The sequence below is a fragment of the Lysinibacter sp. HNR genome (genome assembly GCF_029760935.1).
Classification (GTDB): Bacteria; Actinomycetota; Actinomycetes; order Actinomycetales; family Microbacteriaceae; genus HNR.
Map to the genome: position 1 here is coordinate 574921 of NZ_CP121684.1, position 57671 is coordinate 632591.

At 58.7% G+C, this 57671-nt stretch carries 35 protein-coding genes and 1 pseudogene (1 of these 36 running past the window's edge); 18 read left to right on the plus strand and 18 right to left on the minus strand.

The features are described 5' to 3' along the window. Window positions 1–140 carry the end of a hypothetical protein gene (locus tag FrondiHNR_RS02540; protein ID WP_279353678.1) on the plus strand. 148 nt of this gene lie to the left of the window's left edge, so only the last 140 of its 288 coding nucleotides appear in the window; its start codon lies beyond the left edge, outside the window; it ends in the stop codon at window positions 138–140. A gap of 322 nt (window positions 141–462) precedes the next feature. Next, window positions 463–1104 carry a lysoplasmalogenase gene (locus tag FrondiHNR_RS02545; protein WP_279354454.1) on the plus strand — a complete coding sequence of 214 codons (642 nt, stop codon included), beginning with the start codon at window positions 463–465 and terminating at the stop codon, window positions 1102–1104. Here the strand turns inward: FrondiHNR_RS02545 and FrondiHNR_RS02550 are convergent. Further along, window positions 1078–2283 carry a pyridoxal phosphate-dependent aminotransferase gene (locus FrondiHNR_RS02550; RefSeq protein WP_279353679.1) on the minus strand — a complete coding sequence of 402 codons (1206 nt, stop codon included), beginning with the start codon at window positions 2281–2283 and terminating at the stop codon, window positions 1078–1080. The genes FrondiHNR_RS02545 and FrondiHNR_RS02550 overlap by 27 nt on opposite strands. Before the next feature lie 235 nt (window positions 2284–2518). On the opposite strand from FrondiHNR_RS02550, the pseudogene FrondiHNR_RS02555 reads away from it, so the two are divergent. Beyond that, window positions 2519–3555 (plus strand): annotated as a pseudogene (locus FrondiHNR_RS02555) (LLM class flavin-dependent oxidoreductase). A 161-nt stretch (window positions 3556–3716) separates the two neighbouring features. On the opposite strand, the gene hemL reads toward FrondiHNR_RS02555, so the two are convergent. The 8 genes from hemL to FrondiHNR_RS02595 form a co-directional block, all read right to left on the minus strand. Next, window positions 3717–5045 (minus strand): glutamate-1-semialdehyde 2,1-aminomutase, encoded by a 1329-nt coding sequence (gene hemL, locus FrondiHNR_RS02560; RefSeq protein WP_279353680.1) that lies wholly within the window; start codon window positions 5043–5045, stop codon window positions 3717–3719. After that, window positions 5042–6061, minus strand: a complete 1020-nt coding sequence (gene hemB / locus FrondiHNR_RS02565) for a porphobilinogen synthase (RefSeq protein WP_279353681.1) — start codon at window positions 6059–6061, stop codon at window positions 5042–5044. Before hemB ends, hemL begins: the two co-directional genes overlap by 4 nt. Before the next feature lie 58 nt (window positions 6062–6119). After that, the gene (locus FrondiHNR_RS02570) at window positions 6120–7187 is read right to left on the minus strand and encodes a Gfo/Idh/MocA family oxidoreductase (RefSeq protein ID WP_279353682.1); all 1068 of its coding nucleotides are present in this window, start codon (window positions 7185–7187) and stop codon (window positions 6120–6122) included. A gap of 4 nt (window positions 7188–7191) precedes the next feature. Continuing rightward, window positions 7192–8217 carry a Gfo/Idh/MocA family oxidoreductase gene (locus FrondiHNR_RS02575; protein ID WP_279353683.1) on the minus strand — a complete coding sequence of 342 codons (1026 nt, stop codon included), beginning with the start codon at window positions 8215–8217 and terminating at the stop codon, window positions 7192–7194. A 161-nt stretch (window positions 8218–8378) separates the two neighbouring features. Continuing rightward, on the minus strand, window positions 8379–9197 hold the full coding sequence (locus FrondiHNR_RS02580) for a carbohydrate ABC transporter permease (protein WP_279353684.1): 819 nt from the start codon (window positions 9195–9197) through the stop codon (window positions 8379–8381). Further along, window positions 9190–10203 carry a sugar ABC transporter permease gene (locus FrondiHNR_RS02585; protein ID WP_279353685.1) on the minus strand — a complete coding sequence of 338 codons (1014 nt, stop codon included), beginning with the start codon at window positions 10201–10203 and terminating at the stop codon, window positions 9190–9192. The genes FrondiHNR_RS02580 and FrondiHNR_RS02585 overlap by 8 nt, the downstream gene beginning before the upstream one ends. Further along, window positions 10200–11486 (minus strand): sugar ABC transporter substrate-binding protein, encoded by a 1287-nt coding sequence (locus tag FrondiHNR_RS02590; RefSeq protein ID WP_279353686.1) that lies wholly within the window; start codon window positions 11484–11486, stop codon window positions 10200–10202. Before FrondiHNR_RS02590 ends, FrondiHNR_RS02585 begins: the two co-directional genes overlap by 4 nt. 58 nt (window positions 11487–11544) lie before the next feature. Beyond that, a complete protein-coding gene (locus tag FrondiHNR_RS02595; protein ID WP_279353687.1) occupies window positions 11545–14103 on the minus strand; it encodes an ROK family protein in 2559 nt (852 codons plus the stop codon). 408 nt (window positions 14104–14511) lie between these two features. Between FrondiHNR_RS02595 and FrondiHNR_RS02600 the strand changes: the two genes are divergently transcribed. Together FrondiHNR_RS02600 and FrondiHNR_RS02605 are read left to right on the plus strand one after the other, a co-directional pair. Next, on the plus strand, window positions 14512–21765 hold the full coding sequence (locus tag FrondiHNR_RS02600) for a DUF5979 domain-containing protein (protein WP_279353688.1): 7254 nt from the start codon (window positions 14512–14514) through the stop codon (window positions 21763–21765). 390 nt (window positions 21766–22155) lie between these two features. After that, a complete protein-coding gene (locus tag FrondiHNR_RS02605; RefSeq protein WP_279353689.1) occupies window positions 22156–32010 on the plus strand; it encodes a fibronectin type III domain-containing protein in 9855 nt (3284 codons plus the stop codon). A 186-nt stretch (window positions 32011–32196) separates the two neighbouring features. Here the strand turns inward: FrondiHNR_RS02605 and FrondiHNR_RS02610 are convergent, their stop codons facing one another. Genes FrondiHNR_RS02610 through hemE form a run of 6 tightly spaced genes read right to left on the minus strand, consistent with a single transcriptional unit; the run spans window position 32197 to window position 38481 of the window. Then, a complete protein-coding gene (locus FrondiHNR_RS02610; protein WP_279353690.1) occupies window positions 32197–33081 on the minus strand; it encodes a uroporphyrinogen-III synthase in 885 nt (294 codons plus the stop codon). Beyond that, complete coding sequence (gene hemC / locus FrondiHNR_RS02615; protein ID WP_279353691.1) at window positions 33082–34089, minus strand: hydroxymethylbilane synthase; 1008 nt, start codon at window positions 34087–34089, stop codon at window positions 33082–33084. It abuts the gene before it with no gap. Between the two features lie 4 nt (window positions 34090–34093). Further along, entirely contained in the window at window positions 34094–35170 is a 1077-nt protein-coding gene (locus tag FrondiHNR_RS02620; protein WP_279353692.1) for a ferrochelatase, read from the minus strand. Further along, window positions 35167–35871, minus strand: a complete 705-nt coding sequence (hemQ, locus tag FrondiHNR_RS02625; protein ID WP_279353693.1) for a hydrogen peroxide-dependent heme synthase — start codon at window positions 35869–35871, stop codon at window positions 35167–35169. Before hemQ ends, FrondiHNR_RS02620 begins: the two co-directional genes overlap by 4 nt. 4 nt (window positions 35872–35875) lie before the next feature. Further along, a complete protein-coding gene (locus FrondiHNR_RS02630) occupies window positions 35876–37306 on the minus strand; it encodes an FAD-dependent oxidoreductase (RefSeq protein WP_279353694.1) in 1431 nt (476 codons plus the stop codon). Beyond that, on the minus strand, window positions 37303–38481 hold the full coding sequence (gene hemE / locus FrondiHNR_RS02635) for a uroporphyrinogen decarboxylase (protein ID WP_279353695.1): 1179 nt from the start codon (window positions 38479–38481) through the stop codon (window positions 37303–37305). Before hemE ends, FrondiHNR_RS02630 begins: the two co-directional genes overlap by 4 nt. A 107-nt stretch (window positions 38482–38588) precedes the next feature. On the opposite strand from hemE, the gene FrondiHNR_RS02640 reads away from it, so the two are divergent. The 4 genes from FrondiHNR_RS02640 to FrondiHNR_RS02655 all read left to right on the plus strand — a co-directional run bounded on the left by FrondiHNR_RS02640 (window position 38589) and on the right by FrondiHNR_RS02655 (window position 43769). Beyond that, a complete protein-coding gene (locus tag FrondiHNR_RS02640; protein WP_279353696.1) occupies window positions 38589–39986 on the plus strand; it encodes a glutamyl-tRNA reductase in 1398 nt (465 codons plus the stop codon). After that, on the plus strand, window positions 39986–40861 hold the full coding sequence (locus FrondiHNR_RS02645) for a hypothetical protein (RefSeq protein WP_279353697.1): 876 nt from the start codon (window positions 39986–39988) through the stop codon (window positions 40859–40861). Before FrondiHNR_RS02640 ends, FrondiHNR_RS02645 begins: the two co-directional genes overlap by 1 nt. After that, complete coding sequence (locus tag FrondiHNR_RS02650) at window positions 40858–41388, plus strand: hypothetical protein (RefSeq protein ID WP_279353698.1); 531 nt, start codon at window positions 40858–40860, stop codon at window positions 41386–41388. The genes FrondiHNR_RS02645 and FrondiHNR_RS02650 overlap by 4 nt, the downstream gene beginning before the upstream one ends. Window positions 41389–41639: 251 nt before the next feature. Further along, entirely contained in the window at window positions 41640–43769 is a 2130-nt protein-coding gene (locus FrondiHNR_RS02655) for a DEAD/DEAH box helicase (protein ID WP_279353699.1), read from the plus strand. On the opposite strand, the gene FrondiHNR_RS02660 is transcribed toward FrondiHNR_RS02655, so the two are convergent. Beyond that, window positions 43766–45487 (minus strand): adenosylhomocysteinase, encoded by a 1722-nt coding sequence (locus FrondiHNR_RS02660; RefSeq protein WP_279353700.1) that lies wholly within the window; start codon window positions 45485–45487, stop codon window positions 43766–43768. The genes FrondiHNR_RS02655 and FrondiHNR_RS02660 overlap by 4 nt on opposite strands. A gap of 226 nt (window positions 45488–45713) precedes the next feature. Between FrondiHNR_RS02660 and FrondiHNR_RS02665 the strand changes: the two genes are divergently transcribed. From FrondiHNR_RS02665 to FrondiHNR_RS02695, 7 genes are all read left to right on the plus strand, one after another. Further along, window positions 45714–46406, plus strand: coding sequence for a DUF1775 domain-containing protein (locus FrondiHNR_RS02665; protein WP_279353701.1), 693 nt, complete (start codon window positions 45714–45716; stop codon window positions 46404–46406). A 2-nt stretch (window positions 46407–46408) separates the two neighbouring features. Next, on the plus strand, window positions 46409–47095 hold the full coding sequence (locus FrondiHNR_RS02670) for a copper resistance CopC family protein (RefSeq protein ID WP_279353702.1): 687 nt from the start codon (window positions 46409–46411) through the stop codon (window positions 47093–47095). Window positions 47096–47420: 325 nt separating this feature from the next. Beyond that, the gene (locus FrondiHNR_RS02675) at window positions 47421–49502 is read left to right on the plus strand and encodes an acyl-CoA dehydrogenase (protein ID WP_279353703.1); all 2082 of its coding nucleotides are present in this window, start codon (window positions 47421–47423) and stop codon (window positions 49500–49502) included. A gap of 158 nt (window positions 49503–49660) precedes the next feature. Further along, complete coding sequence (locus tag FrondiHNR_RS02680; protein WP_279353704.1) at window positions 49661–50656, plus strand: ABC transporter ATP-binding protein; 996 nt, start codon at window positions 49661–49663, stop codon at window positions 50654–50656. Further along, on the plus strand, window positions 50653–51492 hold the full coding sequence (locus FrondiHNR_RS02685) for an ABC transporter permease subunit (protein ID WP_279353705.1): 840 nt from the start codon (window positions 50653–50655) through the stop codon (window positions 51490–51492). Before FrondiHNR_RS02680 ends, FrondiHNR_RS02685 begins: the two co-directional genes overlap by 4 nt. A gap of 4 nt (window positions 51493–51496) precedes the next feature. Further along, window positions 51497–52837: a histidine kinase gene (locus FrondiHNR_RS02690; protein WP_279353706.1), complete on the plus strand. Its 1341-nt coding sequence runs from the start codon at window positions 51497–51499 to the stop codon at window positions 52835–52837. Beyond that, the gene (locus FrondiHNR_RS02695; RefSeq protein ID WP_279353707.1) at window positions 52837–53532 is read left to right on the plus strand and encodes a response regulator transcription factor; all 696 of its coding nucleotides are present in this window, start codon (window positions 52837–52839) and stop codon (window positions 53530–53532) included. Before FrondiHNR_RS02690 ends, FrondiHNR_RS02695 begins: the two co-directional genes overlap by 1 nt. Window positions 53533–53550: 18 nt before the next feature. Here the strand turns inward: FrondiHNR_RS02695 and FrondiHNR_RS02700 are convergent, their stop codons facing one another. Then, a complete protein-coding gene (locus FrondiHNR_RS02700; protein WP_279353708.1) occupies window positions 53551–54321 on the minus strand; it encodes a LysR substrate-binding domain-containing protein in 771 nt (256 codons plus the stop codon). A gap of 134 nt (window positions 54322–54455) precedes the next feature. Between FrondiHNR_RS02700 and FrondiHNR_RS02705 the strand changes: the two genes are divergently transcribed. Further along, a complete protein-coding gene (locus FrondiHNR_RS02705; protein ID WP_279353709.1) occupies window positions 54456–56156 on the plus strand; it encodes a bifunctional 3'-5' exonuclease/DNA polymerase in 1701 nt (566 codons plus the stop codon). Between the two features lie 135 nt (window positions 56157–56291). Continuing rightward, on the plus strand, window positions 56292–56759 hold the full coding sequence (locus tag FrondiHNR_RS02710) for a DUF1801 domain-containing protein (RefSeq protein WP_279353710.1): 468 nt from the start codon (window positions 56292–56294) through the stop codon (window positions 56757–56759). Between the two features lie 79 nt (window positions 56760–56838). Here FrondiHNR_RS02710 and FrondiHNR_RS02715 read toward each other — a convergent pair whose 3' ends face one another. Continuing rightward, window positions 56839–57315, minus strand: a complete 477-nt coding sequence (locus tag FrondiHNR_RS02715; protein WP_279353711.1) for an aromatic ring-opening dioxygenase LigA — start codon at window positions 57313–57315, stop codon at window positions 56839–56841. Between the last annotated feature and the right edge of the window lie 356 nt (window positions 57316–57671).

The following is a 57671-nucleotide window of genomic DNA, read 5'->3' on the forward strand; positions in this document are numbered from 1 at the left end:
CGGCGGTGGCGGTTATCGCCCGGGCAACAGCTACATTCCCACGCAGGGAACACGGTGCTGGTTGTATTCCGACGGCACTGCTGGGTGTGTGGGAAGCGGCGCGGCTGGTCTTTTGGGTGAGGGACCCGGGGGTCGGTTAGGGACGATTAACACCACTGCAGGAACTGTTGTGATACCCCAGAAAGTGGTGTGTTCCGCGGGTGCTGTCGCTTCCGGAACGGTGCGCGTGTTAACACCGGGCACTGCATATTTTTATCGTCTCTCATACACAATCGGTCAGTGGCAGAGTCCTCTATCGGAGGTCTTTCGAGTGAATACTGCTGCTTAGTATCCCGTGTATGAGATCGGTTGTGAGCCGGTATGAGGCAGCAGTGAATCTCCCCCATTTCATCGAGATTTTAACGAGTCCAGTGAAAATAAAACGTGGTTTTGTGGATCCTATCTATTAGGGTTCATAGGGTGATGCTTCGTTATCTACCGTTTTTTGTCGCGGCACTGGTGAATCTGGTGGCAAACGTGTCCGGGATAAAAGAGCTGATCGTTTTATCAAAGCCTCTACTTATGCCAGCACTGGTCCTTGCGGTTTTTCTGCTCTTTCCGCGACCGCGCAACAGAGCATTCTGGTTGCTTCTCATCGCTCTTTTCTGGGGGTGGCTCGGCGATATTGCTCTACTCTTTCCGGGATTTTGGTTTGTGGTCGGCCTTCTTTTCTTTTTGTGCGGGCAGATCGTTTATAGCGTGCTGTTTGGAAAGATGATCCAGAAACACCGGCCCCCGTGGTGGGCTATCTGTGGTTATGCAGTGTGGTTCTTAATGCTGCTGCTTATTGTTGGACCGCACGCGGGTGGGTTATTGATCCCCCTCGTTTGCTACGGCCTCTCCCTCGTTGTGATGGGAACGCTTGCAAGCGGTTGTCGCCCCTCTGTTGCCGCGGGAGCAGCATTTTTTGTTCTCTCCGACAGCGTGATTGCGCTCGATAAGTTTCTGCCCGGGTTCGTTCTTCCACAGGCGGGCGCGATAATCATGGCGACCTACCTGACGGCCCAGGCGCTCATCGCAGCGGGAGTCCTCCGGGAACTATCCGATGCCAAAGAAACGCTGTAGGCGTTGGATGCCCTCAAGAAGTGGGTCGTCGCCAAGTGCGTAGCTAAACCTCAGGTAGCCGCTGGGACCAAAAGCTTCGCCCGGAACCGCAGCCACATTGGTCTTTTCCAAAATGAGGTCGGCCAGCTCGAGTGAGGTGTGCGGGGTGATCCCCTCCCACTCCTGCCCTAGCAGGCCCGTGATATCCGGGTACGCGTAGAAGGCACCCTCGGGTGTAGGCGTTTTCATACCGGGAATCTTGTTCAGCTCGGTCACAATGGTGTGCCTGCGCCGATCAAAGGCCTGCCGCATCTGCTCTACCGGCTGCTGATCTCCCGTCAGCGCCGCGATTGCGGCACGCTGTGTCACGTTATTTACATTGGAGGTGAGGTGTGATTGCAGGTTTGCGGCACCGGCCATGGCGTCTGCCGGGCCAACCATCCAGCCGAGGCGCCACCCCGTCATGGCGTAGGTTTTTGCCACACCGTTTACCAGGATTGTGCGGTCGGCCAGGGCGGGAACGGCCTCCACAATTGAGACTGCCCGAGTTTCACCGTACACCAGGTTTTGGTAGATCTCATCGCTAATCACCCACAGGCCGTGGCTTTCGGCCCACTCTCCGATGGCTCGGGTCTGCTCGGGTGAATACACCGCGCCGGTGGGGTTAGAGGGGGAAACAAAGAGAAGTACCTTGGTCTTTTCCGTGCGAGCCGCCTCAAGCTGCTCAACCGTGACCAGATAGCCCTGATCCGCACCGGCAAAAACATCCACTTGCGTGCCCCCGGCAAGCTTGATCATCTCGGGGTAGCTGGTCCAGTAGGGGGAAGGCACAAGAACCTCGTCGCCCGGGTCAAGAAGCGTCTGAAACGCCTGGTACACTGCCTGCTTACCGCCGTTGGTCACCACAACCTGGGAAGCTGGAACATCTAGACCGCTGTCCCGCGCGGTTTTGGTTGCAATAGCTTCCCGAAGTTCGGGAAGGCCCGCGGCCGGTGTGTAGCGATAGTTTTTGGGGTCGCGAATGGCTGTCTCCGCCGCCTCCACAATGTGTTGGGGGGTGGCAAAATCGGGCTCTCCCGCTGCATAGCTGATGATGGGGCGTCCCTCAGCTTTGAGAGCCTTTGCCCGAGCATCAACTTTGAGGGTGGCAGACTCGGCGATGTTGGTAATTTTTTGGGATAACCGTGGAGAATGATTCACAGGTATAAGCCTACGATATGGGCAACCGCGTATGGCCTGCTTCGAGGTAAAATATGCGAGGTGAATCGTCCTCTCGAGTCGCGTCCTGTGGGATGGTGGAGTTTCTCAATACCGTGGGGTCAGCGGTTCTCGTTTACGTGGAGTCTGCGACGGCCCTCGATATTAGCCCTCCGGTAACCTAAGCAAAAACTATATGTAGGGGAATATGTCTTTATAGCATCCGGTTGCACCTGCTATGAGAGCATTCGGGTTCCTATCCTTTGGTCACTATGGCTCTGCGCTTGGATCGCGCGTGCGTACCGCCGGTGACATGCTTAAACAGACGATCGAGCTTGCAGAGGGAGCCGACGAAATTGGGGTAAATGGCGCTTATGTGCGTGTACATCATTTTGCGCGTCAGGCAGCCTCGCCATTCCCGCTGCTGACCGCGATGGCCGCTCGAACGAAGCGGATCGAGGTGGGTACGTGCGCTACGAAAACCCGCTCTATCTCGCAGAAGAGGCAGCCGCGCTCGATCTTATTTCTGACGGTAGGCTCGCTCTCGGCATAAGCCGGGGGTCGCCTGAGACTGCCCTTCGCGGCTACGAGGCTTTTGGCTACACCGGCTCCGAGGACCCTCGCGGTGCTGATATCGCCCGCACCAAATTTGAGATTTTCTTGCGGGCGATTGGGGGCGAAAAGCTGGTGGAGAGCGACACCCGACTGGCGCCGCCGGGGCGGCTCGCTCTCGAACCGCAGTCTTCCACCCTGCGTGACCACCTCTGGTGGGGTGCGGGAACCCGCGACACTGCGGAGTGGGTCGGATACCAGGGGCTGAGTCTCATGAGTTCCACGCTACTGACAGAAGCTACCGGTCAGCCGTTCGACGTGCTACAGCGCGAACAGATTGACCGGTTTCGTGAGGCGTATCGCGCCGCCGGACACCCGGGGTCTCCGCGAGTTGCGGTCAGTCGCAGTGTGTTTCCCATCATGAACGCGGAAGACGAGAGGTATTTTGGGGTGCGCGCGGGTGTGGGCCAGGACCAGATTGGTGTTATCGATGGGTTCCGCTCCACGTTTGGTAAGACGTATGCCGACGCTCCAGATCGCCTGGTCGAGCAGTTGCTCGCTGACGAGGCTGTGATGTCTGCCGATACGTTGATGCTGACGATCCCAAACCAATTGGGTGCAGAATACAATCTGCACGTGCTTCAGGCTTTTGCTGAGTATGTGGCACCGGCCCTCGGGTGGAAGCCAAACACCGAGGGTCCGGTCCAGGGAGACACGCCGTAGGCAAACGGTCACGAGCGTACCTTACCGGGTTTTGTACTTGTGACTACGTTTTAATGTATTCAGGTAGTTCAATCTTGATTGCGATTTTTTTGGTTCACCACCAGCTATATCGCATCCAAGACTTTGAGTAAATCTCAATAGGATTAGAGAAATTTAAGCCCCTATGCGTGGGCTTCAGCCGCCGCCCGGGCTGCGGCGGGGAGGGCTGCCAGAACGGCGTCGAGCGCCTCGGCATCGTGCGCCGCCGTGAGGAACCACGCCTCAAACACGCTGGGGGGAAGAGAAACCCCGGCGCCCAGCATGGCGTGGAAAAACGGTGGGTAGCGCCAGGTTTCCTGCGCCTGAACCTCGTCGTAGTTGCGCGGCGGTGCGTCGGCGTAACGCTCTCCAAAAGCAAAGCTGAAGAGGCTACCGGCCCGCTGTACCCCGTGGGCAACCCCGGCGGCGCCCAGCGCCTTGCTTGCGGCCTCCGACACCACGGCGGCGGAGTGATCCACTCGGCGATACGCTTCAGCATCCGCCAGGGTGAGCGTGGCGATACCCGCCGCCACCGCCAACGGATTACCCGATAGTGTACCCGCCTGATACACCGGACCGACCGGCGCAAGAAAGTTCATGACCTCGGCGCGGCCGCCCAGGGCGGCCAGCGGCATCCCCCCTCCGATCACCTTGCCAAACGTGATGAGGTCGGGAACGTACGGATGCTCCGCCGCCTCCAACCCCCACCACCCGGCGGGGCCAACCCGGAACCCGGTAAGCACCTCGTCGAGGATGAGAAGCGCGCCGTTCTCGTGCGCCGTGCGGGCAAGAAACGTGTTAAACCCGGGCTCCGGTGGCACAATGCCCATATTCGCCGGGACCGCCTCGGTAATAATCGCGGCAATCCGATCCCCGAACTCGGCAAAAGCCCGGGTTATTGCATTCCGATCATTGTAGGGAAGAACAACGGTTTGAGAGGCCGTGGCTTCCGTGACCCCGGCGGACCCGGGCAGGGCAAGCGTGGCCAGGCCTGACCCCGCCGCGGCCAGTAACCCGTCGGAGTGGCCGTGATAGTGTCCGGCAAACTTCACCAGCAGGTCGCGGCCGGTAAATCCCCGGGCCAGGCGGATGGCCGTCATGGTGGCCTCCGTGCCGGTTGACACCAGGCGGAGACGCTCAACGGGTCGAACCCCGTTACACTCCACCCGATCAATCACCAGTTGGGCAAGTTCGGCCTCGCCCGCGGTGGGGGCGCCAAAGGAAAGACCGCGCGAGGCGGCCCGCTGCACGGCCTCCACAACGGTGGGATGCGCATGCCCCAGGAGCGCCGGACCCCAGGACGCAACCAGGTCGACGTAGCGCCTGCCCTCGGCATCCGTCACGTAGGGGCCGTTCGCCGAATCGATAAAGATTGGGGTTCCTCCCACCGAACCAAAAGCTCGAACGGGCGAATTCACCCCGCCGGGAATGTTGTGCAGGCTCAGATCAAAGAGTGCAGAGTGTGTTGTCATGCGGTGCGTCCCTCGCGTATCCAGGTGGCTAATTCGGTGGCCCAGTATGTGAGGATGCCGTCGGCCCCGGCCCGGGTGATGCTGGTGATCGATTCGAGGATGGCGCGCTCGCGCTCAATCCAGCCGCGAGCCGCCGCGGCCTCGATCATCGAGTATTCTCCCGAAACCTGGTACGCCCACACGGGGACGGTGCTGGCCGCGGCAACATCGGAGAGCACGTCCAGGTAGCTGAGCGCCGGTTTGACCATGACAATATCGGCACCCTCGGCAATATCAATGGTGGCCTCGCGCAGACCTTCGCGCCTGTTACCGGGATCAAGCTGGTAGCTACGCCGGTGCCCCACCAGCTGAGAATCCACCGCCTCGCGAAACGGTCCGTAGAGGGCCGAAGCGTACTTGGCGGAGTAGGCAAGAATGGCCACACCGCTGTGACCGTGGGAGTCGAGGGTTTTGCGCACCGCGGCAACCTGGCCGTCCATCATCCCCGAGAGGCCAAGAAGCTGTGACCCGGCCTCGGCCTGGGCGATGGCCATCTCCTGGTAACGCTCCAGGGTTGTGTCGTTGTCTACGTTTCCGTGGGCGTCAAGAACACCGCAGTGGCCGTGGTCGGTGAACTCGTCGAGGCAGAGGTCGGTCTGCACCACCAGGGTGTCTCCCGCCTCTTCTCGAGCGATTCGCGTGGCCACGTTGAGGATGCCGCCCGGGTCGGTGGCTCCGCTGCCCACGGCGTCCCTCGTGTGGGGCACCCCAAAGAGCATGACCCCGCCAATACCGGAGTCGGCTGCCCGGACAACCGTTTTGCGCAGGCTATCGAGCGTGTGCTGCACAACCCCGGGCATGGCCTCGATGGGAACGTCTTGTTCTGCGGCGGGATCGCCGGCGGACTCGCGCACAAAAATGGGTAGCGTCAGGTCTGCGGGGTGCAGCCGGGTCTCGGCAACGGATCTGCGCATGGCGTCGATCTGCCGCAATCGGCGCGGGCGAATGTGGGGAGCCTCCGGGGTGTTTACGGTCACCCTACTAGCCTAGAACACCCGTCTCGTTACGTGCTGAACGTCCCGATTCCCAGTGACCTTAATCCTGGGCCACCTGAACAACCTCCCCGGTTGCCGCCGATCTCTGAGCGGCAAGCACGATGTCCAGGGTACGTACTCCCACGGCCGCGTCGGGTTGTGGCTGGGTGCCGGTGCGCACCCCCGAGAGGAAAGCTTCGATCATGAGCCGGTCGGTATCCATCCCGTAGGGAAGAAAGAGGGAACTTCGCTGCGCCTCCGAAAATCCTCCTACGTGCTGGGCAAAGGGGTTGATGGTGGCAATCCCCTCGGAACCAACAACCTGGAGGGTGAGGCCGCCCCAGGTGGGGGCGTAATCCGGTTGGCTCCACGAGCAGTCGATGGTGGCGATGAGCCCGTTTTCGTAGGTGATGGTGACGAGTCCGCCCGTCTCGGCCCGCACCTCGGGCTTGTCGGAGTGCAGGATCCGGTTGGCGGCGGCGTGCACCGAGACCGCCCGCAGCCCGGTGAGGGCATCTATCAGGTCTGCCACGTGTACAACGTGATCCACCAGGGCGCCGCCGCCCGAGAGTTCGGGATCGGTAAACCAGGCCCGGTCTCCCACCGGGATGCGCCCGTTGTTAGTGCCCGTCATGGCGAGTAGTTCGCCCAGGCGATTATCCGCGGCATAGGTCTTGAGCTGTTCAAACGCGGGGGAGAATCGCACGGGGTAGGCCGTCATGAGAATCACCCCGGCGTTCCGGCAGGCCGCCGTCATGGCGAGCGCGTCTTCGCGGGTGGTGGCGAGCGGTTTTTCGCAGAGAACGTGCGCACCCGTGAGGGCGGCCTGCTCAACAAGCTCGCGGTGCCGCGAGTTTGCGCTGGTAACAATCACGGCATCGGGCTTCCAATCGAGAAGTTCCCGGTAGCTATCCACATAGTTGATGCCCAGCTCGGTTGCCAGCGCGCGTCCCCGCAGCTCGCGATGAGCGGGTGCGGATGATGCCCCGCGATCATCCGCACCGTCGGGGTCCGTGCCCAGAAGCTCCACGCCGGGCCAGTCGGCAAGCAGCCGCGCGTAGGAGGTGGCGTGCACGTGGGCAAACGACATGATTCCCACGCGGAGCGGTGTTGTGCGTGTGTGACTCACGGGGTTACTCCTCTTCCTTGCCGGAGTTACCGGGAACGATGGATGCGGGCTTGCCGGGCGCGACGGACACCGGGCGTTTGAGCCTGATCGAAAGGTTTGCGGCCTCCGCGAGTTCCACGGCCCGGGCGCCGTCCTCAAGCAGAACGCGGGGTTCTGGCCCCCCGGTGCAGGCGGCGGCGAACTCTCGAAGCTCGGTGAGGTAGGGGCTCTCCACCAGGGAGGTGTCGGGCCGCATCCCGCTCTGCGGTGCCGTGGTTCCGGCGTTGAGAGCGACGGAGCTGTCGGCCGAGGTGTCGTGGGTGAGCACGCCGAGGGTTCCGGCGAGGGAAAAACCGGTGGTAAAGGTTGTTCCCGGGGCGCCCCAGACGCCCGTTACATAGCTGAGGGCCCCGTTTTTGTGGGTGAGGGTGACCTGGGCGGATACCCGATCACCCGCTCGTGATGCGGAGCGAACCGCGTAGACGCGGGACACCTCTCCCGAGATCCACCGGGCGATATCAATATCGTGGATCATCTGGTCCATCACGATTCCACCGGAGAGCGCCTCGTCGCTGAACCAGGGTGCCCAATGGGGGTACTCGCCTATTCGGGTGAAACGGGAGACCGCCATCCGGCCAATCGAACCGCTGTCCACGGCCTGTTTGGCCAGGGCATACTCGGGGAAGAAGCGCACCACCTGCGCGGGGTAGACGCGGCGCCCCAGCCTGCGCGCCAGGTCTCCGATGGCGTCGGCATCCGCCCGGGTGAGGGCAATGGGTTTTTCGCAGATCACGTCTTTACCGGCGAGGAGGGCCGCCTCGGCGTACTCACGGTGCGTGGGGGTGGGGGTGCAGATATCAACAATGTCGGAGTGCTCAAAGAGCTCCTGCGCGGAGCCCACGATCCGAATCGGATAGTGTTCGGCCAGGGTCTCGGCCCCCGCCAGCGCAAAAACCGTTACTGTTGCTCCGAGTTCTTGCCAGGCGGGGAGGTGTGCGTGGGTGATACCCCCGGCCCCGATGAGCCCAACCCTCAGGGGAAAGTGTGACACGGTTGTCCTCTCTGTGCTGCTTTCATGTTGTCTGTGTTGTTTCCGCGTGCCCGCTGTCTCCGCGTGCCCGCTGTTTCTGCGTCTGTGTTGTTTCCGCGTGCCCGCTGCTTCGGCGTGCCCGCTGTTTTTGGGTGCCTGCCGTGCTGACACATCCCGCGCCGCTACTTGGTTCCGCTGAATGCCAGGCCGTCAATAACCCGACGCTGCAGCACGATAAACAGGATCAGGATGGGTGCCATTGCCATGACACTGGCGGCCATCATCACGGTGTAGTCGGTGGAGACACTGCCCTGAAGTGTTGCTAACCCGGCAGAGAGCGGCATACTCTCGGCGTAGGTGGTGATAACAAGCGGCCAGAGCAGATCGTTCCACGACCACAGGGCGGTGATGATTACCAGCGCGCTCACCCCGGGGGCGGCTAGGGGGAGCATGATTTTCCAGAACACCTGGAACGGGTTGGCGCCGTCAAGCCGCGCGGCCTCCTCAATCTCGACGGGGAGACCTAGGAAAAACTGCCGCATGAGAAACACCCCAAAGGCGCTAAAGAATCCGGGGAGCGCGATGCCCCATACGGTATTCAAGAGGCCCAGGTTCTGGATGATCTGAAACTGGGGGATCAGGTACACCTGGCTGGGAACCATGAGGATCGAGAGGATCACTGCCAGCAAAACGCCGCGGAGGGGAAAGCGCATCCGAGCAAAGGCGTATCCCGCCATGCAGCAGAGAATAACCTGTCCGCACACCCGCAGCACCGTGATGGTGATGGAAACCCCCAGCTGGCTGAGGAACGGAATCTTCGTGAACACGGCGGCGTAGTTTTCCCACTGCAGTTCGCCCGGCCAGAGGGTTGGCGGGGCACTCATGACCTGGTCGTTGGTGGAGAGGGACATGACAAGTTGCCAGAGAAAGGGAAACACCATGATAAGACCCACAAGCCCCAACACGAGGTGGATCCAGGTGTTGTTTGCTCGGTTAGACATAGTTCACCCACTTTTTCTGTGTGCGGAACTGGAGCCAGGTCACGAGACCGATGACCAACAGAATGAGTACCGCAATGGCGGCGGCGTATCCCCTATTGTTATGAATGAACGCCTGGTTATAGAAGATATAGACGAGTGACTGGCTCTGTTGCATGGCTGGGTTTCTCTGACCCATGATGGCGTAGAGCAAATCAAAAAGCTGAAACCCGTTGATTACCGAGATAATCGTCACAAAGAAGATGCTCGGGGTGAGAAGCGGCACCGTGATCGAGATGAATCGTTGCCACCGAGAGGCCCCGTCGAGCTCGGCAGCCTCATAAAAGTCGGGTGGGATGTTCTTGAGTCCTGCGCTCAGGATGATGATGCCAAACCCGAGTGAGGCCCACATTCCCACGATTCCTACCGAAACGATCGCAAACCCGGGGGTGGAGGTCCAGTACGGGCCCGATATTCCCAAGAGCGAGAGCACCCAGTTGAGGATGCCAAAGTCGCCGTTGTAGATCATGCGCCACACCAGTGCAACGGCCGTGGGCATCGCAATGTAGGGCATGAAGAACAGCACCCGGTAGAACGTGGCAAACCTGAGGCCCGGGCGGTTGACCAGGCTAGCGAGGAGCACGGCGAGGGGAATCCCGAGCAGCACGATTGCGGTGTACACCACCGTGTTAACCAGGGCAAGGCCCACGTTCTCATCACCGAGCAGGCGGGAGTAGTTCTCCGTTCCCACCCAGGTTTCTCCACCAAAGGGCCCGGTCTTTGTGAAGCTCAGGTAGCCGGTCTGGAAGAGCGGCCAGATATAGAAGGCCAGGACACCGAGCAGGGTGGGGAGCACAAAGAGCCATGGCCACCAACCGTCGGTGGGGGAAGCGCCGCGTCTGGCGGATTCGCCTCTCCTACCAAACCCGCCTTGGCGCCGCACGATTGTGCCTGCGGTGCCCCGGGACCCCCCGCGCCGGGCGGAATTACCCGCCCGAGCGCTGGGTGCCGAGTGGGCGCTGGCGGTCATTCCTGGGCCAGCGCTTCGTTCATTTTGTTGGCGAGGTCCTTAGCCACCTCGGCAACCGGCTTGTCTCCCGAGAAGGCCGCGGGGAGTAGATCATCCTCAAGCTGGGTCCACTGCGCGGAATTCTTCGATACGGGATAGGGGTAGGAGTAAGCTTCCGCGTCGAGGAAGACCCCCAGATTAAAGTGGGGAACCGACGCGATAAAGGCCTCCTGCGTGTTGTTAAAGGCGGGGTTGGCAGCACCCATTTCGGCCTGGACCGTCTGGGCCGCCTCAGAACCCAGGTAGGTGACAAAGGCTTGCGCCGCCGCCTTGTTGGTGCTCTTGGCCGAGATGACATTGGCTAGACCGTGGATAACGGTGGCCTGACGTTCCCCACGGGGGAGCGGGGCAACGTTCAGATCCCGAGTGTTTGCGGCCTCCGAAAGTTCCGATACACTCCAGGTTCCGGAGTAGAAGAAACCCGACTTGCCGCTCGTAAACCACACGTTGGCGGGGGTATCGGAGAGCTGCTGAAGCGAGGGCATTGAGCCATCGGCGATCAGATCCCTCCAGAATTGCAGGCCGGCGATAGCCTCGGGGGAGTCATAACCACTCTCCTTTCCGTCAGTCGAGATGATTTCGCCACCGCTCTGCAGGATGGTGTTGTAGTAGCCCTCTTGGCCGCCCTTCATATTGGTAGCCATCCCGTAAATCCCTTCGGACCCCAGGGTGTCGCTGATCTTTTTGGAGGCGGTGTGAAGGTCCTCCCAGGTCCAGGCCTCAGTGGGAACCTCAACCTCCGCCTTTTCAAGAACGGCGGTGTTGTACCAGAGACCAAGCGTGTCAAAGTCTTTGGGTACACCGTATTGGGTGTCATCGTAGCTATACAGAGAGTTCAGAGCCGCGGGATAATTGCTCGGGTCAATCTCCCCGCCCTCAATCAGCGTCGTGAGGGGTTCCAATTGGTCGTTGGCGGCGTAGAGCTGAAAATTGGGGCCGTTCATCCAGAAAACATCGGGGAGGGTGTTGCTCGACGCCTGTGTCTGTAGCTTTGTCCAGTACTGCGACCACGGGGTCACATCAATTGTGACCTCAATGTTGGGATACTCCTTATTAAAATCCGCAATGTTCTGTTTGAGTGCGGGAACCTGGTTCTCGTCCCAGACCGCGTAGCTTATCGAGGCGCTCGTGTCTGCGGACACGGGCTCATCGCTGCTCTGCGGTGAGCAAGCGGTGAGGAGAAGCGCCGCCGCCACACCCAGCGGCGCCAATCGTGTAAATCGTGTGGGGGGAGTGTGTCTCATCTTTTTCTCTTTCCTATCTATTCGTGGATGTTGAGCACGCGGCCTTTGCCCGCGTCGGCTACCGTGTGATCTGGTTGAGGGCAAAATACTCTGCCAGGTGCGGGTCAACGGGACGGATTCTTTGGGGGGTAGAACCGTTGCGCAGGGACTCGGTGGCGGCAACGGCGGTGGCTACGGCATCGCGCGCTCCCACGGGAGAGGTATCGGTTTTATGGCCAAATCGCACAAAATTGATAAATTCCCTCATTGTGGTGCGGTCGGCGTCGCCGTGCCCCGAGGAATCATCGACAACCGGGTAGGTGACGTTGCCCGCCGGACTAAACGTGGTGCGCGAATTCCACACTCGTACCACGCTGTCCCCGCCGCCCCCGTCTCCGTGATTCTCCAGCCTACCCTCGGTGCCGATTACGGTGTAGTTACGCCAGTAGTCCGGGGTAAAGTGGCACTGCTGATAGCTGGCAAGCACGCCCGATGCGAGGCGCATCAGCACCATCGATTGATCCTCCACATCGATAACCGGATGGAGTCCCGTCTGGCTGAGCGGTGGCCAATTATCCAGCGAGAACCAGTCCCGCATAAGTTCTCCCGGGCGCTCGCGGCGGTCGGAGATATCTCCGTACACGCTCAGGTCGCCCATACCCACAACCTCTGTTGTGTGGGAATCCGCTAGCCAGTGAATAACGTCGAGGTCGTGCGCCCCCTTTTGCAGGAGCAGGCCATTGGAGCGTCTGCGGTCCGCGTGCCAGTCTTTGAAGTAATAGTCTCCACCGTTGCCGACAAAATGACGGCACCACACGGCCTTGACCGCGCCGATTTCGCCCCGCATAATGATGTCTCGCATGAGGCGAACAACCGCCATGTGGCGCATATTGTGGCCGATATAGAGTTTGCTGCCGCTGCGGTGGGCGATCTCGAGGAGGTCATCGGCGTCGTCCGTGGTGGTGGCGATTGGCTTGTCGAGGTAAACGGCAATACCCGCCTGGAGGAGGTGCGCCGTAATACTGTGGTGGGTATCGTCCGGCGTGACCACGATTGCGGCATCGATGAGGGTGCGATTCAGGTCGAGGTGGTTGCTCAGAAGCTCGATATTCTCTCCGAACTGTTCCGCCGCGCGGAGACGGGCGGCAGGGTCGGGGTCGACCACGGCTGTGACGAGTGCGCCCTGACCCGGCTGATGAGCCCAGGTGCTGATGCCGCTGCGCATACCAAACCCGACGATTGCTATGCGAAGGTCGGGTTCCCGAGACGCTGTCGGGGCTGAGGCGGCGCGTGATGTTGCCTCCTGTGATGCTGCTGTGGTTGCGGTGCGATGTGGCGCTTCCACCTGCCACGCTGCCTGTGACTCATCCGATATTGATCCAGAGCTTAATGCTGCGTCTTGGTGAATGAAACGGTCAAGCGCTAGACCAAAATTGTCGGTGAGGGAACCTGAGGCGGAGCTGTCCTTGAGGGGAAGGGAGAGCCGTGGCACGGGCAGATCCTCCGCGCCGTAGATCTCTGTCGAAACAAACTCAAGTGAGCGGATAATCCCACCGATTGCCACGCCGTTTGCGCCCAGGGTGGAGCCCACTATCGCCGGTGCTGAGTTTCTTTTCACGATCCGAGCAAATTCCTCGTTGAGCAGCGTGATGAGGGGGTCTCCCGCGCGTGAAACACCCCCACCAATAACGATCAGATCGGGGTCGACTGCGAGTCCCACAAGCGCGATTCCTCGCACTATTTTGGAGGCAAATGATCGGATCTGCCGCTGAGCCGCGGGGTCTCCTTCCTCGGCCCGGGCAAAAACGTGCTCCATCTCTTCGATGCTGTAGGACTCGGGGGTGTTGTCTTTTCCCTCTCCGGTGTAACCCCAGCCCGCAATTGCGAGGTCACCGATCTCTCCCGCTGCGTAGTGTCGACCGCGGTGCAGAGATCCACCCAGGATGAGCGCCGAGTTAATGCGGTGTCCCACCATGACAAAAACAGCGTCGGTGGCCGAGTTCGCAGAACCGGTGTGTACTTCCGCGATGGCCGCCATATTGATGTCGTTTTCGATGATAACGGGTGTGATCAGGTGTGCACCAAAACGCTCCGAGAGGCTTATGCCGTTCCACCCGGGAAGCAGATTCGATTGAATCATGCGGCCACGTTCATCCACTATGCCGGTGACGGAGATAACGGCGCAGGCCAGCTGTTTTTCGGTGATTCCGAGGGGGTGAATGGCCTTCCTCACCAGGTCTCCCACGAGAGGGAAGAGGTCGTATGCCGGGGTGTCCGCCGTCATTTTGTAGGTGAGGGAGGAGACAATGATTCCGGCAAGATCGCTGATCAGAACCGTGATCCGGTGGAGTCCGAGGTCCACGCTTGCCGTGTGTGCTGCCCGGGCGACAAAGGAAAAGTGACGGGCGGGTCGCCCCGTGCGGATGGGGCCGTGTTCTGGTTTGGGATGCTCGTGGGCGATGCCACGGGTGATGAGTTCGCCGAGGATCATGTCGACGGTGGGTCGTGAGAGACCGGTGAGCTCTGAGAGTTGGCTGAGGGTGAGTCTTGTGTGATCGCGGAGAACGGAGATGCACGCGGCAGTGTTGCGTTGATGCAGGGCCAGCATCTCGCGTTCGTGGTTTTTTGGGGGACTCACGGTTTCCTCTCGCAACGGTGCGTCGAGTTATGAAACTCATATTCATAAAGGGCGTTGAGGGAACACTAATAGGAAAACGCATGGCCTGTCAACTTCGCGTCAATCTTAGGAATATTGGTTGCTGATTGTTGAGAGATGCTGGTGATTAATGTTTGGAGGCATTGGGTATCGGTGGTTAATGTTTGGTGTGTTGCGGTTGTGTGTGCTGTTAGTGATTGGAGATTTTATATTTAAATGATTAATTTGAGAAATATGCTTTTTTCCGTTAGATTCACTAATAGTGGGTTGCCGTGTGCCTGTGTGGCAGAGGAATCCTTGCAAAAATAAGTCATTTATTATCAATATATATTGAGCATCAATTAATAATATTCTGGGGGGCTTAGCTTGCTATCCACACGGTATAGGGCAGTGCGTATCTTTTTATCGGTAACTGCCGTTCTTGCCCTGGTTGGAACTATGGGTCTTTCTCATGCAAGTCCCGCTGCGGCAGAGGGGCCACCGGTGGTCTTCTCCCTGGCCGCCATTGAACCCTCAACGGGTGCTCCCCTCACAACGGTCACTGCAGACCAACAGTTCACCTACTTGGCGAGCGTGGGCTGCCCGGATCCGGACGGATGCGGCCCGGCTACCCTCACCAGTGTGTTCCCCGCCAACATCGAGTTTCTTGCTGACAGCTTTAACCCTCCCAGCGGGGTGAAGTTCACCTTTGCACCCACGGGAGGCCCAACAACGGGTAAGACCGTCACGCTGACCTGGGAGAACCTCTCAGCCACATCAATCGTCTACATTCCCGCGCGCCTGCACGCCGATACCCCCGCCTCCCTCAACGGCCAGGTTCAGGGCAATGTTGCAACGCTGATCGCGGGAGAAGAACCCGACACGAGTGAGCTGAGCGCAACGAGCGATGTCACCCTGCGCCTCTACGAGAAGCCTTCGCTCACATCCGCCTCGATGGCGTGGGCCGGCAGTACCGTCAGCGATGGAAACGGAGAAACAACCTCGGTCACCACGGCGGCAGTCGCTACCGCAAACGCTCCCAGCACACTCCTCTTTGAAAGCCCCAGCTCGGAGGCCATGCCGCGAGGGGCGATTGCTGCTTCTGAAGCTTTTGATCTGAGGGGCATCACCCTCAAGCACAATCCGGCGAGTGCTGTTATCACGTTTATTAAAGCCGACGGATCTACCACCCAGACCGAGCTATCTGCTCCCGACCGCACGATCGAGGCCCCCGCCGACTCGGTGGGTTATCGTGTTTTGGTACAGGGTCTTCCCGCGAGCGGCGGCACCTCAGCGATCCAACGAACCGTGGAAATCACCGCCGAGTATCAACTGAGAGACATCCTCCGCACCTCGGGTGAGCGAATTGTTCCTCCCGCCGCCGCCTCCACCCTGGCGCGGGCGACCGCCCAGGTGACCAACACCGTCAAAGATCCGGCACCGGGATCCCCCGCAACGGCCAGCACGTCCGTGCGCTCCGATGTCTCTATTACGGCCCTGGCTCCCACCATCGGAGGCTCACTATCGTGGATCACGGCCTCAAGCGATGATACTTCCGTCTACGGCTCCGCCGAGGCATCAACCAGCACGGTGCGGGTTTCGAACACCGGGGTTGTTCCGCTGAGCTCTCTCCGTCTCACCGCGGGGGTGACACAGGGTGACTATTTTAACTATCAGGCGCTCACCGCGGCCCCCGGGGTGACATTTCCCGCGGGCGCGGTCTCTGCCACGGTGCAGTACAACTACGCTCAAGAACCGCGTGAGGGAGCGGCGCAGCAATTTGTGCGCGGGGAGGCGACGCCCGACACCGCGGCGGACGGGCGTAGTCTGGACGAGGTTGCCAGCGTATCCATTCTTTTTAGCGCTGCACCAGACGGGGCGATAGCGCGTGGATGCGCCCTCGCCGATGACTCCTGTGCGGGAATGATCGTTTTTGAGTCTCAGCTACGCAACACCCACCTGGCAAACGGAAGCGCGATTGTTGCTCCCCCCTCCAGCCCGGGAAGTAGATCGGTTTACAATAGCGTTCAGATTGTTGCAACAGCCTCCACCGGCGCCGTCATAACTCAGTCCACCAACGGTGCGATTCTGACCCTTGTGAAACCGCAATACGGTGCAACCCTGGTCAAGCGCCTGGGTGACGGCAGCGATGATACCTCCTACCCTCTTACGGGAGTTGCTCAGGCCGGTGATCTCTACCATGTTGGCGTCTTTCCCCAGGATTTCCGCGACCACAGGTTTAGACTGATCGCCTCAACCGAGCGGCACGAGAGGGCAACTGAAGACTCCGGCTCACCCGGGTTTACGATTGCCGACCCCCAGACAGCACCCACCGTGGAGAAGTTGGGAGAGGACCCGTTTAACTCCACCAGGTTTAGCGCTCTGTCGAATGAGCCTGTGGCCTGCCTCACCGATGGCGGCACGGCGGTGGGAAGCACCACAACAATGATGGTGTGGGTTGTTGACCGGATAGAGTCGCCCACCTCGATCACCAAGATCGACTACGTACCCGGGCAGGATCTGAGCCTGGTTGTTGGTGTTGAGTACACCGTGCTTCCCACCGATTCCGGAGGACTCTTTCCCATCAACGTGAGCTGTGAAACTCCCTCAGAAACAACCGTTAAGTTTCGCGACAGGCTCCTGACAAGCGGTGAGATTGTGTCACCCACTACGCTGGGATCTCCCAACACGCCGGGCCTCTACTCGGTAGGAAACACCGCCGAGCTCAATACGGGAACCAACCTGGCTACCGCCACGGGAAGCGATTCACTCTACCTGCTGCTGCTTGACGCGGCCTCCATCATCAAACACTATGACACCGATGCCCCGCATAACGGTGTGCAGGGACAATCCCCGAGAACGGCCTTCCTCTTGGCAGCCGTTCCGAACGGAGACGATAGCGTCGGGGTTCGTGTCACCGACACGGGAGTACCCGGTTCATCTCTGGATATTTTCCAGCTCAACAGCGTGCGCGACGCAAAAGTGGGTCCCGACCAGGTGATGACAATCAGTCTTTTTGACCGGGAGGGAAACCCGGTGGGACCTACCGGAACCGTAATCGGGCCCACTGAGCTTGGGGGAACCCAACTCACTGCGGAGGAGATCGAAGATTCGCAGGGCCGAGCCTACCTGAACATTCAGAAGGTGAAGCGTAAGGTCACCTGGTCCGCGGAACTCACCCCGGAGCAGGCCGCGCAGGTGTATAACGTTCAGGTTGACGTGACTCGAAGCGACCCCGACGCGGTGCTTCAGCAATACGGTGCGATTTCCGTTGTTATTGATGTGTCACTGCGTAGCCACCGTCTCAGCAACCCCAGCGCTCCCGTGGTCGGGTCGCTTGAGGGCATAAGCCACTACAACCGTTCACAGGTCTTCTCTACAAAAGACGGAATCGCCTGGGCGTCTTCATACACGGCAACGGCAAGATACGAGGTGTATGCCCCGGATCGTCTGTTGGGAGACTCCGCGGTGGATTGGCGAGCGAGCGATGGTACCGACTACGTTGTGGCACAGGATCAAACTCGATCACGTATCTCACTTGAGGCCAATAATAAAACGGCCCTGGGCGTGGCCGATGTGGCCCCCGAGGATCAGTGGCAGGCCAGGGGAAGCCTCCCGGTAGGGGTGGACTCGCTTGCGGTGGGGGTTGGTGAGGCCGATGACACGGGCAAAAACCCCTTTGCGATTGTGAACTTTAGGGGCATCACTGAGGTGATCTGGCCGGAAATGAAGGATAAACCCGCAACCGGCCCTGAAAAAGATAAGAGGGTTGATGCCGAAATTACCTACACCTATTCTGACGGCACGAGCGACGTTGTGCGCGCCCCCGTCTCGACCCCCGTGTCCGAGCTCAACCCTCCGATCGATAAGCGCCCACTGGTGGTGGGGGTCTCGATCCTGTGGAAGCAAGACGGAAAATACGTGGGAATCAAGGCAAGCGCCACCGCTGTTCAGGCGCGATTGGTGTTTGAAACGGAGCTGAGAGATCGTGTGCGAGACGGATACTCATACAATTTCCTCTCGGGAGAACCCCTGGCCCTGGCCTCCGGAGACAGCATCGACGGTGCTTATCAGGTGCCCGGTGTTCAGATAAGTCAGGTAGCTCAGGTCTCGGCAGACTACGAGACCCGCCTGCAGAACCTTGTGAAGACTCAAAACGATGCGGCGGATACCGTATCGATTGACGTTCTCAACAGCGCTGTTGCCGTCTCCATCCGCGCCGTTTCCACCCCCATCCTTTATCGTGACAAACTTCCCACGATGGACTGGACACTGAGCACCCAGAACACTGGTAACACCGGAGTGTCCGCCCTGAGAAGCGCAAGCCCCAGCGAACTGTTGGACGGGGAGTCCTGGCCCACCGCAGACCCCGACGGATTCTCCCTGGAGCCGGGGAGCCTCTTCGACGCGTTTAACCTGCGACTCTTTTACGTGCAGTACCCCCTGGGTGCCACCGGTGCCACCGTGTGGTTCCGCGGGGAAGATGGTGTGTGGTCAGACGGAGTGAAGGCTTTGAACCAGTACTACCTCACACCACCGCAGAGCGGAGATGGGCCCCACACCCTAGCTCAGGTGACCGGTTTCCGGGTGCAGTTCGAGGGAAACGAAGTGACCAGGTCGCGCATCTCTAAGCTCGCATCGGGTAATGTCTACTACGGCACCTCCCTGAGGGAGACGCTTCGCAGCAACCCCGAACAGCGCTCTCCCGGAGACTCCCTGCTCAGCAACCAATCGCAGTGGGCGGTTGACACGACCGGTGCGGGAGCGTCTTACCTGGGAACCTTTGCGGCTCCGCTCGCCCAGGTGATCGCCAATCGAGCAACCGCGTACGTCCTGCCGGGAACCCCGAGCCCACTGATGCGTAAGTATGCGGGAACATATGATGTTGCCACTAATACCGGCTCCACAACCACCCTCGCTAACCCGGGATCGTGGGCAAATTTCTACGTGGTGCTTGCCAACTCGTCCGACGCGACGAGTGATCTCTACAACCTTATGGCGGTTGATACCTTGCCGCCCGAACTCACCTATAACGCTGCAAACCCGCTGCTCAACTGGTCAGTTGTTTCGGCGCCCACGGGTGTAAGCACCACGCCAACCATGACACTTGAGCAGGGCGCACGAACCACCATGCGTTGGAGTTGGCCCGAAGATCAGATACTGAAACCCGGTCAGCGGATTGTGCTGCGGGTGCCCCTACAGATGGTAGACGGTGTAGCCGCGGGAACAACGGGTGTTAATCATGCCCGCCTGATGGGAACGGGGATCGAGGGCGCCCCCAGCGCGTCGATCTGCCGGGATGAGTTCTCCGTGAGCGCGTCCTGCGTCTCAACTGCAAACGCCACCTCGCTGCGAAACGACTCCGTGCGTGTGGAGTCCTACCTCAAGCAGGGCGAACTGCTCTCCGCCACCCCCGACGGGGCCGAGTGCGACCTGACTACCCGGGCGGAATGGGACGACGGGGTGTGGGTGCGTAACCCGTGCATCGTTGAAACCACCACGGGTGATGTTCTCACCTACCGGCTGAAGCTTGTAAACTCGGGTAACAACAGCGTCAGTGCCCTGCGCTTTGTGGATGAGCTTCCCGTAAAGAACGATCGGGGAACTGTCCTCGACTCACCCCGCGGATCCGAGTGGACACCCAGTCTCATACCGGGTTCCCCCCGGCTGCTCACGGGAACCGAGGCCACTAGCCTGGGCGCGCGCGGCGACGGTGCTCTCGCGAACGACTCCTTCCGCTACTCCACAGTGGCGGATGCGTGTCACCTCAACCCCGATGCCTACGCTGGACCGGACACACTGGGCTGCGCGACGGCCTCCTGGGGCGATACCGCCCGGGACGACTCCCGCGCGCTGAGCGCCGATATTGTCTTTGGCAATGCCGCACAGCTGCGTGGCGGTGAGTACGTGGTTGTGGAGTTTCAAATGTCCGTTCCCGCCACCTCCACGGCGGCAACCAACTCGTGGAACTCCGCAGCCCTCTCGGGTCGGATGTCGCCCGTGAGCGAGTGGATGCCGGTCTCGGAGTCCCCGCGATCCGGTTCCCGAACGCTCGACACGGGGCTCACCGTTAACCTGGGGCTGACGGATGCCGAGGTAACCCGCTGGCACCTGGGCGCCGAAAACTATCGGGTGTTCTACAGTTGCCAGCCCGTAACCGGGAACTCCGTCCCTCTCACGGGAAGCATTCTCTTTGACGGCCTGCGCTCCGTGGAGGATACGGCCTCCGAGACTCTCGCATCGCTCCCGCGTGGCGCTGCCTGTCGGGTAACCGACGAGAACTACCAGCCGCTCAGTACCGGTGGAAGCGCCTCCGCGCACTACGGTTTGATCAGTAACGGTGCCACGGGGTACTCCTACGTGAGTGATCCCGAGTTGCCCCTCGTGCTGGCGGAGGACGCTCAGCAGAACCAGCTGACCGCCACCAATGTCTTTGCGGTGAGCGATCTGACAATCGGTGTTGCCACCGCCGGATCGGCTGCGGTGCACCTGCCTGACGACGCGACCTTTACTGTGACGGTATCTTGTACCTTTGGTGGGTTTGAGGAGGAGTACGGTCCCTTCGAACTCACGGTGAACGACACGGAACAGATCGCTAACCTCCCCGTGGGAGCCGAGTGTCAGGCAACCGAGACCAATGCTCGCGGTGCGCTCGACGTCACCGCAACCGTTGATGGTGCGAGTGCCCCGCTCGACGCACAGCGCTCACTCACCGTTTCTGATCTGACCCCGGGATCACACCGGGTCGACTTCCTCAATACCTTTGACGCGGCTGCCGATCTTACCGTGATTAAAAATGTGACCACCCCCTCCGCCACCACGGCGATGGGAGACTTTAGGTTCCTCCTGAGCTGTACCCTGGGTGGATACCCGATCGACGTTCCGAACGGCGGTGTGTTTGGGATGAGCTTCCCCGGGGGAACCGCCACCCAGAGCGTCATCTTCCCCGGCCTCCCCGCGGGAGCCGAGTGTGTGATCACGGAGACCGATTCGGGTAGGGCCGATATCGCCGCGGACGACCGCACGGTTACCCTCCTGAGTTCGGAACCCGTCACGGTGGAGATGCTGAACGTCTACAACCCGGCGGCACTCGAGTTGAACAACCGGGTCGAGGGTGAGGGAGCGGCGGGGCCGCGGGTTCCACAGCTCTTTGAGGTTCAGGCATCCTGTGTTCGCGAACTCACGATCAACGGGGTTCCCACCATCGTGACCGACCTGAACGCCTCGCACTACCTGGCGCCCGGCGAGCAACTCACGGTTGGCGGGTTGCCCGCGGGAAGCCTGTGCACGGTGAACCAGATTGGCTCGTACGACGCGGACGACACAAACCACACCTCGCTCAGCGATGAGGCCCCTGATCAGAGCGATACCGCTGACAAGGTGATTGTGTCTCTGATCGGACCCGCAGCGGCAAGTTCCCCGGCAGACGGGGTGGTGAGCGCTGTGGCGAAGGGCGCTGCGGTGCAGGCTGATATGGCGCAGAGTGCCGCGCGTTCCACGCCGGTTCTTGTGGTGAACACCTATCACTCCGCCGGGCGCAATACCAATGATCAATCCCTGTCGAGAACGGGAGTGTCTCACGATGCTCTCGGGCTTGGCCTGTTGGTGCTCCTCGGGTTAGGTGTGATCTTCCTGGTTACCAGCAGGGTGCGTCGGGCGCTCTAGAGCTAGAGTGTGTGGTGGGCAGGCGTGCCCACCTTCCCGCAGCGATTGCCGCCGGTAGAAGCTTTTCCTGGTAATGCCTGATGCCTTATTACCTTCCAATTGGTAAGTATTTAACGGAATGTTATAAAGGCGTATTTGACCGTGGTTTTCCGGGGTTGAACGGGTGTCTTCTGCGCGGGGCTTAAGCGTTTAAGTGTTGCAAAAAGAGCACATTTGTCTTTACTTTTCTGGTAGTTGCGAATATCATATTTGAGTCAACTGTTTTTGACCAGCCTTACAAGCGGGCTGAGGTTATGGTAACGGGAGTGTTACGGAAACCGATAAATGGGGGAGCTTGTCTATTCAAGTATTACGCTATTTTGGCGTACCACTTTAAGGGGATATAACGAAGTGAAATCTTGGGGACTTTCTATAGCCGTGCGTGCTCGTGCTGTACAGGTTTCGTTGGGGTTAGTGTTATCGGCTGCGTTGCTTGCGCCGCTTGCGGTGACAACGTCCGCGTTTGCGGTCGAGCAGGATCCTGTGGTGTCAGAAACGGCACTGGAGGACGGCGCTGCTGTTTCTGAGGAAGAAGTCTCTCCGCAAGAACGGGGGGTCTCGACTGAGACCGCACTTGAAGATGCTCCCGTAACTGAGGGTGATGCCCCGAGTGTTTTTGAGCGTTTTGTAGGGTTTGCGGATGGTGTCGCGGCAATGGTGCCCGCGGCGGAAGATCCGGTAGTGGTTCCTGTTGCCGAAGAGGGTGAGGGGCCTGTTGTAACACCGAGCCCGGGTGCTCCGCGTAATGTTGTGGCTCGGGGTGGTGTGGGTCAGGTTACGTTGTCGTGGGATGAGGCTGTGCGGTTGTGGTCTGGTCTCAAGATGGTTAATGGTACGGATCTTCCGGGGTCAGCTAGTGTTGTTGCAGTTGCTAATTCTCGTTTGTGGGCGGTGTCTGTGTCTGCTAGCGGTGATGTGGTGGCGTTGGGTCGGCCTGGTGGTGCGTTGTATGTCTCGATTGACGGGGGTAAAAATTTCGTTGAGCAAAGTACTGGGACTACTCACTCGACTTATCCGTGGGGTGTTGAGGTTTCGGGTAACGGTCTGAAGATAATTGCGTCTAGAAATGCTGGTACTACTAGTAGTGGTGCGGTATTTGTTGGTTCTCGTGTGTCTGAGCGGGATTCGTTTTCGTGGAAGTCTGTAGCGAGTACTGTTACTGGCGATAATTTAATAACGAGTGTTACGAATGCGTATCCTTCGTTTCGTGTTGCTTCGTCGTTTGATGGTGGAGTTTTGGTAGCGGCGCGGCCTCGCACGGGCAGTGTTGCTAATGATACGACGGGGCCTTTGTGGGTGTCTCGTGATGGTGGCGATTCGTGGGCAGTTTCAACGAGTGCGGGCTCGTTGGATGCTGACGGTCAGTCGTGGGTTGATGTTGCGGTGTCTGATGATGGTACGCGGGTAGTTGCTGCACGAGCATTGGGGACAAATGCGGGTGTGTATGTGTCAGGAAACTCAGGTGCGACGTTTAGCCGGCGTACGCAGATGCCTGGTAATGGTGTGTCTGCGGTTGATCTTTCTGGTGATGGTAAGACGTTGGTGGTGGCAAGTACTAGTCGTGTGTATGTGTCAACGTCGGACACGGCTGCTGGGTTGGGTACGACTGAGAGCTTGGTGGTTCCTGCGGGTTTCCCGACGTCTGGTACGGCGGATAGTACGTGGCGGAGTGTGGCGTCCTCGGTTGATGGTCAGCGTTTGGTTGTGGGTGGTTATCATTATTTGGGGTCGATATGGTCTTCGGATGATGGTGGAAAGAATTGGTCTGAGGAGACGAGTAGTAAGGGTTCTCCTGCGTTGTCCTCGGTAGCGATAAGGGCTGATGGGTGGAGTATTTATCGTGCTAACGGTTTACGAGACGGGATCGTTGAACACTCTTCAGTACCGCGTGATGGTGGTTCGAATCTAACGAACTTTTTGGTGGAGTACACGGATCAGGATCCGAGAGGTTCTGGGTTTACCAAGGATATGTGGCAGCCACATGTGCATGAGGCTTCGATGGATAAGTCTCGGGTGGTGGATCAATTAAAGGGTGGTACTCGGTATTGGTTCCGAGTGTCTCAGGTGAATAAGACTGATACTCCGGGAGAGCCGAGTGATGCAGCATTGGCGACAACGTTGACGACGGAGTCTGCTCCAGGTGGTGTGCCGCAAGGGTTGAAGGCTCGGGGTGGTGTGGGTCAGGTTACGTTGTCGTGGGATGAGGCTGTGCGGTTGTGGTCTGGTCTCAAGATGGTTAATGGTACGGATCTTCCGGGGTCAGCTAGTGTTGTTGCAGTTGCTAATTCTCGTTTGTGGGCGGTGTCTGTGTCTGCTAGCGGTGATGTGGTGGCGTTGGGTCGGCCTGGTGGTGCGTTGTATGTCTCGATTGACGGGGGTAAAAATTTCGTTGAGCAAAGTACTGGGACTACTCACTCGACTTATCCGTGGGGTGTTGAGGTTTCGGGTAACGGTCTGAAGATAATTGCGTCTAGAAATGCTGGTACTACTAGTAGTGGTGCGGTATTTGTTGGTTCTCGTGTGTCTGAGCGGGATTCGTTTTCGTGGAAGTCTGTAGCGAGTACTGTTACTGGCGATAATTTAATAACGAGTGTTACGAATGCGTATCCTTCGTTTCGTGTTGCTTCGTCGTTTGATGGTGGAGTTTTGGTAGCGGCGCGGCCTCGCACGGGCAGTGTTGCTAATGATACGACGGGGCCTTTGTGGGTGTCTCGTGATGGTGGCGATTCGTGGGCAGTTTCAACGAGTGCGGGCTCGTTGGATGCTGACGGTCAGTCGTGGGTTGATGTTGCGGTGTCTGATGATGGTACGCGGGTAGTTGCTGCACGAGCATTGGGGACAAATGCGGGTGTGTATGTGTCAGGAAACTCAGGTGCGACGTTTAGCCGGCGTACGCAGATGCCTGGTAATGGTGTGTCTGCGGTTGATCTTTCTGGTGATGGTAAGACGTTGGTGGTGGCAAGTACTAGTCGTGTGTATGTGTCAACGTCGGACACGGCTGCTGGGTTGGGTACGACTGAGAGCTTGGTGGTTCCTGCGGGTTTCCCGACGTCTGGTACGGCGGATAGTACGTGGCGGAGTGTGGCGTCCTCGGTTGATGGTCAGCGTTTGGTTGTGGGTGGTTATCATTATTTGGGGTCGATATGGTCTTCGGATGATGGTGGAAAGAATTGGTCTGAGGAGACGAGTAGTAAGGGTTCTCCTGCGTTGTCCTCGGTAGCGATAAGGGCTGATGGGTGGAGTATTTATCGTGCTAACGGTTTACGAGACGGGATCGTTGAACACTCTTCAGCACCGGCGTTTGGTTCTAGTGTTGATGAGTGGAAAGTGGAGTACACCACAAAGAAACCCACCGATGAGGATTTCGATCCTAAAAAAGACTGGGTACCGTGGTCTCCTGAGAAGTCTGAGGACAACAAAGAGGGCAAGGTTAAGCAGTCTCCGGTGGTGGTGAAGCCGTTGGCGAATGGGCAGGATTATTGGTTTAGGGTTGCGGCGTCAAACACGAAGGGTGATGGCCCGTTCTCTGATCCTGCGGATGCTCGTCCGCTTGGTCCGCCGGATGCTCCCACAAACGTGGAGACGTCGGCGGGTAACCGTGAGGTGGCGGTGTCGTGGAAGGCTCCGGTGAATGATGGTGGTTTCCCGATTGTGGATTACCGGGTGTGGTATCGCGAGGTTCCTGACCCGGAGGATGACACCGCTGAAATGCCCGGCGATCATGAGGGCTGGGACTTGTATCGGTTCGTGGATGAGGAAACCGGTGAGCCTATCCGTTCGGTGGTTTCTCCTCGCACGGTCACAGGGTTGACGAATGGTCAGTGGTACGAGTTTCGTGTGGCCGCGGTGAATGAGTTTGAGGACTCTGCACTGACAGACCCTGGTCTAGGTCCGTGGAATACCCCAGAGTCTCACATTCCGGGGACGTTAACAAAGGCTCGCCCGGCGGGTGCACCCGATGCTCCTACGCTTACGGCAGAGAAGGTGTCTCCGGGTGATGGGCACGTCCTGGTGACGTGGGATGCTCCCAAGAATGACGGTGGCTCTGAGCTGACGGGTTACCGGGTGTGGCAGTGCGAGATCACCCCAGGTGATGAGTGTTCTCCCGAAAGTAAAGGGTGGAAAGAGATTCTCCCGGACGAGGGTAACGAGCTTGAGTTGTCTCGTACCGCACCGGATTTGACGAATGGTACCGTGTACGCGTTTCGGGTGACCGCGACGAATCAGTCCGGGTGGGAGAGTGAGTCATCGGACACTGTGCGGGTGACTCCGGTGGGGGCACCACAGCACGGAGTGGTATTGAACGCCGTTCCAAAGGATGGTGAGGTGGAACTGTCCTGGGTGAAACCTGAGGATAGTGATGCGTATCCGGTGACACGGTACGTGGTGGAGTATCGTAAAACAACCTCAGCGGATTGGATTACCAAAGATGAGTATGTGACACAGACCAGGTTCACTGTTGATGAGTTAGATAATGGTACGCCGTATATGTTCCGGGTTACTCCCGCGAATGTGTCAGGCTTGGGTCCTGATGCGCAGCGAGAAGCAACCCCGATTGGTGTTCCGACTCCGGAGATGGTGGTGACTGATTTAGTGGCGGTACCGGGCAATGAGTCGGTGCGTTTGGGTTGGTCACGGGTTACGAATGACACGGTGCAGAACCCGGTAACCGGGTATTTGATGGAGTATCAAAGCGAAGAGGCACTGACGATTCTTCCTGATGTGTGGCAGAAGCGCCCTATTGTCGCGGTTCCGGGAGATACTGTCCCGAACCTGACGAATGGGAAGAACTATGTGTTCCGGGTTACCCCGGTTAACGGGTTAGACGGTTCGGGTCGGGGAACACCCAGTGATCAGGTAATGGCGATGCCGTATGGTCCTCCGACCTCCCATCCCGCGATCACGGATGTGACTACAGCTCCGGGGTATGGTGAGGTGTTGTTGTCCTGGACGTTAGTCACGGGCACACAGCAGGTTCCGGTGACCGGTCACCGGGTGGAGTACCGTGAGGTGGTTGATGGTGTTCCAGCCGAGCGTTGGGAACAGTATCCCACCCGGCTATTAGTCACGGATGGTTTCCTCGAAGGACAGGTGAAAGATTTCCCGGTTGAGGGGTTGAAAAATAGCCAGGAGTATCAGTTCCGGGTGTATCCGTTTAATGATCACGGGGATGGTTTAGAGAGTAATAAGCCTCGTGAGACAACGTTTGGTGAACCGCTCAAGGGTGAGAAGATCACGGATCTTCGGAGTCGTCCGGGTGATGAGGCGGTGTTCTTGAAGTGGTCCGCAGCTAAAGAGTCGGTGTTGAACCCGGTGATGGGTTACACGGTGCAGGTTCGTGACACAGATGCTACTCAGGATGATGAAGCGGGCTGGGTCGACTATGACACGAACGTGGCTTTGCCTGCTGAAGACGGTGATGGTTTCATGGTGGGTGGTCTCATCAATGGTAAGTCGTATGATTTCCGGGTAGCCCCGACCAACACTATTGGTAGAGGTGATTGGAGTGACCCGAAGAGTGAGATCCCGGTGGGTTCGTTAACGGAAGCACCTGTTATTACGGATTTGAGTGGGGTGCCGGGTCGCGGCCAAGTGTTGTTGTCGTGGACGGGTGTGCCGGACACGGAAGAGACTCCGGTGACGGGGTACCGGATTGAGTATCGCCTGGTGGTGGATGGTGTCCCAGAAGATCAGTGGACACCCTACCGGGGAACCGAGAACGTGGACGGGTTCTTCGTGCCGCAGGCAGAACGCTTTGACAACTACCCGGTGACGGGCCTTGCGGATGCGAGTATGTATGACTTCCGGGTTGTGCCGTTCAATATCAGAGGGGATGGGCTGTCTAGTAACGAGGTTCGTGAGGGTACGTTTGGGTTGCCGTTGACGGATGAGAAGATCACGGATCTTCGGACTCGTCCGGGTGATGAGGCGGTGTTCTTGAAGTGGTCCGCAGCGAAAGAGTCGGTGTTGAGCCCGGTGGCAGGTTACACGGTGGAGTACCGTAAAACAGATAACACCCTTGGTCCTGAGGAGGGATGGGACCCCTATGCCACGAATGTGGCTTTGCCTGCGGAAGACGGTGACGGTTTTACCGTTGGTGGCCTCACGAATGGTCAGTCGTATGATTTCCGGGTGGTTCCGACGAATACTGTGGGCAGGGGTGTGCCAAGTACACCTAAGAGTGAGATCCCGGTGGGTTCGTTAACGGAAGCACCCGCGATTACAGACCTGAGCGGGGTGCCTGGCCACCGACAAGTGCTTCTGTCATGGACGGGTATGCCTGACACGGAAGAGACTCCGGTGACGGGTTACCGGATTGAGTATCGCCTGGTTGTGGATGGTGTCCCGCAAGATCAGTGGACAACCTACCGGGGGCCTGAGAACGTGGATGGGTTCTTTGTGCCGCAGGCAGAGCGTTTTGACAACTACCCGGTGACGGGCCTTGCAGATGCGAGTGTGTATGACTTCCGAGTTATCCCGTTCAATACGCGTGGTGACGGACTGCCCAGTAACGAGGTTCGTGAGGGTACGTTTGGGTTGCCGTTGACGGATGAGAAGATCACGGATCTTCGGACTCGTCCGGGTGATGAGGCGGTGTTCTTGAAGTGGTCCGCAGCGAAAGAGTCGGTATTGAACCCGGTGACGGGTTACACAGTGCAGGTTCGTGAAACAGATAACACCCTCGGTCCCGATGAGGGTTGGGGTGACTATGACACGAATGTGCCTTTGCCTGCTGAGGACGGTGACGGTTTCACAGTTGGTGGGTTAACCAATGGTAAGTCGTATGATTTCCGGGTGATCCCCACGAACGCTGTGGGTGATGGTGTGCCCAGTGACCCGAAGAGTGATACCCCGTATGGTCCTGTTCTTGCGGATACGAAGGTGACCGATCTGACCGCGGCTGCGGGCCACACATCAGGAATCGTGGTATTGAACTGGAGCCGGGCCGGGCACACGGAGACGAACCCGGTGCTGGAGTACCAGATTATGTACCGTGTGGCTGTTGGTGAGGATGAAGAGGAGAATTCGTGGAGTCCGTATAAGAAGAGGGCTCCGGGGGATGAAACCCGCAACTTTTTGGTGGAGGGGTTGACGGATGGTGACCGGTATGAGTTCCAGGTGATCCCTGTGAATGGGCATAGCACGGGGCCAGAGAGTAACACTGCGGACGCGGTACCGTATGGTGCCCCCTCACAAGACAACGTTATTGATGATCTGAAAGCGAAGCCGGGTTCCGAGAAAGTGACCTTGTCCTGGACCAAGGCGCAGGGCACACTCGCACAGCCGGTGACGGGATACACGGTGCAGTACCGTAAAACGGTTGAGGGCCAGGGCCCTGAAGTCGGGTGGGGTAGTCACGCGACGAATGTTACGAACACGAAAGACTTCGTGGTGGAGCCGTTAGAGAATGATCAGCCGTATGATTTCCGGGTGATTCCGACGAATGATCGTGCAGAGGCTGGAAAGGAAAGTAACACGGACACAGCCACCCCACGGGTCGCGGTGACAGTGGATGATGTGTCCCTCAATGTGCACGCGGATACGGTGGCACGGTTCAATGCTCTAGAGTACGTGACGGGTGAGAACTCTCCCGCCCTGGTGAGCGTGGATAACCTGACCCCGGATGAGGGAAGTATCACGTTTGATACGCAAACGGGTGAGATAGCGTATACCCCCACCCAGGATTTCCCGGCGGGTGAGGTGACAAAAACGGTATCGTTCACGTTCACGGTGCGAGATGCGTCAGACGCAGAAGACACCGGCACTGTCTCTATTACGGTGTACGTGGTTCCGACGGCCGGGGCGGATCGTGTGGTGAAGGTTCCCGCGAGTAGTGAAACATTACTTCCCGTCCTCGCAGATGCGACAGGGTATAACCTGACTCTGGTTGACCCGGTAAGCCCTGTTCCGGAGCAGGGTTCTGTCCGGGTGGGCTCTGACGGGCTGTACTACACGGCGACAAATTCTGCTGTGACGACGACGGATTCGTTCTCGTACCGGGTGAAAGACGGCCTGGGGCGGGAATCCGAGACCGCCACGGTCAGTGTGAGGATTCAGGGTGTCCCGTTGGCAGCTGATGATGAGATGAACGCGGGCCTCACCGGCACGGGGACGATTCTGCTGGGTGAGAAGTATGCGTTCTCGACCATTGCTGATCTGCTCAAGAGCAGCGTCACGGTGGGTCAGGGGCAATACGGCACAACAGAGTTCGACAAGGCTTCAGGCCGTGTGATCTATACGACGGGGCAGGTTCCTGATGGTGTGATGGAAGACACGTTTACGTATACGCTCACGGATGATCTGGGTCAGGTTGCGACCGGTACGATCACGGTGAAACTGGTCGAGGGCCCGGTGGTGACTTCCACGATCCGTGAGATCGGGGTAAAGGGTGAGGTCACGGTTGATCTGAACGACCTCGCTACGGGTGAGGGCATCACCATTGCCGGCTTCGGTGGGGCCTTAGGGGCTGTGGTTGAAGATCCGGACGCGAAGGGTGTGGTGACGTATACTCCGAAGCGGGACTTCACCGGGTATGACGCGTTCGCGTACGAGGCCAAGGATATGTATGGTCAAAGCGCGTTTGGTGTGGTGCGGGTCACGGTGTTCAGCCTTCCTCAAGCGGTGGATTACAAAGACCTGGTGGTGAAGCAGGACGGACTATTGGTTCATAACGTGTTTACCAACGATGAACAGGCCCCGGATGTGGCTGCCACGGTGTCTCCCACAAACACGACAGGCACCCGGGCAGATGCTCAGGCAATTGATGTTCAGGAAACTGATGTTCAGGTATCGAGTGTGGAGGATGCCCTGAAGGATATTCCGCAGGAGTCTCGTGTGGTGTATGCGCCGAAGAGTGTGGTGGCGATTGAGCAGGCGATCAATGGTCACACGGAGGTCGTGGATGGTGCTGCCGGGTTGGTGCGGTATCAATCTGCTCTGGGGAACTATCTTCCTGACACGGTGAAGTACCGGGTAGAAGACAGTGTGGCGCAGGCTGTGTCGGGTGAGTTAGTGTTCACCGTGCAGACGCTCCCTGAGGTAACGGGTGACTCGAAGGGTGAGGTGGCACAAGACAGCGCCTACGAGTTCACCCCGGAAGTGGTTACGACGGGATCGCTGCAGAACGTGTCGCTTCAGGCTCCGGTTCAGGCCCCGGGTGGGGTGTTTACGGGTCGGGTAGAAACCGGACTAGGTGCTGTTCCGGGCACGGGAAGCATCCGGTTTGTGGCGGGTGATACTCCCAAGGGTGTGTATCGGTTCACGGTGGACTTCACGGATAATCTCGGACAGGTCACCTCGGTGGAGTACGAGGTGAAGGTGTTCACGAAGTTGAGTGTGCAGGATCAGGGCAAGAAGGTTGCGGTTAACGGAAACGTCCGTTTTGACGAGGCCGTGAGTGTTGACGGTGAGATTAAGGAACGCCACGCACAGGCCCTAGACGCTGAGGAGATGGTTCGTGGTGGTCACGGTTTCACCGGAGATATCACGAAGCATGTCAGCCTGGATCAGGATGGTGTGGTGTCGTTTGACGCGGACGGGTTAGCACCCGGAACGTATGGGTTCAAGGTGAAGTACACGGATGATCGTGACTTGACCGCGACGGCGAAGTACACGGTGACGGTGCAGGCCCCACCCACGGGTGAGGGCAAAACAATCACTGTTCCGTTGGGTGTGAGTCCGGTGGTGATTGACCCGTTCGCAGACATCACCGGTACCGGGTTGCAGGCGCTTCGTGAGGAAGACCTGGATGAGGCCGAGTACGGTCAGGTGGCTCTTGCTGCGCAGGTTGATGGTCGGACTGTGGTGCATTATGTTCCAGAAACAGACCGGTTAGGGTCTGACGAGTTCACGGTGCGGGTGTTTGATGATCTTGGCCAGAGTGTCGAGGTCACGTACACGGTTGTGGTTGTTCCGGTGGGTCAGGATGAGGACACCCCGGGTACGGGCGAGGGTGAGGATATCCCGGGTACCGTGCTTGAAGGCCCGGACGCCGGGTTGCAGAACACCGGTTCGGGTGGTTCTGAGGCGACACGGTTAACTCTCACGGGTGACACGTCGTTGCCTGTGCTGGGTGCCTTCGGAATGCTGTTGCTGGTACTCGGGGCTGGTTTTGTGGTGATTCGTCGTCGGAGGAATACCGCAGCATCCGCGGCAGTGTCTGTATCGGTATCCGTTGTGGGGCAGGGGTCGGTGACAGAGGAGTAGGGAGGGGTTGGTTTCCTCACGGTTGTGGGGCGAGTAACGGGTTGAGTGTTCATTCGGGCGGTGATTACCGAGTGGGCACTCAACCACTTCTGTTCAGAGCCAAGATCTTTCCTTGCTCTCTACTCGTGATGGTGATGATCGGGCTGCGTTTTTTACGGCAAGGATGCACACGAGAGGTGAGGAACCCTAAAGAACCTCAAGCATCCCGGGTACGCTTTGCACACGTGCAACCGTAGCGACGGCCAGGCCAAGCGCGGTGCAGGCGCGAGCCGAGGACTCTCCGATGCACACAAGTTGGGTTGTGTGGGGCAGGGGAGCAAGCTGTTCTGCAACCTGCGTGGCCACGCTCGCGCTCGTGATGAGGATCACGTCAACCCCGCCATCGGTTACTCGCTGACGCTCTTCGGGAGAAAGCCTAACCGGTACCGTCTGATAGGCCTCCACCCGTTGAACGCTGAGGCCCAGCTTGTGGATGCCGTCCGCGAGGGTGGGCGGGGAAAGCTGAGATCCCAGGACAAGAGCGGATGATCCCCTGCGATCGCGTGGCCATTGCGCCACCAGGTCCGTGGCAGAGCTGGTTCCCGAAGGCACCAGGTCAACCCGAAACCCGACCTGCGTGAGGGTGTGGGCCGTGGCCTCTCCCACCGCGGCAACACGGGTTTCCGGGGGAAGAGCGGCGGCGTAGTTGGCAACCGGGGGAACCGCGTTGGCACTGGCCACTACAAGCCAGTCAAACTCGCTTGCGCTCAGCCGTTCAAGGGCCGTGTGGAGCTCCTTCGGTGTGCCGCTCGGTGCCGTGGTGATAAGCGGAACCATGACGGGAATAAAGCCACGCTCGTGAACCTGCCGTGCCGCGCGTTCTCCCCACTCCCCGCCGCGGGGGATGAGAATGCGCGGTGCGTTGGCAGGGGGAAAAGCGTGAGCGTCGGTGGGCGGAGTTGTACGCGTGTTGCCGTGTATATCGGTGTACGGAGTCTCGTGTGCGTTGCCGTGTGTGTTGGCTTGCGGAATATCGCGTGCGGTATCGCGCGGGGTGCCGTCACGGCGCTTATCGCGATCGCGGCTCATCATCTAATAGCCCAGTGGTGCCAATTGGGCGGCACCGGCGTCAAGAAGCTCGCGTGCCAGATCCCGCCCGAGTTCCTCCGCAGCCCGCACGGGGTCTGCTGCGTCTCGCGGGAGGGGCCGACTCGCCGAGAGGGAGGCGTGCCCGTCGAGGGCGTATACGCGTGCCACAACCTCGTGCCCCTGCGCCTCGCCCACCAGGTTCTCAGAACCCACAACGTGAGAACCCACAACCTCGTGCGCCGCCCCGGACCCGTGCGATACGGAAAGAGTGGACACTCCCACGGGTGCCGCACACCCGGCCTCCAGCGCAGCCAGCACGCCGCGTTCGGCAACAACCGACGCTCGCGTGTGGGCATCGTCAAGAGCCGTCACCACCTCGGATACGGCAGAGCCCTCTCGGGTTTCCACAGCCAGGGCTCCCTGCCCGGGGGCGGTGGGCCACTCCGCAAGCGGCAGGATCTCGGTTATGAGGTGGGAGCGGCCCAGGCGGGTGAGACCTGCCCGCGCCAAGATCACCGCGTCTAGGTCTTTGCTCACCCGGCCCAGGCGGGTGTCGATGTTGCCGCGAATATCGTGGATATCAAGATCCGGTCGGCGCGAGAGTAACTGTGCCACTCGCCTGGGGGATCCCGTACCCACCCGCGCACCCGCGGGGAGGGTTGCGAGGGTAAAACCGTCGCGGGCACACAGGGCGTCCTCGGCGCCCTCTCTCACGGGGATACCGCTCACAACCAGGCCGGGGCAGGGCGCGGTGGGAAGATCTTTGAGCGAGTGCACCACCAGGTCGCACTCGCCCGCAAGAAGTGCCTCTCGAAGCGCCGTCGCAAAAACCCCGGTTCCTCCGAGGGATGAGAGGGAGGCCCGGGTCACATCCCCGTGGGTTGTGACCCGCACCAACTCAACAGGAATCCCGGTGAGTGCTGTGATGCGATCGGCCACCTGCTGACTCTGGGTGACGGCCAGCGCGCTGGCGCGGGTTCCCAACCTGAGCCGTGAGAGAGTTTCGCCCATAGGACTAACTAGCGGCCATAGCTGATGGCGCGATCCCGCCCGGGTGGGGTGCACCCACCGTGGGGTGATCAGGCCACGGTCCCAGCGGGGTGAGCGCGGGGCGCTCCTCCACGGGAGTTCCGTTCACCCTTTCCATCACCAGATCGATGAGTCCCGATACAAACTCGGGATGAATTCCCGGGGTGGGAACACGGATTGCTCGGATATTGTTGTTCTCCGCCGTTTCGATGGCCTCATTATCCAGATCCCACAGAACCTCCATGTGGTCGCTCACAAAACCAAACGGAACAATCACGATGCCGCGAACGCTCTCGGCTCCCATCTCCTCAATGGCGTCGTTAATGTCGGGTTCTAGCCAGGGAATACGCGGATCTCCGCTGCGTGACTGATACACAAGAGACCAGGGGATATCGGGTGCTGCTCGATCCGAGATAGCCTGCGCGGCGGCCAGGTGCTGCGCGACGTACGCGCCACCCTCGCCAAACTCGGGACCAGACTCGTTGGCCGCGCTATTGGGAATGGAGTGGGTGACAAAAACGATGCGCACCCCGTCGCTCACCCCCTGGGCCGCCAGGTCGGACACTGCCCGTTTAACACCCTCAACCAGGGGATTAATAAACCCGGGGTGATCAAAGAACTCGCGAATCCGATCGATCGAGACCACCTCGGTCAGACCGGTTTCCGCCAGGCACTTCTCAAAGTCTTCACGATACTGCCCCACCCCCGAGTAGGAGGTGTAAGCGCTGGTGACCAGGCCGAGCAGGCGGGTGTGGCCGTTATTGTAAGCCTCCTGTACCGCCTCGGGAAAATAGGGTGCCCAGTTACGGTTCCCCCAATAAACCGGAAGGTCGATTTCTCGCCTGGCCAGCTCTGCCTCAAGGGCGGCTTTGAGCTGCCGGTTTTGCTCATTGATTGGGCTTACCCCGCCAAAATGCCGGTAGTGGTGTGCAACCTCTTCGAGGCGCTCCTCGGGGATGCCCCGTCCGTGCGTGACGTTCTTAAGGAAGGGAATAACGTCTTCCTGACCTTCCGGGCCACCAAAGCTGGAGAGCAAAATTGCATCGTAGTTGTTTATGCTCACTGTAGTACCTCAACAATCTCGGCCGTCTCAATGCGGCGGCCGGTGTAGAACGGAACCTCTTCACGCACGTGGCGGCGGGCATCCGTCGCGCGAAGATCGCGCATCAGATCAACCAGATCAACCAGGTGATCGGATTCGAGGGGGATTAACCATTCGTAGTCGCCCAGGGTAAAGGACGCTACCGTGTGGGCAACAACACTCGTGAATGCGGCTCCTTTTCGGCCGTGTTCGGCGAGCATGGCGCGGCGTTCCTCCTCGGGGAGCAGATACCACTCGTAGGAACGGACAAATGGGTAAACGGTAAGCCACTGACGTGGTTCCTCACCGCGGAGAAAACCGGGAACGTGGGAGCGGTTAAACTCCGCGTCTCGGTGAACCCCCATGGCATTCCAGGAGGGCAGGAGTGATCTGAGTAGGTCGCTGCGACGCAGCACGCGCAGTGACCACTGTAGATTTTCGGCGGAGTCGCCGTGAAGCCAGAGCATCACATCAGCGTCGGCGCGCATACCGCTTACATCGTAGATTCCTCGCAGAACGACACCCTCATCTTTTATCTCGGTGACGAGGTCGTCGAGCTGTTGGACCAGGCGTGGAACATCTCCACCGTCGTATTCGCCACGGTGATTGGGGTTTCTGCGCAGTACGGCAAAGAGAGTGAATCCATGGGGGCCTTCTTGTGGCTCCGAAGTGTTTTCCGTCATAATGTTATTTTCCTTCCTGTAGCGCTGTCTGACAAACCCTGTTTGCCTCGTCTATCGAACCCGGAATGACAGATGCAAGACCCGTTCCTGTTACCCAGGAGCCCGTGACGCCGAGGCCCGGATAGTGTGGCACCCGCGTCCGAACGCTGCGCACCGACTCCGGGGTAACCTGCCACTGTGTCCAGGTGACGGCATTGTTATCAACGAGGGTGTTCTTATTGAGCGGCACGCCCATGAGGGTGCTCGCGTCGAGAAGGGCGCGGCCGGGATCTACGTTGCGCACGATCTCTCCGCCCGTTGTTTGTGACGCATCCTCTCGATAGGAGAGCCGAATCACGTGGGTTCCAGGGGACAGCCGTTCCCGCAGCCAGGCCCACTTTGCAGAGAGGTGGGTGAGCGCTTTTGCCCCCACGAGACCGTGGGTCTCCCCCAGAAGAACACCGGTTCCCCGAGGGGCAGAGTTCAGAAGCGGCTGATGTACCACGAGGGTTTCTATGCGGGTCGAGTTGGGCTGTCCGGTGAAGGGAACCAACTCGCTGTTGACACCGCTGAGCAGGGTTGCGGCTGACATGGGGTTGCACGCAATAATAACCGCATCTGCCGCGAAGGTGTCGTCGACCAACCATCCGGACTCGCGGCGACGCAGTCGCAGCGCCCGATGATTGGTCTGGATCTCGGCACCGTTTTGGAGTAGTTCCCGGGTGATTGCTCGCACTATCTCATAGTTTCCGCCGATCACTCCGCGCACGGCGGAACCGGGCTCCGCCCGGGCCGTGAGAGAGGTAACGGCGCGGGTGAGCGATCCCGTTTTTCGCAGTTCCGCACGAAGGCTGGGTGAGATCGAATCCACCGCGAGAGTGTCGGGATCCGCCGCATAGACCCCTCCCACAACGGGCCGCACCAGCTGGTTGAGGGTGGCCTCCCCCAGCCGCCGTCGGACTAGCTCGCCCAGGCTCAGCGCGTCAAAGGAGGAATCCGGCTTTTTCCAGCGGTCGGACGATGCCCGCAGGGCGCCCGCTAGCCCGATCACTCGGCGCACATCGGGGGCGAGTGGATTACCCGGAATTCCCAGGAGCCCGGTTTTTGGAAGCGGTGCTGCGTGTTTTTTGCCGTTCTTATCCGCGCTGAACACCCAGGCCCCCACCGGATTGGGAGACACAATGTTCTCACCGAGGCCCAGGCCCTTAAGAAACGGAGGAATACGGGGACTTCTGGTGGCGAAGCTTTCGGCCCCGGCATCCAGATCAATACCACCCAGCGTGTGACGGGATACGATCCCGCCGCTGACGGAGGCTTCCTCGAGCACGATTACCCGGTGCCCGTTTCTTGCGCAGACGAGTGCCGCAGTGAGGCCCGCAATTCCACCGCCGATTATCACGGTGGTGAGAGGTCGTGAGGGTTGCTGCGGGGGGAGCGGCATCGCTGGTTGGGTCACGGGGCAGCAGCTTTCTGGGTTGATGAGGACTGTGGGCTTGCGTGGGTAAGCGTATCAACATCGATGGAGTGGATGAGTTCAACCAGGCGGGTAAGCACGGTCGGGTCCGTCTCCGGGGGCACCCCGTGCCCGAGGTTTGCCACGTGGCTGCGCGCGCTGCGGCCCCGGCGAAGGACCTCGTGGGTGTCATCCGCGAGGCGGTCCCACGGTGCCGCGAGCAGGGCCGGGTCGATATTGCCCTGCAGGGTGACATCAGAACCCAGCTGTGCGGCGGCCTCGTCAAGGGGGGTGCGGTAGTCCACGCCCACGGCATCCACAAATCGACGTTCGGTGCCCAGGGTGCGAAACTCGGGGAGCAGTTGTGGACCCACCAGCCCAAAGTGAATGAGCGGAACGTGGCGGGTTTCGCCTCCTACCGTGTAGGGGGTGTTACGCACCGCGTCAAAAGCGCGCACGGAGGCCGGGGCCACGTAGCGCACATAATCTGCCCGCGAGAGAGAACCGGCCCAGGAGTCAAAAAGCTGCGCGGCGCTCGCCCCGGCCTCCACCTGGGCCGAGAGAAATTTACCGGTGATGTGCGCGGTCCAGCCCATGAGCGCTGTCCACGTCTCTGGCTGAGAACGCATGAGGGTGCGGGCGCGGATGTGATCCTTTGATGGGCCGCCCTCCACCAGGTAGGCCGCGAGGGTGAAGGGTGCTCCCGCAAAACCAATGAGGGGTGTTGCACCAAGCTCCGCCACGGTGTGGGCAACACCCTCCCGTACTGGGTCGAGGGCTGCAGGGTCGAGGTCTGGGAGGGAAAGGACGTCCTCCATCGTACGAATAGGATGTGCAAAAACGGGCCCTTTGCCCGCGATAATCTCTACATCAACACCCGCAAGCTTCAGAGGAACCACAATATCGCTGAAGAAAATTCCGGCGTCAACCCCGTGGCGCCTCACCGGCTGGAGAGTGATTTCACTGCTCAGCTCCGGGTCGAGACAGGCATCGAGCATCCTCACCCCCACGCGCAGGTCGCGATACTCGGGCAGTGATCGACCCGCCTGCCGCATAAACCACACGGGGGTGCGCTTCTGCCGCACACCCTGGTAGGCGCGCACCAGCGGCGACTCGGCGGTAACACCGGATACCAGCGGATGGTTGTGATCAAGGACTGTTGATACTGCGGCGGGCATAGGTTTTATTCTTTCAGAAAAACTATAAAACGTGGTGTGACCGGGATAGCGGCTTTCCTGAGCGTGTATCCAGGAAGAAGTGTGATGTAGCGGTTAGAATCGTAGCCGTGCTGTTGTGTCTATCTGCAAGTCACAAGAACGCCGATTTTGAAACCCTTGAGGTTCTTTCGCAGGGTATGGGCGGCTTGTCCCTTCGGGTTGCCGAGGAGATGTCTTTTATCGTGGGTACCGTCACGATCGCCACGTGCAACAGGGTTGAGGTGTACGTTGACGTTGAAGAACCCGTCACCGCGATTCAGGCCGTCACCGTTGAGGGACTGGTCGAGTGCATAGCTGCCGAGGTGGGGCTCGACTTTCAGCACGTACGTGACTCCTTTGCCGTCTACCTCAATATGGATGTTGCCGAGCACCTTTTTCGTGTTTCGAGCGGGCTTGAGTCCCTAGCTGTGGGTGAAGACGAGATTGCCGGACAGGTGCGGCGCGCGCTTGAAGCTGCCCGGGCAACGGGAACCACAAGCGCCGATCTTGAGCGTCTTTTTCAGCGTGCCTCTCAAACCTCCCGCGGAATTAAGAGCGCCGCCGGTGTTGGTGAGGCTCAGCGTTCGCTTGCCCGTCTGGCCTTTGAACTTGTCGAGAGCCGGGTGATCGACTGGCAGGCGGTGCGTGTTCTTCTTGTTGGCACCGGGTCATACGCTCGTGTGGCTTTGGCCGCGCTTCGCGAGCGGAGGGTCATCAACCTCTCCGTGTATTCTGTGTCCGGGCGTGCCGAGGAGTTTGCCCGCAGGCGAGAGCTTGTTCCCGTGTCTCACGGCGATTACACCTCGGCGGCGGCATCTGCCGATCTCATCGTCTGCTGTACGACGGGGGATGGATTTGTCATCGAGGCCGATACCCTGCTTCGGGGTCGCTCTCAGCTTATTCCCGGTTCCGGCGCCCTGCTTGATATGTCGGTTGAGTGCCCCGTGGGGCGCGACACAGAAAGCATCTCGCTCGCGGCCGTGGACCCGCTCGGCACCGCAAAGATGTCGCAGATTGTGGTGGACTTAGGACTTCCGCGCAATGTTAATCCCAATATCGCGGATGTGTCGGGGGTGGAACTGCTTGATCTTGAAACGATCCGGTTGCACTCTCCCGTGACCGCGCTGCGGGCATCGCAAAAAGCGGAGGAGCTTGTTGACCGGGCGGTGCGAAAATTTTCTCGGGTTACCGAGGAACAAAATTTGGCACCGGCTATGGTGGCAATCCGAGAGTATTTTCTTGATCATGCCGATGACGAGATCGAGAGAGTTCGTGCGCGCGGAGGAAATACCGGCCCCACCGAGGTTGCGCTCCGCCACCTGGTGAGTGTGTTGCTGCACGAGCCGATGGTGCGTGCGCGGGAGCTTGCGCGTCAGGGAGAGGGAACGCGTTACACCGAGGCCCTTAACGCTCTCTTCGGAATTGTTGTGGCGGGAGAGGCAGACGAACAAAACGGCGGAGAATCCGCTGTGGAGAGTGCGGGATAATGACATCTCATGAGGGTTCGAGACTGGGCCTACTTCTTGATGTGGACGGGCCAATTGCTAGCCCGGTGACACGAACAATTAATATTCCCGAGATTGCACAGCTTCTTGTACAGCTTGCGGGCCGTGGAGTGCCCGTTGTGTTTAATACGGGTCGCTCCGACGCTTTTCTTCGGGACACTGTTTTACCGCCGCTTCGTGAGGCCGGGTTGGCAGACGACACCGTGCTGTACGGGGTCTGCGAAAAGGGGGCCGTCTGGTTTCGCTTTACCGCGAGCGGTATCGGGGAGATCACTGTTGATCCCGAGACCTCGGTTCCCGCAGGGTTCTCCGAGTGGGCGGAGGGTGTGATCACCTCTCGATTCTCAGAGACCGTCTTCTTTGACACCACGAAGCGGGCGATGGTCTCGATAGAGCAGCACACCCACGTATCTTCGGATGATTATCTTGCGCTGCAGCCCACAATCGACCGGGTTTTCTTCGACGAGCTTGTGCGTCTGGGGCACGGAGTTGAACGGCTCGACCGTGTGACATCAGACGCCACGGGGAAGGTGTCTTTCCGGATTGACCCCACCATTATTTCTACGGATATTGAGAGTGTTCTCCTGGGTAAGGATCGCGGGGCGAGGCGTGCTTTTGAGCTGATTGGTGAGGACAGCGAGCTTCCTCTGGAGTGGCGCACCCTCGGCGACTCGCGCACCGACTACGCGATGGCAGACTGGCTGCACGAGCGCGGTTACACGGTAGAGCATGCCGATGTTCGCCCCTCCGACGGGCTGCTTGACCGTCCCTACCCCGTGCGCACCGCAGGGGAACTCATCCACGATGAGGCCGGTGTGGTGTTTCTGCGGGAGTGGCTGGAGCTCGCCGGGCGATGAGCGTGCACTCCCTTGAGCTCAGCGCCCGAACGCTGCTCTTTACCGAGGAGATTACCGGTCTAGAGGATTTTGTCCACCACCCGGATGACGTGCTGGTGGACATTATCGAGCAGCCCGAAGAGTCGGCCACCCTGTGGCGCGAGAGGCGCTTGCTGATTCCGGGGTGGAGTGCAGGTGCGGTGCTGATCGGTTACGGCGGGAAGCCCCTCATTGATCTCACCATGTGGGACGCCGTCTGGCCGTTGTGGTCGCATCTGGTGACGGTTGTTGAGGAGTATCTTGATGCGGGGCGGAGCGAAATTAGTTTTCCCACCCAACCCATCGATTTTCTGCTCTACGATCGTGGAGGCAACACTTTTGCGCTGGTGGGTGATACCGAGATGGATGTTCATCGTGAGAGCTTCATCGATCAATTGCTTTTGGCTGCACACCAGTTTTTTGACTGGATAGAAGAGTTCACCGATGACGACGCCGCACACGAGCTGGAGCGGGTGGCGGAACTTCTGGCGGCTCGCCGGGCGGAATAATTTTTAATACCGGACCGAGACTTCACAGGCTTCATAGCGTAGAATAACTCTGTCGGCTCTAGACACTGCACACGTTGTGCGGATGGGTTTGTAAGTCTGGTGGGCCGGTTTTATACGCAATACCGCGTATAAATACACTGATGTGAACGGTCCCGGTCAGCATCCCGGGTAACAAGAGAGTTGTTGCAGCTTATATTTATGCTGCGCTGTGACTCACGCGATTCATGCACGAGTACAACCCGGAAAGTATCATGCCCAAAAAGACGAAAAAGGGTGGCTTTAAAGCTGCCAAAAATTATATTCCTCAGGGATCAAAGACAAAGCATCGCAGTGCGGGGTCGGATCAACCGGGTGCCAAGAAGGCACGCTGGACGCTAGAGGAACGCGAGGCGCGTCGCGAACGCACCGACCGTTTCCCGCGAGATATCCGAGACGCGCGCGGTTACCGAGTCCGCTCGGCAGACCACGATTCCCGAGACAGACACCAGACCCGCGAAGAATCAGCGTTTCGTTCTGAGCGTGGCGGCTACGGAAGCAGCGACGGCGGGGGGTCCTTCTCGCGTACGCGGGGTGAGTACAATCGTTATGGTTCCGGAGGCCGCGATGGACGCGGGCGTGACGAGCGCGGACGCAACGACTACGCTCGTAGCGAGCGTGGACGCAACAGCTATGCCCGTAGTGACCGGGGGCGTGATGGCTATGCACGTGACGAGCGGGAACGCAATGATCGTGGACATGCGCGATTTGAAAGCCGTGCTCAAAAAAACGGTGCTCATGGTGGCGGTTACAGCGGAAATACCCGATACGACCGTAACTCTCAGCGTGAGCGGGGCAGGTCAGCACAGACTAATCATCCAAACCATGACTCCCACGGGGGGCCTTCAAACTCCGGTGAACGTTTGACACGTCGCTACTTTGATGAGAGCGGCACCGAGCGTGGGTTTAGTAACTACACCGATCGTAAGGGAGATTTCCGCGAAGGCCGCGCTTCCCGCGAGAGTCGTGTTCCCCGTGAAGGTCGTGCCCTGCGGGGTTCTCGTGAAGGTTATGTTCCCCGTGAGGACCGCTTTTCCCGTGGAAACCGCGATCTCCGTGCTTCTCGCCGCGAGGAGCGCGGCGCGAGCGACGGCTATCAGCCCTCTGAGAGTGCCGGACGCTCCCGGTTCGTTCCGGAGGAAGATGTCGTGCTGGAGCGTCTGGAAGCCCGAGCCACGGTTGCTGCCGATGTGAGCGACCTGAGCTGGCAGGACCTGGGCTTGGGTGGCAATATTACTCGCGCTCTTACAGAGCTGGGTGCAGCAACCCCCTTCCCCATTCAGGCCGCCACCATCCCTGACGTTCTCAAGGGACGCGATGTGCTGGGTAGGGGGCGCACGGGATCGGGTAAGACCATTGCCTTTGGTGCTCCCCTTGTTGAAAAACTGATGGAAAACGGTGGGGGCCGCAACCGTGGACCGGGTCGCAATCCTCGGGCTCTCATCCTTGCGCCGACTCGCGAGCTTGCCCTGCAGATTGATCGCACGGTTCAGCCCATCGCACGCTCGGTGGGGTTGTTTACCACCCAAATTTACGGTGGGGTGCCGCAGGGTCGCCAGGTTGGAGCCATCAATCGTGGTGTGGACATCATCATTGGAACGCCGGGTCGCATTCAAGATCTCATTGATCAGGGCAGGCTTGATCTTTCCGACATTGCGCTAACCGTTCTTGATGAGGCGGATCATATGTGTGACTTGGGATTCCTGGAACCGGTTCAGAAGATACTGCAACATACCAAGCGTGGTGGGCAGAAGCTTCTTTTCTCCGCGACTCTCGATAAGGGTGTTAAGACACTGATTGATGAGTTTCTTGTGAATCCTGCCATACACGAGGTCGCGGGTGAGGACCAGGCCTCGGGCACCATTGATCACCGCGTATTGCTGGTGGATCGCGCCGATAAAGAGCTGGTCATTGAGCAGCTTGCCGATCGTCAAGACGGTGCAAAAACCCTGATTTTCTCTCGTACTCGCTCCTATGCGGAGCGTCTCACCGAGCTTTTGGAAGACGCTGGTATTGCCGCAGTAAGCCTGCACGGTGACCTTAACCAGGCTCGCCGTACGCGCAACCTGGATAAGTTAGCCCGGGGGCGGGTGAACGTTCTTGTTGCGACGGATGTTGCTGCACGAGGAATCCACGTTGACGATATCGACCTGGTGATTCAGGCGGATCCGCCGGAGGAGTATAAGACCTACATGCACCGCGCCGGTCGTACTGGTCGTGCGGGACGCACGGGGACGGTTGTGACTTTGATTCCACGGACGCGTCAGCGCCGCACCAGAGAGTTACTTGAGAGGGCCGAGATTACGGCGGACTTCACACCGTTTTATCCCGGCGACAGCCTCTAACTATCTATACTGAGTCCCCGGGAGGATAGGTATGCACCAACAACGGCGCTATCTTCCTCTTCGGTGAGGCTCTGCAGGCCCGGTTCGGGGGAGGGGTCACTCAGCAGTTGGTTCAGGGCGCTGAGTTGAAACCCACAGGAAAGATCCGCTATTTCTATGGGGTCTCCCTCTCCCGCAGTGTCGCTTATCGCGTGTCCTTGAGCGAGTAGTGCCAGGGTCGGACCGTTCCGAAGATTGAGCGCCGAAATATCCTTGGAAACGGAACTGAGAGTCGCGCCAGCCTGGAGCGCAGCGTCGATCGCGATCTCTTGAGGCGCGCCCCCCGCAACCGCGAGCACCGCTCCGTCCAGGGCAGCGGATAGTGCATCAAGGGTAACGCTGTGTGCCATACCCGTGGCAGAGATGATGATTGCGGCCTGAGCTACCGTCTGGGTGAGGGGCGCTACCGGATACCCGTCAAAGGTTGCTTCCGCTGCTCGAACGGGATTGGTCTCACACACGGTTACCTTGCCGCCCAGGGCGGAGACCTGGCGTGCAATGCCGCGGCCGACTGCCCCATAACCGATGACCACCACACGGGTTGCGGTGAGCGGTGTGCTGTGCAGACCGCTCAGCAGATTGAGGACGGTGAATACGGTTGACTGTCCCCTACCGTAACCTTTGTCGAAGAGTTTTTTATATCCGCTGCCCTCGGTCGTAATAACGGGGAAGCGTAGCGATTGTAGCCCGTCTGCGGCGTCATCGGTCGCCCCCAGCACGGTATCAAGAACGTGGGGAAGCTCTGAATGGGCTAGGCGGATGAGGTGAGAATCGCTGTCGATGATGAGCTGTGGGCGTTGTTCCAAGAGGGTGAGGGATGCTTCCCGGTCTTGTTCGGGTGTGTTGCCGCTGTGAGCATACACGGTAACACCGGCGTCGGTGAGGGCTGCCGCCAGGTCATCATCGGTTTCTGGGGCGGTGCACAGCACGGTCACGTGCGCTCCGCTCCGTGCGAGGTTCAGGGCGAGCACCGCTATCTTGGGGTCGAGTACTCGGCGAATAGCCACGCGCAAGCCTGAGATTTTCCCCCCGGCGGCCAGCTTCTCGCAGAACAACCGTGTGAGCGGCATAAAACGGGCGGCCCATTCGATGCGGCTTTTTCCCGCAGCGGCGGAGACGGGAGAGCTGTGTACACCGTGAAAGTCGCTCAGAAGCATCGCACTGGTGTTAAGCAACTCCGATTGTGAGCCGTGGCGGGGGACAACAAAAACATCTTTTTGGCCAAGGCGATAACGAGTGATCCCGGAGCGAGGGCTGTCTGGGACAAGCCCGGAATTGACGCTGGCGGTATCAAACCCTTCAAGGTCGATTCCCGGATGCAGCGCTCCGGCATCCACAATGAGGGTGTTTGGGGCAATGTCGGGGAGGTTCTCGGGGCCCGTCAGGGAAGACGATTCCCCGGTATCAATAAGGTAGCGCAACGCTCCCTGAGGGACTCTCTCCCGTGCCAGAGAAGAATTGCTATACACGTGCGCGCCCATGGCCCGGAGCGTGGGGAGCAGGTAGTGGGCGAGTGGGCCGTTTCCCCTCAGGAGAATTGTGGCTCCCGAAATAAGCAGGTTTGTGGTCGAGGCCAGGTGACGGATAAATCGTTCGCCGTGCTGAACCGTGGCTAGGGTGTGCCCAGCATGGCGGCTCCCCGGAGCTGCCGGACCCTGGCTAACAATCTCGTGTATCATCCCATTTATGGTAGCCCGGGCGAAGGTTCTTGTGCACTCATCCTTTGGTAGGGTTCTTGTATTCACCCGATTTCCCTTGAGCCGGAGGAATGCAGGCTTTTCAAGGAAAGCGATGAGGTTTCTCGGGTAGGCTTTGACCGGAAGCTCTTGTTTAGGGTGAGTTCCACACCATACCCCGCGCCAATTGGGTCGGGAAAAGTTAGATCACTAAGACCAAGGATTACGTATGAAGCGTTATATTCTGCCCTCTACGATTGTGGGCGGGTTGCTAGCCATCTCTTTTGCTCCCGCAGCTCAGGCTCACGTTGTTGCCGATCCCACTTCGATTAGCGCGGGGGAACGCTCTACCGTGAGCTTTACATTTGAACACGGTTGTGACGCGTCGCCCACCACGGGGCTGGTCGTGAGCATTCCCGAGGGTGTGGAGTCGGTCGCTCCTGTGCTCGACCCGGCCTGGAACATTACCACTCAGATGACGGGCGATGTTATTACCTCCGTCACCTATCAGGCTGTTGAACCTGTTGTGGACGGTATCTTTGCGGCCGCGCAAATGCGCATCCTTACCGCAGACGATGTGGCGGGTGAAACGCTGAGCTTCCCCACCCTACAGACCTGCGAGGTGGGCGAGACTAACTGGTCCGAGATAGCCGAGTCCGGTCAGGATGCTCACTCACTCGACCTGCCCGCGCCCGTGGTCTCCGTGTTCTCTGCCGACTCGAATGAACAGGGCACGATTGCGGTTGTTCCCGCTTCAGAAGCTGCGCCTCCCGTTGATATTTTTGCTCGGGTGCTGTCAATCATCGCGATTGTTGCCGCCCTTGCCGCGGGTGGTTCATCCTTTGCGGTTGCCCGGTCGGTCAAGCGTCTACAGGCCTCGTTGGTTTCCAGAGGCGGATCCTCCGACGCGAGCTCTCACTAATAATGTTGGTACGTAGCGTTCGAAGGATAGCGGTCGGTAGCCTTTTTGTCGGTCTGGTTGCGGTTACCGGCTTCACGCTGGGTCTCACGTCTGTGGCCAACGCACACAACTACGTTGTTTCTACAACACCGGCTGAAGGATCCACGATCACGGAGCAGCCCGATGAGATTCGGGTTCGTACAAACGACCGAATTCTGGAGGCCGGAGCCGCTCTGGTAGTGCAGGGACCCGATGGAAACTACTATAACGACGGCTGTGCCGCTGTAGACGGAGTGTCGATTACAGGCACGGCTTCGCTCGGTGTTCCCGGAACCTACACCGTCATCTGGGCTCTCACATCTGCCGATGGGCACCCCCTCTCCGAGGAGTTCACCTTCGACTGGGCGCCGGCAGACGGGGTTGTACAGGCAACCGGCGTACCGACGCTGCCCGTGTGTGGTGTCGAAATAACAGACAGTGACAACCCGGCTATCTCAGCCAACTCCGGGGAGGCGCAGGAAGCAAACGGTGAGGAGGGGTTCCCCTGGGGAACGGTGGCCCTGATTGCCCTTGTGTCTTTGGGCGCTATTGCTGTGGGAGTCCTGGTGATGGTTCGCATGGGGCGCTCACTGAAACAACCGGGCCCTCCCATCACGGAGCCGGAAGACGGTAAATCCTCGAGCGGACCGCAGGCCCCTCCCGAAAACTAATCGTTAATCATTCTCTGAGGTAACCTCACCCGGTATATCTTTGGGAAGGACAACAAAACAACAGTGGCCCCACGCCGCGAGAACTCTCAGCGTCTCGCGGTGCGGGGCCGCTGCCGTGTTGTGCGAAAAATCATTCGGGTGTTGTCGTGATCGAGGTGTTGTAGATTCCCTCTAGTCCGCGCGGACGCAGCGAATATCTTTTTGTGTTTTTTAAACGGGCGGGTTTACAGGGGGGAAATCGCAATCTAGCGTGGTTAATATCCACTACGCTACATCGCTGGATAGCGGTAGATTGCACACCAGTGACAACTTCGAAGGGCCAAAGATGGTAGACACGTCACCCACCTCACACTCTGCGACTCCTCCCATCACGACAGACAGCGTGCCGCCGACACCCCAGGTGAACGTTGAAGCACTAGCGGAGCAGCTTTTAGGGCGGTGGAAAGAAGACCGTTTAGCCGCTCGTAAAACGGCTGCCAAGCCGGAGTTACACCAGATTAACGGCCTCAGCATGCAGGAGCATCGTGAGCGCGTCATGGCCCAGTTGAGGGTTCTTGTGGAAGAGGGCGCGATCCAGCGTGCGTTCCCCACTTCGCTGGGTGGGAGCGACAACCACGGGGGAAACATCGCCTCTTTCGAGGAGTTGGTCACAGCAGATCCGTCTCTTCAGATTAAATCGGGTGTGCAGTGGGGACTTTTTGGTGCTGCTATTCTCCACCTGGGCACGGCCCCGCATCACGAGCGGTGGCTGCCGCAGGTGATCAATTTGGAGATGCCGGGTGCCTTTGCCATGACAGAAACGGGTCACGGATCGGATGTGGCAAACATCGCCACCACCGCAACCTACGACGAGTCCACCGAGGAGTTTGTCATTGATACGCCGTTCCGCGGTGCATGGAAAGATTACATCGGCAACGCCGCCATCCAGGGAATCGCCTGTGTTCTCTTTGCCCAGCTCATTACCAAGGGTGTTAACCACGGTGTACACGCGTTCTTTGTACCCATACGCGACACAAAAGGAAATTTTCTCCCGGGTGTTGGTGGCGACGACGACGGGCTTAAGGGGGGCCTGAACGGAATCGATAATGGTCGTCTTCACTTTACCGATGTCCGTATCCCCCGCACCAATCTGCTGAATCGATACGGTGATGTTGCCCCGGACGGCACCTACAGTAGCCCCATCGACAGCCCTGGACGTCGCTTCTTCACCATGATCGGAACCCTGGTTCAGGGGAGGGTGTCTCTTGATGGAGCCGCCGCCGCAGCCATGAAGCTGGGTCTTCACATAGCGCTCACCTACGGGTCTCAGCGCCGCCAATTTACCGTTACCGAGGGCGGCGAGGAACGAGTCATCCTCGATTATCAGCGCCATCAGCGCAGGCTTATCCCCAAGCTTGCCGAGACGTTTGCCGTCACGTTTGCTCACGAAAGACTTCTGCGTAAGTTTGACGAGGTATTTAGTGGGGCGGATGACTCCGATGCAAATCGTGAGGAACTTGAAACGCTTGCGGCCGTTTTGAAATCTTTGTCCACCTGGGCGGCGCTCGACACCCTTCAGGAGTGTCGTGAGGCCTGCGGTGGGGCGGGTTTCCTGGCGGAGAATCGGCTCACCGGGCTGCGCGCCGACCTCGATATTTATGTCACCTTTGAGGGGGACAACAACGTGCTGCTCCAGCTTGTTGCTAAGCGTTTATTGAGCGACTACAGCAGCAAGTTTCGCAACGCAGATTTTGGCGTGATGGCACGCTACGTGGCCGAGCGGGCGGGCGACACCGTCCTACACGGAACGGGTCTGCGTCGGCTCGCGCAAAATGTCTCCGATTTCGGTTCCACCGCTCGTGCTGTTGGCCAGGTGCGAGATGTCGACTATCAGCGTGCGCTCCTGGGTACTCGGGTGGGTAGCATGGTGGCCACTGTCGCGGAGCGGCTTAAAGAAGCCTCAAAACTTCCGCCTGAGGAGGGTGCTCGCCTCTTTAACGAGAATCAAAATGAACTCATTGAGGCGGCCCGCGCCTACGGAGAATTTGTGCAGTGGGAAACCTTTACCCGAGCGGTTAACCAAACGATGGATGCGGGCAACCGGCAGATTCTTACCTGGCTCCGTGACCTCTTTGGTCTCAGCCTGATCGAGAAACATGTCGCGTGGTACCTCATCAACGGGCGACTTTCGGGACAGCGTGCAGAGTCCGTGACCCAGTACATTGATCGTTTGGTTGAGCGTATCCGCCCCTACGCTCTCGATCTTATCGAGACCTTTGGTTACGGTCCCGAGCACGTGCGAGCACCGATAGCTTTGGGTGCGGAGAAGCAGCGTCAAGATGAGGCGCGGGCGTACTATGCGGCGCAGAGAGCCGCGGGTATTGCCCCTGTTCACGAAAAGACGCTAAAGAAAAGGCAGAGCAGATAAGAAAAGTTGGACGTCTCGGGGGTTATTCCTCGGGGCGTTTACTTCTGGTACCTGAGTGCCACCCCTCGGTAGATAAATGAGTCTTGTGACTGACGTATTGCTCCGACCCTTCGTAGTATCGTGAACAATAATATTTCCATCTACAACGAAAGTTTTTCATGATTGAAGCGGAAACTCTTACCAAGCGTTACGGCTCGAAGGTGGCCGTTGACGGTGTCTCTTTTAGTATTCAACCGGGGAAGGTCACCGGTTTTCTCGGACCTAACGGCGCCGGTAAATCAACCACCATGCGCATGATTGTGGGGCTTGACCGTCCCACTCACGGTAATGTCACGGTTAACGGGCGTCACTATGCCGAGCACCGTGCGCCCCTGCACGAGGTTGGTGTTCTTCTGGATGCCAAGGCTGTTCACACCGGACGTAGTGCCCGAAATCATCTTCGGGCAATGGCGGCAACCCACCGCATCCCGCTCAGTCGGGTGGATGAGGTCATCGAGATGACGGGTCTTACCTCCGTTGCAAGCAAACGGGTCGGTGGGTTTTCGCTGGGCATGGGACAGCGACTGGGCATAGCGGCAGCACTCCTGGGTGATCCTCAAACCCTTATTCTCGACGAGCCGATTAACGGCCTTGATCCCGACGGTGTTCTGTGGGTGCGTCAATTGGTGCGGGGTCTGGCTAGCCAGGGCAGAACGGTTTTGCTTTCGAGCCATCTTATGAGCGAGATGTCGCAGACCGCGGACCATATCATTGTGCTGGGCAGGGGCCGTGTCCTGGCAGACGCGTCCGTTTCCGAGCTGGTGGGTCGAATGACTGTGAGTGCGGTTCGCGTGCGCACGCCGCAGAGCGAGTCTCTGCAAACCGCACTCTTGCAGGCGGGGGCTACCGTATCCAGTTCCGAACTTCAGGTGCTTGATATTACCGAGATGTCGATTGAGCGTGTGGGAGAAATCGCTGCTCAAACAGGAACTGTTCTTCACGAGCTACGCTCTTTAAGCGGTTCGCTGGAGCAGGCCTACCTCAACCTCACTCGCGATGAGGTTGAGTATCGTACAGACGCGGCAAGCGGCTTTGACCCGCGAACGGTTGCCCAGGCCTTTGCCGGTTCATCAGCCTATTCAGACGAGAATGCTAGCCGGGGAGAGAACCGATGAGCACAGTGACACAGCAGTCTTCAGAAGTTACCGTTAAGAGCGTGAGTTTTGGCGGTGTCCTATCCTCGGAGTGGATTAAGTTCTTGTCGCTCCGCTCCACCTGGTGGACCCTCGGTACCATGATTATTTTTTCGCTGGGCCTGTCCGCTCTCGGGGCCACCGTACTTTCGGATAATTTAGGGGTGGATCTACCGTCGACATCGCACGTGCACTTTGCGGTTTCGAACGCGACCTCGGGGATCGCTTTCGCTGGGCTTATTGCTGCGGTGCTCGGAGTTCTGCTGATTTCGGGTGAGTACTCGACCGGTATGATCCGCTCCACCTTTACAGCTGTTCCCAAACGTACTCAGGCTCTCGTGGCCAAGGCGATAATCCTCTTTGCCGTCCTCGTGGTCTCCGGTGCCGTCATTATTTTTGGTGGATTTCTGCTCACGGTTGCAGTATTTGAATCTCACGGATTTGCCGTGAGCCTGGCCGATGACGGTGTTCTTGCGGCCCTGCTTGGGGGCGTTGTGTACCTTGCGCTTATTGGTGTGATGTCCTACGGATTGGGTGCCATCGTGCGGAATACGGCTGCGGGAATTTCCCTTAGCGTGGGAATTCTCCTTGTTGTTCCCGTGCTGCTGGGCTTTCTTGCGCAGGTGAGCGATTGGGTTGAGGTCTTGGTGGCATGGCTCCCGTCGAGTGTTGGAAACGTCATCTCCACCCTGCCAATAGAGATGGTTGATTCTTCCGCGGCTCGCATGGAATACTGGCAAGCACTGCTCATTATGATTGGATGGGCACTTGTTACGGTTATTCCCGCGCTGGTGCTGATCAAACGGAGGGACGTGTAATTCAATGTCACACACCGGATTTGCGGCCTTCTCAGACTCCGAGAGGGCTGCGGATCCGCTTCTACCCCGACCTCCCGGTGCCCTCCGTCGTTTTTGGGCCCGACACCCCTATGCTCTAGACGGAATTCTTGCTGGCGGGTTTCTCGTTTTTGCTCTGGCCTTTCTCTTTATCTCCCTCGTAGATTGGTGGGGCTCCGACCCCGTTTTAGTACTGACGAAGATACTTCGAGCTGTCCTCGTCACGGTGGCACTCACCTGTGCCATCCTGTTCCGCCGCAAGTATCCGCTGTGGGGAATGGGGGTGCTGTTTGTGGCCCTCATATTTCCGGTTCTTGGCCCGGAGCTTACCGATATATTCGCGGGGGCTATTCTGGTGTGGTCGCTCCCCATCTATTCTTCCCTGCGAACGGCGTGGATTGGATACGGTGCCTTTTCTGTCGCGATTTTTCTTGCAAATCTGGGCAGGGGAGTTATACGAGAAGGGGTTCAAAACGGGTCAACAGAGGGATTCACACAGATGCTAGTGGAGGTGGTCCAGTCAAGCCTTATCGTTTGTGGCATGTTTCTCATTATTTTCTTGGTGGGGGTCAATATGGGCAATCGTCGCCGATACCTGATCGCCCTTCTTGACCGGGCTGAACAACTGGCCCGAGAACGAGACCAAAGAGCTCTTCTGGCGGCTAGCGCGGAGCGGGCTCGCATTGCCCGTGAGATGCACGATATAGTAGCGCACTCTCTTTCCGTCATGATTGCGTTGGCTGACGGGGCTGCAGCAAGCACAACTCGCAATCCCGGGGCTGCTCAAAAGGCGATGTTGTCGAGTGCCGAGACCGGGAGGGGTGCGTTGGCCGAAATGCGTCGCTTGTTGGGGGTGCTCTCGGTGAGCCAAGAAGAGTCGCAGGAGTCCGTGGAGCGGGTTCCGCAGCCGGGAGTTAAAAACATCCTTACGCTGGTGGACAGTTATAGAGATGCCGGTCTGAACGTGCACTATAGGGTTGAGGGAGAACCTGCCATTGATCAGGGACAGCAGCTCACCGTCTACCGTGTGGTTCAGGAGTCCCTCACAAACAGCCTCCGGTACGCTGGGGTGGGAGCCTCTGTAGATGTTTCTCTGTGGTTTTACCCCGGCGAGACTCGAGTTGTTGTTGTTGACGATGGAACGGGAACCCCGGGAGTGAGGACTTCCGGTAGCGGTCGAGGTCTGGTCGGTTTGCGTCAGCGGGTAGAGATTTTTGGTGGAGAGGTGAGCGCCGCCAAGTTTGGTTCCGGCTGGAAAGTTGAGGTCACGATACCCTTTGCTTCGAAGCCTTTTGATACCGAAGAAATGCAGAGAGGGTTAGCATGATGTCACACACACCATCCGGCACCATTCGGGTGCTTTTGGTCGATGACCAAGAACTTATTCGTAGGGGATTTCAGCTGGTTATCAGTAGCGAGGACGATCTTGAGGTTGTGGGTGAGGCGGGGACGGGTGCCGCCGCTGTTGAGGCCGCGGGGCTCCTGCAACCCGATGTGATCCTGATGGACGTGAGAATGCCTGAGATGGACGGCATTGAGGCTACGCGTCGCATTGCTCGTCTTCATCCCAACAGCCGCGTCATCATCCTCACCACGTTTGACCTTGATGAGTATGCGTTTGCCGGGATTCGTGCGGGGGCGAGTGGTTTCTTGCTTAAAGACGCAAAACCCGATGAGCTATTGAGTGCCATCCGGGCGGTGCATGCGGGAGACGCGGCTGTTGCCCCGCGTATTACCAAGCGGATGATTGAGCTTTTTGGTGATCAACTTCCCCAACCCGGCACGGAGAATGACACCCAAGACGTTTCAGGGCACGGGACCGGGAAACTTGACGTGCTCACGGAGCGGGAACGTGAGGTGTTTATCGCGATGGCTCAGGGGTTGAACAACAGTGAGATTGCGCAGACCCTTTTCCTGTCCGAGTCCACGGTAAAAACCCACGTGGGTCGGGTGCTACTGAAACTTGAGCTGCGTGATCGAGTTCACGCCGTTATTCTTGCTCATCAGCTTAAACTGGTGTGAATCCAGGAGAGAAGTTCCCTAGCGTCTTTTTTGCTGGCGGGGTTTCCCCCTCTTTTTTGTCGTTCCATATGTGCGGCCCCGCGTCTTCTCTGTACTCGCCCGCGCTTTTTTGTTGCTGGTGCGGCGGGATTCGGGGGTGGATTGGGTTCCGCGTGAGCTTTGCGCGGTACGGCCACGGACGATCCCAATGAAGTTATCGATCGTGTTATCGGTTTTTTCTTCTAACCAGGCCAGACTCACTAGAGCTTCTGAAACATCTCTGAGCGGTCGATAGATGAGATCTCCACGGGAGTGAAGGCGGGCAACGGGCTGCGGAAGTACCAGAAGGCCTGTCCCCGCCGCTACGAGTTCAATGGTGTCTGCGATAGTGTCTGGGACGTATGTGTTGTTGTGCGCGGGAGTAATAGCACGAGGCCAATCGGTTCTTGCATCCGGGTTGTTGAGGAGGAGGAAGCCCGTGAGGTCGGCAACCGAGACACTATCCAGTATCGAAATCTCATGTTCTTTGGGGGCAATGACTACCGTTTTCTCGCGGTAAAGGGGAATAAGCTTTAACCCTTCGGCGGGTTCTGCATCGCGCACTATACTCACCTGCGCCCGACCGGAGTACAGCACTTCTATCTGCTGTGGGCTGTCCGTTTGAACGGATCCTAGGCGGATTTGAGGATACCGTTCGTTCCAGGTGCGAAACCACTTAGCGGGAGAGGCGCCGCGGATAAAGGCCACGGTAAAGTCTGCGCTGGCGGATGGGCCTAAAGACTGTTCTGCTGTGTCCGCGCTGTCGCTCACGAGGTTCCTTAGAGTGGTGCGCTTGGGATGAGGGATCGTGCGCAGACAAAGAAAAGGGGTCTGCCCAGAATAGCACTCGTGTGAGCGTCGTTATTAATCGGGGTTTTGTCGGAGGGTGCGTGGCAAGATGAAGTGTGTACATTCTCGTTTCTGCCTCGCCCGAAGATCGGGGGCGTGTCACTCTGCGGCAGGTGAGTGCAGAGGGTCGGGTTTTCGACTCGCACACCGTTGACGAGGGCAACTTTGCGGCCACGGTAGAGCTCCTGAACGAAGACGACGTGCGTTGGGTATGGAGCGATACCTCTTATTGGTACCCGAAGCTCCTGCGGCAAAGTGTGGAGGTTCTACGCTGCCATGATTTGCGTCTCTGCCACGTTATTCTCAAAAACTCAGAGTGGACGAGGGGGGCTTCTCGTTTCGAGGCTCCCAACCCCTTATGGGAGGGTATCGCTACTCCGAGTGCTGCCAACACAGGCGCAAACACTCTTTTCGACGGGGAAGAAAGCTTTGACGGGTTAGCTTTGCAGGGTGCGTCCTCTCCGATCGATTTCGATGAGTCACTTCTTGAATTCCGTCGTCAACTTGAGGTCGTGGCCGGGAGCAGATACTCCGAGAGGTTAGCCCTCTTGCTTGTTGCTGAGTCCGCCGGCGCATTGGCAGCCGCTGAAATGCTGCATTATGGGATACCCTGGCGAGCGGATGTTCACGCACGGCTGCTGAGTGATATTCTGGGGCCTCGCCCGCAGCGCGGTGAACGTCCCGCACAAATGGAGCAACTGGTGTCCCGTATCCGTAAGGCTCTGGACAACCCCTCGGTGAACCCGGATTCTCAGCAGGATCTCCTGCGCAGCCTTAAACGGGCCGGTCTAGCGGTATCCAGTACCAGCAAGTGGGAGCTTCGCGATATTAAACATCCCGTTATCGAGCCCCTGCTCAGATATAAAAAACTCTCACGACTCTACACCGCAAACGGGTGGAACTGGTTAGACACCTGGGTGCGGGACGGTCGGTTTCACGCGGAATATATCGTGGGCGGGGTGGTTACCGGGCGCTGGGCTGCCCACGGTGGGGGCGCGCTTCAGCTTCCCGCTGTGGTGAGGCCCGCTGTTGTTGCGGATCCTGGATGGAAACTGGTGGTGGCCGATGCTGCTCAGCTTGAACCCCGTATCTTATCTGCGATCTCGGGAGACGTGGCGATGGCGGATGCCGGACGGGGGCAAGACCTCTACCAGGCCCTGGTCGATCGGGGTGTTGTAGACACCCGTGAGCACGCCAAAATTGCGATGCTCGGGGCGCTTTATGGGTCCACAACCGGCAGGAGTGCCTCGCTGATGCCTCGTCTTGTGGCCGCTTTTCCCCGCGCCCTTCGTCTGGTTGAAGATGCTGCGCGAGAGGGAGAGTCGGGTGGGATCGTCACTACCTGGTTGGGGCGGAGCTCTCCCTCGCCTGAGGGTGAGTGGTGGGTCGAACTTATCAGAAATCCAGAGTCTCCTGCTGAGCCAAGGCGGGAGAAGGCTCGGAGCAAAGCTCGCGCGTGGGGGAGATTTACGCGCAATTTTGTCTGCCAGGGGAGTGCGGCGGAGTGGGCACTGTGCTGGTTGGCCGGGTTGCGTACTCGTCTTACGCAATTGGGTGATTCTCGGGCTCGTCCCTACCTGGCTTATTTTCTGCACGATGAGGTAGTGGTGCACACCCCCGAAGAATACGCGGAGGAGGTCGTTGAACTTGTGCGGGAGGCGGCCGCAGAGGCCGGTCGTTTACTTTTTGGCGTTTTTCCTGTGGAATTTCCGGTGGAAGCAATCATTGCCGATAGTTATTCTGATGCCAAAAAATAACCGAGATTGTTCTTACGTCATGCAATAGTTATTGCTATGTTAAGAATATCGCGTAAGAACCCTTGACCCGGATCGTTAGGTAGGGAGTATTCTTTGCTGATAGGCCGCAGATTATGGGTGAGAAAGGGGATGGATATGCCGCATGTGACCCGTGGTGTAGAAACGATTGATGAGTATGTTGATCGGCTTCCTGACGAGAGACAGGGACCTTTTGAACGATTGCTCGCGATTATTCGCGAATCGATTGATCCGGGCTTCGAAGAGCGCATGATCTATGGGATGCCCGGATGGGTGGTGCCCTTCAGTTCATTCCCCGCTGGATATCACGCGGCACCAGGTTTACCCGTTCCTTTTATTAACCTGGGCAACCAGAAGAACTATATATCGCTGTACCATCTGGGTTTATACACGAGACTAGAGGATCTTGAATGGTTTAAAACCGCTTATTCTCGCACCGGATTTCCCCTCAATATAGGCAAAAGCTGTATTCGTTTGGAAAGTATGAATAAGATTCCCTACGAACTCATTGGTGAGTTGGTCGGCAGGATCGGCATGGATGATTATCTGCACCGTTATGTAGAGTCGCGCTCCTCATCGCTGTGAGGCTACGTGTGTTTAAAGCCTGACGGGGGTGTGATGCGTTGGGAGAAACTCGCGCACCACACCCCCGTCAGTGAAGCTATTAGGCGTTACGGCGTGGTGTAACCGCCGTGAGTGCCCAACCCAGGAGTCCGATCATAAGGCCCGCTCCCATGGCAAAAGCTGCAACACCGTATGAGACCACAGAGGTGAAGAGCGATGCTCGTAAGAAAGAAGCGTTCATGGCCACCGCGCGGATCGGGTCATTCTGTTCGAGCTCAGCATAGGTTTTGCCACCCGTCATTTCCAGTGTGTGGACATTGATGATGTCAGCCTGAGCGAGGGCGGTAAAGGGTCCTGCTACCTGGGAGCCTCCCAGGAATGCGGCGTCCTCACTCACCGTTATCTCCTCAGCGCGAAGCTGGGTGGTGACAACCCCCCACACGACTCCACCGGCAACTATCATGACGGCCCCCGCAAGAATTGCCAGGAAGCCGATCCATCGAACAGCGCGGAACTTGCCGTTTCCGGCGGTTGCACTTCCCGTGGCAGGGCTCTCCGGAGCAGTGATGTCGGTCATGTTTTTCCTTTCATTGGGGCCGCAACGCGATGTGCGAAGTGGCCGATCATGGGCACAGGGAAGTTGTGATAGAGCTACGAAGCTGTAGAAGAAGAATGCTCAATCTGTGGTTGGAAAAAACCAGGACAAATGTTTTGTCTATTGCTTGTTCGCAATAAGTGATTATAAGTATATTCTATACCTAATTGGGGTTGAGTGTTGTATCGGCAAGATTTTTGGGGGGTTTGTTTCAATTCTGATATTGATGGATATTGCGGGTCTGTCCTGTGGTTGAGCGCGGAGCAGTATCGACCGCATTGCCGTTGCAGAATCGACACTGCTCATTGGGAGAGCAGCAGCGTGGTGGCGATCTCCGA

Excerpts from the sequence above, each read along its gene's own strand:
- FrondiHNR_RS02545 (WP_279354454.1), top strand. The coding sequence starts at position 463 with ATGCTTCGTTATCTACCGTTTTTTGTCGCGGCACTGGTGAATCTGGTG.
- hemL (WP_279353680.1), bottom strand. The coding sequence starts at position 5,045 with ATGACAACACACTCTGCACTCTTTGATCTGAGCCTGCACAACATTCCC.
- FrondiHNR_RS02580 (WP_279353684.1), bottom strand. The coding sequence starts at position 9,197 with ATGTCTAACCGAGCAAACAACACCTGGATCCACCTCGTGTTGGGGCTT.
- FrondiHNR_RS02585 (WP_279353685.1), bottom strand. The coding sequence starts at position 10,203 with ATGACCGCCAGCGCCCACTCGGCACCCAGCGCTCGGGCGGGTAATTCC.
- FrondiHNR_RS02590 (WP_279353686.1), bottom strand. The coding sequence starts at position 11,486 with ATGAGACACACTCCCCCCACACGATTTACACGATTGGCGCCGCTGGGT.
- FrondiHNR_RS02610 (WP_279353690.1), bottom strand. The coding sequence starts at position 33,081 with ATGATGAGCCGCGATCGCGATAAGCGCCGTGACGGCACCCCGCGCGAT.
- hemC (WP_279353691.1), bottom strand. The coding sequence starts at position 34,089 with ATGGGCGAAACTCTCTCACGGCTCAGGTTGGGAACCCGCGCCAGCGCG.
- hemQ (WP_279353693.1), bottom strand. The coding sequence starts at position 35,871 with ATGACGGAAAACACTTCGGAGCCACAAGAAGGCCCCCATGGATTCACT.
- hemE (WP_279353695.1), bottom strand. The coding sequence starts at position 38,481 with ATGCCCGCCGCAGTATCAACAGTCCTTGATCACAACCATCCGCTGGTA.
- FrondiHNR_RS02645 (WP_279353697.1), top strand. The coding sequence starts at position 39,986 with ATGACATCTCATGAGGGTTCGAGACTGGGCCTACTTCTTGATGTGGAC.
- FrondiHNR_RS02650 (WP_279353698.1), top strand. The coding sequence starts at position 40,858 with ATGAGCGTGCACTCCCTTGAGCTCAGCGCCCGAACGCTGCTCTTTACC.
- FrondiHNR_RS02655 (WP_279353699.1), top strand. The coding sequence starts at position 41,640 with ATGCCCAAAAAGACGAAAAAGGGTGGCTTTAAAGCTGCCAAAAATTAT.
- FrondiHNR_RS02660 (WP_279353700.1), bottom strand. The coding sequence starts at position 45,487 with ATGATACACGAGATTGTTAGCCAGGGTCCGGCAGCTCCGGGGAGCCGC.
- FrondiHNR_RS02665 (WP_279353701.1), top strand. The coding sequence starts at position 45,714 with ATGAAGCGTTATATTCTGCCCTCTACGATTGTGGGCGGGTTGCTAGCC.
- FrondiHNR_RS02670 (WP_279353702.1), top strand. The coding sequence starts at position 46,409 with ATGTTGGTACGTAGCGTTCGAAGGATAGCGGTCGGTAGCCTTTTTGTC.
- FrondiHNR_RS02675 (WP_279353703.1), top strand. The coding sequence starts at position 47,421 with ATGGTAGACACGTCACCCACCTCACACTCTGCGACTCCTCCCATCACG.
- FrondiHNR_RS02680 (WP_279353704.1), top strand. The coding sequence starts at position 49,661 with ATGATTGAAGCGGAAACTCTTACCAAGCGTTACGGCTCGAAGGTGGCC.
- FrondiHNR_RS02685 (WP_279353705.1), top strand. The coding sequence starts at position 50,653 with ATGAGCACAGTGACACAGCAGTCTTCAGAAGTTACCGTTAAGAGCGTG.
- FrondiHNR_RS02690 (WP_279353706.1), top strand. The coding sequence starts at position 51,497 with ATGTCACACACCGGATTTGCGGCCTTCTCAGACTCCGAGAGGGCTGCG.
- FrondiHNR_RS02695 (WP_279353707.1), top strand. The coding sequence starts at position 52,837 with ATGTCACACACACCATCCGGCACCATTCGGGTGCTTTTGGTCGATGAC.
- FrondiHNR_RS02710 (WP_279353710.1), top strand. The coding sequence starts at position 56,292 with ATGCCGCATGTGACCCGTGGTGTAGAAACGATTGATGAGTATGTTGAT.
- FrondiHNR_RS02715 (WP_279353711.1), bottom strand. The coding sequence starts at position 57,315 with ATGACCGACATCACTGCTCCGGAGAGCCCTGCCACGGGAAGTGCAACC.